At 66.6% G+C, this 47,635-nt stretch carries 47 protein-coding genes (1 of these 47 only partly in view); 26 read left to right on the forward strand and 21 right to left on the reverse strand.

What is annotated here, in order from left to right:
• Positions 1-62 carry the 3' portion of a cytochrome b gene (locus tag ACODTJ_RS03775; protein WP_454655888.1) on the forward strand. The gene continues 502 nt to the left of window position 1, outside the view, so the window shows 62 of its 564 coding nt (coding positions 503-564); the start codon falls outside the window, past its left edge; the stop codon is at positions 60-62.
• A 242-nt stretch (positions 63-304) separates the two neighbouring features.
• On the opposite strand, the gene ACODTJ_RS03780 is transcribed toward ACODTJ_RS03775, so the two are convergent.
• Genes ACODTJ_RS03780 through ACODTJ_RS03795 form a run of 4 tightly spaced genes read right to left on the reverse strand, consistent with a single transcriptional unit; the run spans position 305 to position 3,560 of the window.
• Complete coding sequence (locus ACODTJ_RS03780; RefSeq protein WP_454655889.1) at positions 305-1,144, reverse strand: class I SAM-dependent methyltransferase; 840 nt, start codon at positions 1,142-1,144, stop codon at positions 305-307.
• Positions 1,144-2,208 carry a glycosyltransferase family 4 protein gene (locus tag ACODTJ_RS03785; RefSeq protein WP_454655890.1) on the reverse strand — a complete coding sequence of 355 codons (1,065 nt, stop codon included), beginning with the start codon at positions 2,206-2,208 and terminating at the stop codon, positions 1,144-1,146. Before ACODTJ_RS03785 ends, ACODTJ_RS03780 begins: the two co-directional genes overlap by 1 nt.
• Positions 2,205-2,606, reverse strand: coding sequence for a 6-pyruvoyl trahydropterin synthase family protein (locus tag ACODTJ_RS03790; RefSeq protein ID WP_454655891.1), 402 nt, complete (start codon positions 2,604-2,606; stop codon positions 2,205-2,207). The genes ACODTJ_RS03785 and ACODTJ_RS03790 overlap by 4 nt, the downstream gene beginning before the upstream one ends.
• 36 nt (positions 2,607-2,642) lie before the next feature.
• Positions 2,643-3,560, reverse strand: coding sequence for a zinc-dependent alcohol dehydrogenase (locus ACODTJ_RS03795; RefSeq protein ID WP_454655892.1), 918 nt, complete (start codon positions 3,558-3,560; stop codon positions 2,643-2,645).
• A gap of 156 nt (positions 3,561-3,716) precedes the next feature.
• On the opposite strand from ACODTJ_RS03795, the gene mdoH reads away from it, so the two are divergent.
• Together mdoH and ACODTJ_RS03805 are read left to right on the forward strand one after the other, a co-directional pair.
• A complete protein-coding gene (gene mdoH / locus ACODTJ_RS03800) occupies positions 3,717-5,531 on the forward strand; it encodes a glucans biosynthesis glucosyltransferase MdoH (protein ID WP_454655893.1) in 1,815 nt (604 codons plus the stop codon).
• Complete coding sequence (locus ACODTJ_RS03805) at positions 5,528-6,286, forward strand: FkbM family methyltransferase (protein ID WP_454655894.1); 759 nt, start codon at positions 5,528-5,530, stop codon at positions 6,284-6,286. The genes mdoH and ACODTJ_RS03805 overlap by 4 nt, the downstream gene beginning before the upstream one ends.
• 7 nt (positions 6,287-6,293) lie before the next feature.
• Here the strand turns inward: ACODTJ_RS03805 and ACODTJ_RS03810 are convergent, their stop codons facing one another.
• Positions 6,294-6,686, reverse strand: a complete 393-nt coding sequence (locus tag ACODTJ_RS03810; RefSeq protein WP_454655895.1) for a hypothetical protein — start codon at positions 6,684-6,686, stop codon at positions 6,294-6,296.
• A gap of 177 nt (positions 6,687-6,863) precedes the next feature.
• Between ACODTJ_RS03810 and ACODTJ_RS03815 the strand changes: the two genes are divergently transcribed.
• The 4 genes from ACODTJ_RS03815 (at position 6,864) to ACODTJ_RS03830 (ending at position 10,953) form a co-directional block, all read left to right on the forward strand.
• The gene (locus ACODTJ_RS03815; RefSeq protein WP_454655896.1) at positions 6,864-7,841 is read left to right on the forward strand and encodes a hypothetical protein; all 978 of its coding nucleotides are present in this window, start codon (positions 6,864-6,866) and stop codon (positions 7,839-7,841) included.
• 250 nt (positions 7,842-8,091) lie between these two features.
• On the forward strand, positions 8,092-8,871 hold the full coding sequence (gene otnI, locus ACODTJ_RS03820; RefSeq protein WP_454655897.1) for a 2-oxo-tetronate isomerase: 780 nt from the start codon (positions 8,092-8,094) through the stop codon (positions 8,869-8,871).
• The gene (locus ACODTJ_RS03825) at positions 8,871-9,875 is read left to right on the forward strand and encodes a glucokinase (protein WP_454655898.1); all 1,005 of its coding nucleotides are present in this window, start codon (positions 8,871-8,873) and stop codon (positions 9,873-9,875) included. Before otnI ends, ACODTJ_RS03825 begins: the two co-directional genes overlap by 1 nt.
• 31 nt (positions 9,876-9,906) lie before the next feature.
• Complete coding sequence (locus ACODTJ_RS03830) at positions 9,907-10,953, forward strand: acyltransferase family protein (RefSeq protein WP_454655899.1); 1,047 nt, start codon at positions 9,907-9,909, stop codon at positions 10,951-10,953.
• A 12-nt stretch (positions 10,954-10,965) separates the two neighbouring features.
• Here the strand turns inward: ACODTJ_RS03830 and ACODTJ_RS03835 are convergent, their stop codons facing one another.
• Positions 10,966-11,304, reverse strand: coding sequence for a hypothetical protein (locus ACODTJ_RS03835; protein WP_488847597.1), 339 nt, complete (start codon positions 11,302-11,304; stop codon positions 10,966-10,968).
• A 305-nt stretch (positions 11,305-11,609) separates the two neighbouring features.
• Here ACODTJ_RS03835 and ACODTJ_RS03840 point away from each other — a divergent pair, with 305 nt between their 5' ends.
• The gene (locus tag ACODTJ_RS03840) at positions 11,610-13,421 is read left to right on the forward strand and encodes an ATP-binding cassette domain-containing protein (RefSeq protein ID WP_454658956.1); all 1,812 of its coding nucleotides are present in this window, start codon (positions 11,610-11,612) and stop codon (positions 13,419-13,421) included.
• A 242-nt stretch (positions 13,422-13,663) separates the two neighbouring features.
• Entirely contained in the window at positions 13,664-14,410 is a 747-nt protein-coding gene (locus ACODTJ_RS03845) for an SDR family oxidoreductase (RefSeq protein WP_488847624.1), read from the forward strand.
• A 12-nt stretch (positions 14,411-14,422) separates the two neighbouring features.
• Here ACODTJ_RS03845 and ACODTJ_RS03850 read toward each other — a convergent pair whose 3' ends face one another.
• Both ACODTJ_RS03850 and ACODTJ_RS03855 read right to left on the reverse strand, forming a co-directional pair.
• Positions 14,423-15,058, reverse strand: coding sequence for a hypothetical protein (locus ACODTJ_RS03850; protein ID WP_454655901.1), 636 nt, complete (start codon positions 15,056-15,058; stop codon positions 14,423-14,425).
• An 84-nt stretch (positions 15,059-15,142) separates the two neighbouring features.
• The gene (locus ACODTJ_RS03855) at positions 15,143-16,036 is read right to left on the reverse strand and encodes a metallophosphoesterase family protein (RefSeq protein WP_454655902.1); all 894 of its coding nucleotides are present in this window, start codon (positions 16,034-16,036) and stop codon (positions 15,143-15,145) included.
• A gap of 331 nt (positions 16,037-16,367) precedes the next feature.
• Here ACODTJ_RS03855 and ACODTJ_RS03860 point away from each other — a divergent pair, with 331 nt between their 5' ends.
• Entirely contained in the window at positions 16,368-16,877 is a 510-nt protein-coding gene (locus tag ACODTJ_RS03860; RefSeq protein WP_454655903.1) for an NUDIX domain-containing protein, read from the forward strand.
• A gap of 18 nt (positions 16,878-16,895) precedes the next feature.
• Here ACODTJ_RS03860 and ACODTJ_RS03865 read toward each other — a convergent pair whose 3' ends face one another.
• Positions 16,896-18,419, reverse strand: coding sequence for an argininosuccinate lyase (locus tag ACODTJ_RS03865; RefSeq protein ID WP_454655904.1), 1,524 nt, complete (start codon positions 18,417-18,419; stop codon positions 16,896-16,898).
• 291 nt (positions 18,420-18,710) lie between these two features.
• Here ACODTJ_RS03865 and ACODTJ_RS03870 point away from each other — a divergent pair, with 291 nt between their 5' ends.
• Entirely contained in the window at positions 18,711-19,226 is a 516-nt protein-coding gene (locus ACODTJ_RS03870; protein ID WP_454655905.1) for a GNAT family N-acetyltransferase, read from the forward strand.
• Here ACODTJ_RS03870 and ACODTJ_RS03875 read toward each other — a convergent pair.
• Genes ACODTJ_RS03875 through ACODTJ_RS03890 form a run of 4 tightly spaced genes read right to left on the reverse strand, consistent with a single transcriptional unit; the run spans position 19,210 to position 26,085 of the window.
• The gene (locus ACODTJ_RS03875; protein ID WP_454655906.1) at positions 19,210-21,300 is read right to left on the reverse strand and encodes a hypothetical protein; all 2,091 of its coding nucleotides are present in this window, start codon (positions 21,298-21,300) and stop codon (positions 19,210-19,212) included. The genes ACODTJ_RS03870 and ACODTJ_RS03875 overlap by 17 nt on opposite strands.
• A gap of 2 nt (positions 21,301-21,302) precedes the next feature.
• Complete coding sequence (locus tag ACODTJ_RS03880) at positions 21,303-24,128, reverse strand: DUF4159 domain-containing protein (protein ID WP_454655907.1); 2,826 nt, start codon at positions 24,126-24,128, stop codon at positions 21,303-21,305.
• A 12-nt stretch (positions 24,129-24,140) separates the two neighbouring features.
• Positions 24,141-25,058 (reverse strand): DUF58 domain-containing protein, encoded by a 918-nt coding sequence (locus tag ACODTJ_RS03885; RefSeq protein WP_454655908.1) that lies wholly within the window; start codon positions 25,056-25,058, stop codon positions 24,141-24,143.
• A 4-nt stretch (positions 25,059-25,062) separates the two neighbouring features.
• A complete protein-coding gene (locus ACODTJ_RS03890) occupies positions 25,063-26,085 on the reverse strand; it encodes an AAA family ATPase (RefSeq protein ID WP_454655909.1) in 1,023 nt (340 codons plus the stop codon).
• Between the two features lie 172 nt (positions 26,086-26,257).
• Here ACODTJ_RS03890 and ACODTJ_RS03895 point away from each other — a divergent pair, with 172 nt between their 5' ends.
• The 4 genes from ACODTJ_RS03895 to ACODTJ_RS03910 are packed head-to-tail and all read left to right on the forward strand — an operon-like array spanning position 26,258 to position 29,057.
• Entirely contained in the window at positions 26,258-26,863 is a 606-nt protein-coding gene (locus tag ACODTJ_RS03895) for a DUF1285 domain-containing protein (protein WP_454655910.1), read from the forward strand.
• A gap of 5 nt (positions 26,864-26,868) precedes the next feature.
• On the forward strand, positions 26,869-27,522 hold the full coding sequence (locus tag ACODTJ_RS03900) for a CoA pyrophosphatase (RefSeq protein ID WP_454655911.1): 654 nt from the start codon (positions 26,869-26,871) through the stop codon (positions 27,520-27,522).
• A gap of 42 nt (positions 27,523-27,564) precedes the next feature.
• Positions 27,565-27,822, forward strand: a complete 258-nt coding sequence (locus tag ACODTJ_RS03905; RefSeq protein WP_454655912.1) for a DUF6111 family protein — start codon at positions 27,565-27,567, stop codon at positions 27,820-27,822.
• Positions 27,819-29,057, forward strand: coding sequence for a CCA tRNA nucleotidyltransferase (locus ACODTJ_RS03910; RefSeq protein WP_454655913.1), 1,239 nt, complete (start codon positions 27,819-27,821; stop codon positions 29,055-29,057). Before ACODTJ_RS03905 ends, ACODTJ_RS03910 begins: the two co-directional genes overlap by 4 nt.
• On the opposite strand, the gene hemF is transcribed toward ACODTJ_RS03910, so the two are convergent.
• Both hemF and ACODTJ_RS03920 read right to left on the reverse strand, forming a co-directional pair.
• Positions 29,054-29,980, reverse strand: a complete 927-nt coding sequence (hemF, locus tag ACODTJ_RS03915; RefSeq protein ID WP_454655914.1) for an oxygen-dependent coproporphyrinogen oxidase — start codon at positions 29,978-29,980, stop codon at positions 29,054-29,056. The two genes, ACODTJ_RS03910 and hemF, sit on opposite strands and share 4 nt — an antisense overlap.
• A complete protein-coding gene (locus tag ACODTJ_RS03920; protein ID WP_454655915.1) occupies positions 29,958-30,455 on the reverse strand; it encodes a tRNA (cytidine(34)-2'-O)-methyltransferase in 498 nt (165 codons plus the stop codon). Before ACODTJ_RS03920 ends, hemF begins: the two co-directional genes overlap by 23 nt.
• A gap of 372 nt (positions 30,456-30,827) precedes the next feature.
• Here ACODTJ_RS03920 and ACODTJ_RS03925 point away from each other — a divergent pair, with 372 nt between their 5' ends.
• From ACODTJ_RS03925 to ACODTJ_RS03975, 11 genes are all read left to right on the forward strand, one after another.
• Positions 30,828-32,693: an ABC transporter ATP-binding protein gene (locus ACODTJ_RS03925; RefSeq protein WP_488847610.1), complete on the forward strand. Its 1,866-nt coding sequence runs from the start codon at positions 30,828-30,830 to the stop codon at positions 32,691-32,693.
• A 191-nt stretch (positions 32,694-32,884) separates the two neighbouring features.
• Entirely contained in the window at positions 32,885-33,433 is a 549-nt protein-coding gene (gene petA / locus ACODTJ_RS03930; protein ID WP_454655917.1) for a ubiquinol-cytochrome c reductase iron-sulfur subunit, read from the forward strand.
• Between the two features lie 52 nt (positions 33,434-33,485).
• Entirely contained in the window at positions 33,486-34,766 is a 1,281-nt protein-coding gene (locus ACODTJ_RS03935; protein WP_454655918.1) for a cytochrome b, read from the forward strand.
• Between the two features lie 7 nt (positions 34,767-34,773).
• Entirely contained in the window at positions 34,774-35,652 is an 879-nt protein-coding gene (locus tag ACODTJ_RS03940) for a cytochrome c1 (RefSeq protein ID WP_454655919.1), read from the forward strand.
• Between the two features lie 236 nt (positions 35,653-35,888).
• Positions 35,889-36,767 (forward strand): S-methyl-5'-thioadenosine phosphorylase, encoded by an 879-nt coding sequence (locus ACODTJ_RS03945; RefSeq protein ID WP_454655920.1) that lies wholly within the window; start codon positions 35,889-35,891, stop codon positions 36,765-36,767.
• Between the two features lie 71 nt (positions 36,768-36,838).
• Positions 36,839-37,366: an adenine phosphoribosyltransferase gene (locus tag ACODTJ_RS03950; RefSeq protein WP_061970256.1), complete on the forward strand. Its 528-nt coding sequence runs from the start codon at positions 36,839-36,841 to the stop codon at positions 37,364-37,366.
• A gap of 6 nt (positions 37,367-37,372) precedes the next feature.
• Positions 37,373-38,482 (forward strand): S-methyl-5-thioribose-1-phosphate isomerase, encoded by a 1,110-nt coding sequence (mtnA, locus tag ACODTJ_RS03955; RefSeq protein WP_454655921.1) that lies wholly within the window; start codon positions 37,373-37,375, stop codon positions 38,480-38,482.
• Positions 38,479-39,123 carry a class II aldolase/adducin family protein gene (locus ACODTJ_RS03960; protein ID WP_454655922.1) on the forward strand — a complete coding sequence of 215 codons (645 nt, stop codon included), beginning with the start codon at positions 38,479-38,481 and terminating at the stop codon, positions 39,121-39,123. The genes mtnA and ACODTJ_RS03960 overlap by 4 nt, the downstream gene beginning before the upstream one ends.
• 53 nt (positions 39,124-39,176) lie before the next feature.
• Positions 39,177-40,484 (forward strand): sensor domain-containing diguanylate cyclase, encoded by a 1,308-nt coding sequence (locus tag ACODTJ_RS03965; protein ID WP_454655923.1) that lies wholly within the window; start codon positions 39,177-39,179, stop codon positions 40,482-40,484.
• 215 nt (positions 40,485-40,699) lie between these two features.
• The gene (locus ACODTJ_RS03970; protein ID WP_454658957.1) at positions 40,700-40,945 is read left to right on the forward strand and encodes an Arm DNA-binding domain-containing protein; all 246 of its coding nucleotides are present in this window, start codon (positions 40,700-40,702) and stop codon (positions 40,943-40,945) included.
• Positions 40,942-41,076, forward strand: coding sequence for a helix-turn-helix domain-containing protein (locus ACODTJ_RS03975; RefSeq protein ID WP_454655924.1), 135 nt, complete (start codon positions 40,942-40,944; stop codon positions 41,074-41,076). The genes ACODTJ_RS03970 and ACODTJ_RS03975 overlap by 4 nt, the downstream gene beginning before the upstream one ends.
• A gap of 145 nt (positions 41,077-41,221) precedes the next feature.
• Here ACODTJ_RS03975 and ACODTJ_RS03980 read toward each other — a convergent pair whose 3' ends face one another.
• The 6 genes from ACODTJ_RS03980 to ACODTJ_RS04005 form a co-directional block, all read right to left on the reverse strand.
• A complete protein-coding gene (locus ACODTJ_RS03980) occupies positions 41,222-42,163 on the reverse strand; it encodes a methionyl-tRNA formyltransferase (protein ID WP_488847614.1) in 942 nt (313 codons plus the stop codon).
• 94 nt (positions 42,164-42,257) lie between these two features.
• Positions 42,258-42,500, reverse strand: coding sequence for an acyl carrier protein (locus ACODTJ_RS03985; RefSeq protein ID WP_454655926.1), 243 nt, complete (start codon positions 42,498-42,500; stop codon positions 42,258-42,260).
• Positions 42,501-42,560: 60 nt separating this feature from the next.
• Entirely contained in the window at positions 42,561-44,216 is a 1,656-nt protein-coding gene (locus ACODTJ_RS03990; RefSeq protein ID WP_454655927.1) for an amino acid adenylation domain-containing protein, read from the reverse strand.
• The gene (locus ACODTJ_RS03995; protein ID WP_454655928.1) at positions 44,185-45,210 is read right to left on the reverse strand and encodes a hypothetical protein; all 1,026 of its coding nucleotides are present in this window, start codon (positions 45,208-45,210) and stop codon (positions 44,185-44,187) included. Before ACODTJ_RS03995 ends, ACODTJ_RS03990 begins: the two co-directional genes overlap by 32 nt.
• Before the next feature lie 8 nt (positions 45,211-45,218).
• Positions 45,219-46,760 carry an MBOAT family O-acyltransferase gene (locus tag ACODTJ_RS04000; protein WP_454655929.1) on the reverse strand — a complete coding sequence of 514 codons (1,542 nt, stop codon included), beginning with the start codon at positions 46,758-46,760 and terminating at the stop codon, positions 45,219-45,221.
• A gap of 383 nt (positions 46,761-47,143) precedes the next feature.
• A partial coding sequence (locus ACODTJ_RS04005; protein WP_488847618.1) for a transposase occupies positions 47,144-47,635 on the reverse strand: 492 nt, incomplete at its 5' end.

Genomic DNA, 47,635 nt, shown 5'->3' on the forward strand with positions numbered 1-47,635 from the left:
TGCACCACTACCTGATCCTCAAGGATGGTGTGATGCGGCGCATGCTGCCTTGGCTGAAATAGAATTTCCAGGAGGGAGAGGCCGCGGGCCTGAGCCTGGAATCCATTGAACACGGCGCTGTTGCAGCTCGTCATGCTCGCCCTTGTGGCGAGCATCCACGTCTTGGACACCGCACGGCACTAAAGGAGACGTGGATGGTCGGGACAAGCCCGACCATGACGGGAACGCTGGGTTCACGCATTCCTGGCTCATTGCTGCGCAATGCCCCGGAAAGACGGCGCGGTTCCGTGGAGACACGTCAAGTTCAGATTGGCCGGGCCCAGAGGTCCTGATGGCCGATCATCGCCGACTGAGCCTCTCGGCGCGCCGCGAGCCAGTCCGCGATTGCCTTGGGATCGAGACGGCCGGTCTCGCCGACGGCCGCGGCGATGCCTTCCGCCAGCGCTTCCTGCAAGGGCCGGCGCTTGGCGTCGAGCAGCCAGTTGCTGTCGCCGCTCGAGACGGCGAAGCCCGACTTGCGGAAGGCCTCGGCCATGATCTCGCAGGCTTTCGGGCCGGCGGCCGGCCCAAAGCCCTTGTCGCCGTGCTGGTGATCGGTGAAGGCGGCATGGATGCCGGTGTCGGCCGGATGCTCCGGCTGCCAGGTCTCGCGGCCGTCATAGGTCAGCACGGCGTAGAGCGGCAGATGCTGGCTGGCGAGCGCCGCGACGAAACGCTCGATCCAGCGCCTCGAAACGAGATCGAAGAGCGCGGCGGCCGTGACGAGGTCGGGCTGCCAGCCCAGCACCCATTCGAGATCGGTGTTCAGGTCGACCTTGCGGGTGTCGACCGTGATCGTCTTGTCGCCCTTGGCGAGCACGAGCTCCTCGCCCTGCTCGCGTGCTTCGTCGGCCCAGTCGGTGAGGCGCTGGCGGGCGAAGGCGAGGAGTTCGGCGTCGTGGTCGACCAGCGTCCAGTGCTGGCGATCGGGCAGGGCGGCATAGGTTGCGCGCAGGTTGGAGCCGGCGCCGCAGCCGAGATCGAGCACCGAGAGCGAGGCCTTGTCGGTAAAATGGCCGCCGACGGCGGCGAGAACCTGCGGATTGCGCGCCGCATGATCGGCTGGCTCGCGCAAGGCGAGCCATTCCGGAGAGAAACCTGCCATCACCCCACCTTTCGGCCGTCGTCGCGCCGGCACATTTCGGCGACGATGCGCGCGGTCTCGCTCCAACGCGGCAGCTCGCCGGCGGCGGCCCACGCGGCATCGGCACGCTGCCGACGCTCTGCCGGCGCATCAATCAGTCTCGCAAGGGCCTTGGCAAGTGCCGCGGCGTCGCCGGGCGCCACCTTGAGGGCAGCGGCGTCCGGCAGGGCCTCGGCGCCGGCGCCGCTCAGCGTCGTGACGATCGGCAGGCCGCGCGCGAGCGCCTCGGTCAGCACCATGCCGTAGCCCTCGTAGAGCGACGACATCACGAAAAGATCGGCTTCATCATAGAGTTGCGCGAGTTTTTCGGTGCCGACGCCACCGGTCAGCACGATGCGTTCGGCAAGGCCGGCGCGAGCGATGCCGTCGCACAATTCCGCCGCCGTTCCCGGAGCATGATCGGACGAGCCGGTGATGGTCAGGGTCCAGGAGCGGTCTGCGATGGCCCGCAGCGCCTCGATGAGGACGCCATAGCCTTTGCGGGGAATGAGGGACCCGACGGCGAGCATGTGCAGCGTATCACTGCGGCCGGAGCCTTTCGCACGCGGTGCGGGGTCAGTGCCGGGGATAGCGATTGCGATCTTGCCGGCCGAGACGTCGAACTCCGCTTCCAGCATCCGTTTCGTCGCGGGACTGGTGACCACGATGGCGCGCGCATGGCGCAGCGTCAGCGTTTCGCTTCGCCGCAACGTTTCGGCCATCTCCGGGCTGTGCCCCGTCTCCAGCGCCAGCGGGTGATGCACCAGCGCAACCAGCCGATCCGCGAAACGCGCCGCGAGCGCTCCCGGGAAGGCGCCACAGGCGAGGCCGTCGACGAGCAGGAGGTCGCCGGCCCCAGTCGCGGCGAGCAATTGTTCGGTCGCAGCGAGGTCGGCTTTTGTGGGAAAAGGAAAGGAGCCGGGCAGGGCGAGGTGGCGGGCCTCGATGCCGGCCTCCCGCCATTCGCGCAGAAGGCGCCGGTCGTAGCCGTAGCCGCCAGTGGGCGCATCGATGTCGCCGGGAATGGCGAAGACGATGCCGCTCACGCCAGCGCGCCCTCGTAGCTGGCGCGGGCGAGGTCCGTTTCGTGCAGGGTCACGCGAATCCTGTCCAAGCCTGCGCCGTCGGCACCGAGCGCGCCGGATTTCGCCGCCGCCGCCATGGCGTCGAAGATGTGCTTGCAGAGGAACTCGGTGGTGGTCAGCACGCCCGCGAATTGCGGGAGGGCGTCGAGGTTCTGATACTTCAGCGGCTTCAGCGTTTCGGCGAGGGTGTCGAGCGCGGCGCCGATATCGACGACGACGTTCTGCCGGTTCAGCGTCTCCCGGAAGAAGGCGACGTCGATCACGAAGGTGGCGCCGTGCATGTTCTGCGCCGGACCGAAGAAGGGATCGGGCAGGGAATGGCCGATCATGATGCGGTCGCGGACTTCGACGGAAAACATGCGATCTCCCGGAGATGGGTTGGCAATGCGGCCCGGTTAGGGCTGCGTTTCATAGCAAATCGCGGCGGTCAGGCCAGCGGCGCCGGGCGCGAGCAGGCCGGGCAGGCGCTGGGGCAACTCGCGGAAGGCAATCTCGCCGGTGATCAGCGCATCGAGCCTGTCGTCGGTGAGCAGTGCCATCGCGGCTTGCGCGCGGCGGGCGTAATCCCAGCGTGCGCGTCGCGAGGCCGATACCAAGCCGACCTGCGACGAGATCAGTTGCAAGCGGCGTGCATGGAAGGCGCCGCCGAGCGTGGCGGGCACGGCACCTTCGCCATACCAGCTGAGCTCGACGATGCGCGCCTCGGTACCGGCTACCGCGATGGCGGTTTCGAGGCCCGCCGCCGTTGCGCTGGCGTGGAATACGAGATCGGCGTCGCGGGGGGCGGCATCGGGCAAGGCGAAGCCAAAGCCCAGTGTCGCGGCAAGAGCGGCCCGGCTCGGCTCGACATCGACGAGCGTGACCTCGGCTCCCGGCAAGCGCGCGGCCAGCCAGGCGACGAGCAGGCCGAGAACGCCGCCGCCGACGATCACGATCCTGTCAGCGGGGCCGGAGCCGGCATCCCAATGGGCGTTGAGCGCCGTTTCCATATTCGCGGCAAGGATGGCGCGCCGGGCCGGCACCGTGTCCGGCACCGGGACAAGGCTGCTGCGTGGCGCAACGAAGCGATCCTGATGCGGATGCAGGCAGAAGGCGATGCGCCCGAGCATGTCCTGCGGGCCGGCATCGACACGGCCGACGGCGCAATAGCCGTATTTGACGGGGAACGGAAAGCTGCCCTGCTGGAATGGCGCGCGCATGCGCTCATGCTCCGAGACCGGCACGCGGCCTTCGCAGACCAGCCGCTCGGTGCCGCGGCTGACACCGCTCCAGAGCGTGGTGAGGAGGCAGTCATCTGGGCCGAGGGTGGACAAGGCGACTTCATTCAGGTTGCATTCACGGGGCGCTGTATACCAAAGCGCAAGAGCCTTTACCCTTGCGTCAGTCGATTTTGCAGGCTTTAGCTCCCGCGCCATTCGCGTCCGATCCCGTCCGTCCGAGCCTGTCTGCCTACCATGACAGAGACCGCCATGAACCAGCGTTCCGCTCCGACCACGTTCCGGCGGGCGACGCAAGAGGCCGGGCCGAACGGTCTGACGCCGGCCGGGCTGCAGGCCGAAACGGTGTTGAGCCGCCGCCGGTTCCTCGTCCTCGCCTTGAATCTCGTCACGCTGGCCCTGCTGCTCGCCGGGCTGGCGCGCGTGCTGGGTGCGGGCGGCTGGAGCGTCGTGGACGTCGCGATCTTCATCGCCTTCCTGTTTGGCGCGCCCTGGACCGTGCTCGGCTTCTGGAACGCCGCGATCGGGCTCTGGCTCCTGCATGGCAAGGCGGATGGGCTTGCCGAAGTTGCGCCCTTCGTTGCGGCCGGCGAGGACACGATGCCGCTGACCTTGCGCTCCGCCGTGCTGATGACGCTGCGCAACGAGGACCCGGCGCGGGCCTTTCGGCGCTTGAGGGTCGTCAAGGACAGCCTCGATGCGACCGGCGAGGGCGCCTGGTTCGACTATTTCGTGCTGTCGGACACCAACGATCCCGCCGTTGCCGCAGCCGAGCAGACGCTGGCCGAAGCGTGGGCGCGCGAACTCGGCGATCCGGCGCGGCTGACCTATCGCCGCCGTGACGACAATGCCGGGTTCAAGGCCGGCAATCTCCGCGATTTCTGCGAGCGCTGGGGTGAGCGCTATGAATTGATGCTGCCGCTCGATGCTGACAGCGTCATGGCGGGCGAGACGATCCTCGGCATGGCCCGAATGATGCAGGCCCATCCGAAGCTCGGAATCCTGCAGAGTCTCGTGGTCGGCATGCCCAGCAATTCGGCCTTCGCCCGCATCTTCCAGTTCGGCATGCGCCACGGCATGCGGCCCTACACGATGGGCTCGGCCTGGTGGGGCGGCGATTGCGGGCCGTTCTGGGGACATAATGCGCTGGTGCGGATCGCGCCGTTCCGCGATCACTGCCATCTGCCGGTGTTGCCGGGCGGGCCGCCTCTTGGCGGCGCGGTGATGAGCCATGATCAGGTCGAGGCGACCTTGATGCGCCGCGCCGGCTACGAGGTGCGCGTGCTGCCGGTCGAGGGCGGGAGCTGGGAAGAGAACCCGCCGACCATGCTGGAATTCGCCAAGCGCGACCTGCGCTGGTGCCTCGGCAACCTGCAATATCTTAGGCTGATCGATCTCCCCGGTCTCAAGCCGATGAGCCGCTTCCAGCTCATCTGGGCGATCCTGATGTTCCTCGGCCTGCCGGCCTGGACGCTGATGATCGCGCTTCTCCCTCTCAAGGTCTTCGAGGATCGGGCGATTGCCGACTACCCGGTCGTGCTGGCCGGCGGGCTCTACCTGCTGTTCCTGGCGATGTATCTCTCGCCGAAGCTCGCGGGCTTTGCCGACATCCTGCTGACGCGAGGTGGTGTCGAACGCTATGGCGGCAGGGCACGCTTCCTCGCCTCGGCGGCGATCGAGCTTGCGTTTTCGTTCCTGCAAGGCGCGGTCTCGAGCTTCCGCACGACGCTGTTCATGATCGGCCTCGCCTTCGGCCGAGCGAGGATCGGCTGGAACGGGCAGGCGCGCGACGCCCATGCCCTGTCCTTCGCCACGGCCTTCGCCGGCTTGTGGCCGCATCTGCTGTTCGGGGCCTATCTCTTCCTCACGCTGGGCCTGATGGCCCCGGCGGTTCTGGTCTGGTCGCTGCCGCTCACCGCGGGCTATGTGCTGGCGATCCCCTTCGCCGTGCTGACGGCGGCGCCGGCCTGCGGCGCCTGGCTGGTGCGGCGCGGGCTCTGCGGCATCCCTGAGGATTTCAACCTGCCGCCGGTGCTGGCCGCGATCCGCGACGGAGAGGTGGCATGAACGCGGTCACCTATCCCAAGGGAACGGTGAAGGCGCTGTCGCGCTCGCTGCGCATCTATCACGGTGATAAGGAGCGCCATGCGGCGATGGACCGGCTCTACGGGGCGTTCCTATCGCCGGGCGATCTCGCCTTCGATATCGGCGCCCATGTCGGCGACCGGATCTCCTCCTTCCGCCGGCTGGGCGCGCGCGTCGTCGCGCTGGAGCCGCAGCCCGGTCCGGCCCGCGTCATCCGTCTGATCCATCGGCGCGATTCGCTGGTAACGCTGGTCGAGGCGGCCTGCGGCGACCATGAGGGATCGATCGCGCTCAGGATCAACAGCAAGAATCCGACGGTCTCAACCGCCTCGGCTGCCTTCATCGGCGCTGCGGCGGGTGCCGGAGGCTGGGAGGGACAGGTCTGGGACCATGAGATCGCAGTGCCCTGCACCACGCTCGACCGGTTGATCCTGCGCTACGGCCTGCCGAAGCTGCTCAAGATCGATGTCGAGGGTTTCGAGGCGCATGTGCTGGCCGGCCTGACCAAGGCGGTTCCGGTGATCTCCTTCGAATTCACGACGATCCAGCGCGAGGTTGCCGAAGCCTGTCTCGTGCTGCTGGAAACGCTCGGCCCCTATCGCTTCAATGTCGCGATCGGCGAGAGCCAGATGCTTGAGCTCGGCGAGCCGGCGAGTGCGGACGCGATGGGCGATTACCTGCGCGGGCTGCCGCACGAGGCCAATTCGGGCGATGTCTACGCCATCCTGACCAGCTGAGGCAGCCTTAGAGGCTGCTCGCGCCAAGCCAGGCGAGGATCGCGGCGACCAGCAGGCTCAACCAGCCGGGATGGCGCCCGCGCGTCGCGAACAGCACCAGCGCCGAACCCGCCAGCGAGGCTGCGATCGCGACCTTCAGCAGCCACGCATTCGGCAGAGGCGTAGCCGGCGCCTGCGCGATCGCGATCAGGATCGCGGCAAGCGCCCAGCCGAGGATGCTGACGAGGTGCCAGCTCGCCCAGAGGATCCGGATATGGCGTTCCCGGAGCGGCGGGCCGCCTTCAGTCGGAACGATGCCGCCGCTGCGCAGTTGCCGGAAGATCAGGATTTCGCCGACGACCGAATGGACCAGCGCCGTCAACGCCATCACCACCCCGGCACCCAAAAGCAGCGGCTGCATCGATCGCTCCGTCGGTTCCGGGGATGGGAACTTTTGCGGCTTCCGTTCTTAGCAGTGCTGCATCGGCCGCCGGAAGCGGGCTCGTTGTCGCGGCTGCCGCGGTTTCGCCACAAGCCGGTCAGCCGCGGTTCATCTGGCAGCGCTCAGGCTGCCTAGACCTCATCATCAGGGATCATCATGGCTCGTTGTCTTCGCCCGCTCGTGGTTTCGCTCGCTCTCCTCGCCTCGCTGACGGTCGCGCGGGCAGCTGGGGACGTCGCCGTCGAGGTGAAGAACGAATCCGAGCCGGTGCTCTGCGCCGAGAAGGACAACGTCACGATCAAGGCGGTCTCGCCCGAGGTCCGGCGCTTCCAGATCGAGGCGGCGCATCCAGCCTATGTCGCCGGGCTCGTGCGCGACAACTGGGATGCCGACTGGACGAATTGCGACATGAAGGGCGATCCGTCCTTCGCGCCGCCGACACCGCCGCGCCGCGTCACCTTCTATGAATCGATCGACTATTGGCTGGTCGGCTACACCTTCCCGAGCTTCTGGCGTCCTGCGGAAGCGACCTTCCGCGTCGGCGATCGCGTCGAGAAGGGCCTGCATCTGGTCCAGCTCTGGAAGCTCGGCAAGGACAAGTCGCATGAGGTGCTGGTCGTCTATCCGCAGGATGGCAACTGGCGTGCTCGGCCGCTGCCGCCGGAGCATCTCGGCTTCTCCTCCTATGGCTCGTCCTTCCTGTTCGGGCCGATCGAGCAGGAGGGGCGCCCGGTCGTGAACATCAAGGAGATCGAATTCGACCCGAAGACGCTGACCTTCAAGCTGAACTTCAAGGACGGCTCGTCCGGCAGTCTCAAGCTCGACAGCGTCGACGAGAACCGGATGGTGCTCGATGCCGTGCTCGACAAGCCGGTGACCGGCGGCAAGGGTTTCCTGGCGCTGCGCTCGATGTATGTCACCGAGTTCAACAACGACGTCGCCCGCATCGCGCTGCGTGAGCCCGGCGCCAAGGGCTGGCGCGAGGAAGCGCTGATGTCCTATCCTGGCGGCAAGGCGACCGATATCTGGATGGGGCGCACGACGCATTCGCGCCACAACACCTCCTCGCCCGACATGGTGTTCCGACGCTTCTCGACCGATCCGAACCCGCCGCCGAAGCCCGAGAAGAAGTGAGGTTTAAAGCGGCTGCGGCGTCAAGGTGATGTCATCCCGGACAAGCGGCGTAGCCGCGCCGATCCGGGATCCATGCCTGAACCGTTCCGGGTTGGATCCCGGGTCTGCGCTTCGCTCCGCCCGGGATGACCTGCCCTGTGGTTGATGGTGTAGCGGAACGCATTGCCTCCCTGCCGCGTTTGGCCATGACGCGGCGGGCGCATCGGTTTAGCCTGCGGCGACCGATACCGCCCAGCCTGCAGAGAGACCCATGCCGCGTTTTGCCGCCAACCTGTCGATGATGTTCACCGAATGGGAGTTCCTCGACCGCTTCAGGGCGGCTGCCGAGGCGGGCTTCGAGGCGGTCGAATTCCTGTTCCCCTATGAGCATACGCCCGAGCAGATCGGGCTTGCGCTGGCGGGCAGCGGGCTCACGCAGGCGCTCTACAACCTGCCGCCCGGCGATTTCGGCAGGGGCGAGCGCGGGATCGCGGCGTTGGCGGGCCGTGAGGACGAGTTCCGGGCCGCGGTCGATACCGCGTTGACTTATGTCCACGAGACCGGGGTCAAGCGCCTGCACATGATGGCGGGGCTCGCCGATCCCAACGACCCCGTCGCGCAGAAGACCTATCGGGCCTCGCTCGCCTATGCCGCCGACAAGCTCGGCGAGCACGGCATCGATCTCCTGCTGGAGCCGATCAACGGCAAGGATATGCCGGGCTATTTCCTCAACGATTTCGGCCAGGCAGCGGCCTATGTCCGCGAATCCGGCCGGCCCAATGTCCGGCTGCAATTCGACATGTATCATTGCGAGCTGATCCATGGCGACGTATCGGCCAAGCTCAAGGCGCTCTACCCGCTCGTCGGCCATGTCCAGATCGCCCGCGCCGATGGCCGGCATGAGCCCGATGCCTCGGGGCCTGATTATCCGACGCTGTTCAACGAACTCGACGGTCTCGGGTATGATGGCTTCGTCGGCTGCGAGTACCGGCCGGAGGCCGGCACGCTCGAAGGGCTCGGCTGGTTCGCGCCCTGGCGGAAGCCGCTCTGATGCGCCCGCCCTCGATCTCCTATCCGGTCCTGGTCGCCGATATCGGCGGCACCAATTGCCGCCTCTCGCTGGTAAGCGATTCGGAGTGCGCGCACCGGCCGCTCGCGCGGATCGGCACGGGCAGCTATCCGACGGCGGAGTCCGCCTTCGCTGCCGTGCTCGCTGATCTCCAGGAGAAGCCGCGCTCGGCCGTGCTCGCCGTCGCCGGCCCTCTCGACGGGCGGGAGGCGCAACTGACCAATGCGGTCTGGCATCTCGATGGCCCGCGGATCGCGACTGCGCTCGGCCTGAGCCAGGGATTGATGGTCAATGATTTCGAGGCGCTCTCGGCCTCGCTCGCCGTGTTGAAGCCCAGCGATCTCACGACACTGGTCGAGGGTGATCCCGAGCCTGATGGCGTGCGGCTGGTGCTGGGGCCGGGAACCGGTTTCGGCGCGGCAGCACTGCTGATGCGTGGCGAGCGCGGCATGCTGATACCCACCGAATCCGGCCATATCGGCATCGGCCCGGAGGATCAGACGGAGCAGAAAATCTGGCCGGCGCTGAGCGAGGGCATCCCGCGCCTCACCGTCGAGCATCTTCTGAGCGGTGACGGGCTGGTGCGCCTGCACAAGGCAGTGGCCCGGACCTCGGGCATGTTGGAGGCCGAGGTCAGCGCAGCCGATGTCTCCCACCTCGCGCATGACGGCGATCCGGCGGCGCTGATGGCCGTCGTCTGCTTCTGGCGCCTGCTGGCGCGTGTCGCCGGCGATCTCGCGCTGGTCTTCAAGGCGACCGGTGGTGTCTTCATCGCCGGCGGCATCGCGCCGCATCTGCTGCCGCTCGCGGACAAGGCGGCGATTCGCGCAGCCTTCGCGGACAAGCCGCCGATGGAGGAGCTGGCGGAGCGTTTCGCCCTGCATGTCATCACCGCGACGGACGCAGCCGAGCAGGGGCTCGCGGCGATCGCCGCCAATCTCCATCGCTTCGGGCTCGACGATCCCAGGCGGCTGTGGTTTGGCTGAGCGGCCTTCTCACCACGTCGCACAGGTCCGCGTGCAGCCCATCCATTCGATCCAGGTCCTGCGCGCGCTCGCGGCCTTCATGGTCGCGATCCACCATGTCCAGCCGGATGCGGCCGTGGTCGCGGCCCGTGCGGGCCTGAGCTTCACGCGTAGCGACGTCCTGCCCTGGATGGCGGGCGTCGACATCTTCTTCGTCGTCTCCGGCTTCATCATGGTCCATGCCTCGCAGGACCTGTTCGGCCAGGAAGGAGCATGGCGCCTGTTCCTGAAGCGCCGGCTCGCCCGCATCGTGCCGCTCTATTGGGCGATGACGACATTGTTTCTGCTGGTCGGTCTCGCGGTTCCGGCCGTGCTCAATTCCGGCGTGCCGAACTTCCAGCAGATTCTCGGCTCCTACCTGTTCTGGCCGGTGGTCTCGACCCAAGGCTTCGTTCAGCCGGTCTATTCGCTGGGCTGGACGCTGAACTACGAAATGCTGTTCTACGCCCTGTTCAGTGCCGGGCTGATGCTGCCGCGGCGCTGGACCTTGCCGGCGGTAGCCGCCCTGTTGGCGTTGCTGGTTGGGGTGGAAAACCTGAGGGGCCCGCTGTCGCTGCCCTTTGGCTTCTGGGGGCAGCCGATCGTGCTGGAATTCGCAGCCGGGATGGGCATCGCGGTGCTCCGGCAGAAGGGCTTGCGACTGCACGGGGCATTGCGGATCGCCGTCGCGATGGCCGGTGCCGCTCTCCTGGTCGCTGCTGCCCATGTTCCGGGCACGGATGGGCCGTGGAGCAGCGTGCTGTGGCGCGGCGGGGCGGCTGTCCTGCTGATGCTGGCTGCCGGCTGCGGCCGTGAGGGCATCGTGCCGCTGCCGCCGGTGAAGGCTCTGGCCGCGGTCGGTGATGCCTCCTACGCGCTCTATCTCGTCCATCCCTTCGTGATCCGAGGAATGCGCGAGGTCGTGCTGCGGCTCGGCTTGTATTCCCCCGCGCTCTACGTTGCGCTGGCGCTCGCCGGCTCCGTGATCGCAGCGCTTCTGCTCTATCGCTTCTTCGAGAAGCCGGCGACGCGTCTGGCCCGGCGCTGGCTTGGCAGTTGAGACGACGAGGCCTCAGCTCAGCTTCATGCCCTTCAGAGACTGCCCGACCACGCCGCCGTCCTTGCGTCGCTGGGCCCTTTTCGACTTGATCTTGTCGACGTGTTCGGGCTGCGGGAAATAGCCGCGCTCCATGATCTCCAGCGAATATTCCTCGTAGGTCAGTCCCAGCGCCGAGGCCTTCTCCTCGCGCCTGAGCGCGATCTCGCGCGGCTTTTTCCAGGCCTTGCGATGGGCGAAGCGCCAGTCGAAATAGCGGCCGATACTGCCTGAGCCGGTAGAGGCGCGGCGCTTGCGCTCCTTCAGCGGCGGGCCGCCATTATGGCCGATCCCGATCGGGCGTTCGCTGGGCATCGCTTGTGGACTCATCAGGCCTCGCTCCCGATCACGATAAGGGGCGGGAAGGAGCTGGCAAGGGCCGTGCCATGGCACTTGATCACACCGCTTCGAGCCAGACGCTTGTCATTCCGGGGCACGCCGCAGGCGTGAACCCGGAACCTACGACCGGGTGAGGCCTTCAATGCCCGGTTGTTAGCCGCTCGCCCGGTCGTAGGTTCCGGGTTCTTCGCTGCGCGAAGCCCCGGAATGACAAAGGTGGGTTCTGTCAGGCGTGACAGCGGAGCAGTGGCGGTCTATCCCGCAGGCCGAACACAGGACGGATCATGGCCCCCTTGCTGCATCTGCGCGACGTCGCGCTCACTTTCGGCGGACAGCCGCTGCTTGAAGCCGCCGAGATCGCGGTCTCGGCCGGCGAGCGCGTCTGCCTCGTCGGCCGCAATGGCTCGGGCAAGTCGACGCTGCTCAAGATCGCGGCGGGGCTCGTCGAGCCCGACCATGCCGAGCGCTTCGTCCAGCCGGGCTCGACCATTCGCTATCTGCCGCAGGAGCCGGACTTCACCGGCTTCGACACGGCCCTCGCCTATGTCGAGGCCGGCCTGGGGCCGGGCGACGATGCCTATCGCGCGCAATACCTGCTGACCGAGCTCGGCCTGACCGGACAGGAGAACCCGGCCTCTATGTCGGGCGGCGAGGGGCGTCGGGCGGCGCTGGCGCGCGTGCTGGCGCCGGAGCCGGACATCCTGCTGCTGGACGAGCCGACCAACCATCTCGACCTGCCGGTGATCGAATGGCTGGAGCAGGAGCTGAAGTCGCTGCGCTCGGCCATGGTCTTGATCAGCCACGACCGTCGCTTCCTGACCTCGCTCTCGCGCGCCACGATCTGGCTCGACCGCGGCGTGACCAAGCGGGCAGAGAGAGGCTTCGGCGAGTTCGAGGCCTGGCGCGACGAGGTGCTGGCGCAGGAGGAGCTCGACCGCCACAAGCTCGACCGCAAGATCGCCCGCGAGGAGGACTGGCTGCGCTATGGCGTCAGTGCCCGGCGCACCCGCAACCAGCGCCGGCTCGGTGAACTTCATGCCCTGCGCGACCAGCGTCGCACCGCCCGCGCAGCGCAGGGCAATGTCCGGCTGGAGGCGAGCGAGGCGCAGGCCTCCGGCAAGCTCGTCATCGAGGCGATCGACGTCGCCAAGGCCTATGGCGACAACACCATCGTCAAGAGCCTGTCGCTGCGCGTCGCGCGCGGCGACCGGATCGGCATCGTCGGGCCGAATGGCGCCGGCAAGACCACGCTGATCAACCTGCTGACCGGGGCGCTCGCGCCGGATTCCGGCAAGGTGAAGCTCGGCACGGCGCTGGAGATGGTGACGCTCGATCAGCGCCGCGAGAGCCTCGATCCGGAGACGCCGCTCGGCGAGGTGCTGACAGGTGGCGGCTCGGACCAGGTCATGGTCGGCGGCCAGCCGCGCCATGTCATCTCCTATATGAAGGACTTCCTGTTCCAGCCGATCCAGCGCGGCACGCCGGTCGGCGCGCTCTCCGGCGGCGAGCGCGGGCGCCTGATGCTGGCGCGCGCGCTGGCCAAGCCCTCGAACCTGCTGGTGCTCGACGAGCCGACCAACGATCTCGACCTCGAGACGCTCGACCTGCTGCAGGAACTGCTCGCCGACTACCAGGGCACGGTTCTGCTGGTCAGCCACGACCGCGACTTCATCGACCGCGTCGTCTCCTCAGTGCTGATCTCGGATGGCGACGGCGTCTGGACCGAATTCGCCGGTGGCTATTCCGACATGCTGGCGCAGCGCGGGCGCGGCGTCGGGGCCAAGGCGCGGCCGGTCGAGAAGACGACACCCGCCGCTCCCAAGGCGGCGACTGCGGTGCTGGCCGCATCCGCCTCCAAGCGCAAGCTCTCCTTCAACGAGAAGCATGCGCTGGAGACGCTGCCGAAGAAGATCGAGGCACTGCAGGCCGAGGCCGCAAAGCTCAATACCGCCGTGGCGGGCGACCTCTACACGCGCGATCCGAAACTCTTCGCCAAGGCGACGGCGCGGCTGGAGGAGGTTGCGCGCGAGATCGGCGAGGCCGAGGAGCGCTGGCTGGAGCTGGAGATGCTGCGTGAGGAGATCGGAGCGTAAACCTGTTCCCTCTCCCCTTGCGGGAGAGGGTTAGGGTGAGGGGTCTCGCGAGGCCGATCGCTAGCGATTGAGGATGGCCCGACCCCTCATCCGTCAGCGCTTCGCGCCGCCACCTTCTCCCGCAAGGGGAGAAGGGAAGGTTCCGTTATCCGATTTTCGCACCCGCCCGCGCACGAAAGCGCATTTACGGCCAAGCTCAATCGTTTCAAACATCGCGCAATCGCAGAGCACAGGGAATGACCATGAGACTGAAGGGCAAGACCGCGCTGGTGACCGGCGCAGCGCAGGGGTTCGGCTTCGGCATCGCCGAGACCTTCGTGCGCGAGGGCGCGCGCGTCGCGGTGCTGGACATCAACGGCGACAAGGCCAAGGAGGCCGCGAAGGCGATCGGCCGCAAGGCCTTCGCCGTGACCTGCGATGTCGGCAAGGCCAAGAGCGTCGACAAGGCGGTGGAGAAGATCCTGGCCAAGGTCGGGCGGCTCGACATCGTCGTGAACAATGCCGGCACCACCCATCGCAACAAGCCGATGACCGAGGTGACCGAGGAAGAGTTCGACCGCATCTTCGCGGTGAACGTGAAGTCGATCTATCTGATGGCGCGTGCGACCGTGCCGCATTTCCGCGAGCATGGCGGCGGCGTGATCCTGAACATCGGCTCGACCGCGGGCCTGCGTCCGCGTCCGGGCCTGACCTGGTACAACGGCTCGAAGGGCGCCGCGAACCTGATCTCCCAGTCCATGGCGGTCGAACTCGCGCCGGACAAGATCCGCGTCAACGCCATCGCGCCGGTCGCGGGCGAGACGCCGCTGCTCGCCACCTTCATGGGCCAGGACACGCCGGAGCGTCGGGCGCAGTTCACCGCCTCGATTCCGTGGGGCCGGTTCTCGACGCCACAGGACATCGCCAATGCGGCGCTGTTCCTGTGCTCGGACGAGGCCGACATGGTGACGGGCTCGGTGCTCGCCGTCGACGGCGGTCGCTGCGTCTGAGCCGGGAGGCTCCTATTTGACGCCGCGCCGGCCGAATTCGGTACGCTGGGGCGGCGGTGGCGCGCGCCGGACCGATCCGAGGAAGCCCTGAGGCTGGGCCGGCATCGGCGCAGCCGGAATGGGTTTCGTGCCAGCGATCGCCTGTTCCATCGCCAGCGAGAGCTGCGAAGGGGCGGTTGCCGCGTCGCCATTGCCGAAGTGGCTCCGGCTTGTCGCGGATGCATCGCCGAACCGGGCTCCGCCCGGTTCGGATGCAGCGAGCAGCAGGTAAAGCCAGGCGCCGGTCAGGGCGAGATAGAGCAACCCGGCATATTCCAGGCCATTCAGCGGGCTGTCATTGGTCCGCACGATCAGAGCCTGGACCTGCAGGAGGAGCGCGGCGCAGATGCCGATGGCGTAGAGGCCGGGCAGGAGATCGCCGCCGCCCGCGTCGCGGTTGCGCCTGATGGCGAAGCCGATGCGCTTGAAGCAGAAAAAGCCGCTGACCAGGAACACGGTCATGGCGAGCTGGTAGCGCCCCGCACCGGGCGGGCCGATGAAGGCCTGGTATTGCACGGCGATACAGATGAGCAGGAGTATCGTCTCGGCGATACCGACGATGCAGGATCTGACGAAGAATTGGCTCCTGCCCAGCGTCCCTGCGAACATGACACGTTCCTTCCGCTAGGGAATTCTACGGTTCGCGCGTGAAAGACCGGTAAACGGGTATGGTGGAATCCGCTGCGAGACCCGTCAGGCCGGCTTCGCGTGCAGCGCGATCTTCTGGCGGAGGATGACGGTGCCGTCGGGCTCGAAGCCGCGCTGCTCCAGCGTGATCCGTGGGGCGCTGGCGTCGCCCTCGATGCGGAACAGATGCCAGGCTCCGAGTTCGCCGTGTCCGCGCGGGCCGATCGAGGCCGAGGGCACGCCGACGATCGGCACGTCGCGGCCGAGGCCCGGGCGCCAGGCCAGCGAGAAGCTGTGATTGTGGCCGTGGAGGACGAGGTCGGCGCCCTTGCGCTTCAGCATCGCCTCGAAGGCGGCGGCATCCACCAATTCGCGGCCGCGCTTGGCGCCGCCGAGATAGGGCGGATGATGAATCAGCACGACGCGGATCAGCCCTTCGTCGCGGGCACGGTCGAGCAGGGCCTCGGTCCGGGCGATCTGCTCGCCGCCGACGCGGCCTGTCGCCATCAGGGGGAGGGTGGGCACGCCGCTGTTGACGCCGATCAGCGCGACGGGTCCGCGGCGGCGATACCAGGGATAACCGGCCTTGCCTTCGTCATCGGCGATCCAGGGCGCGAGCAGACCCGCCAGGGGCTTCAGCGAGGAGCGTGCATAGGCGTCGTGGTTGCCCGGCACGAAACTCACCCTCTCGCGCGGGCCGAGCTCGTCGAGAAAGGCTATCGCGGTCTTGAACTCGTTGGGCAGGCCGATATGGGCGACATCGCCGGTGCAGGCGATATGGTCGGGCTCATGCGCGTGGATGTCGGCGACGATGCGCGCCAGGATATCCATGTCATGGGCGTGCCGGCGCTTGCGTCGCCAGTTGACGTAACCGGTCGCGCGCTTGCCGAAGAGCTGATGCAGCGAAAACCCGGCGAGCGGGCCAAGATGCGGGTCGGACAGATGCGCGAGCTTGAACACGCTCTAGCGCTTGCCCCCGCAGGAGGCCGTCAGTCAAGCGCGCCGTGGCGCGCCTGGACTGCGGAAGGGTCCGAAGACCTCAGTTGGCGGCGCCGGTCAGTTCCGACACGATGCGGGAATCGGTCATGGTGACGGCGGGCTTCCAGACATAGGCCGGCTTGGCCTTGAAGCGAGCGATGATGAAAGAGAGAAGCATGGTTCCTGGGTCCTGATGTTGCGCTGCGGTATCTGCCTCATTTGGGGCGCGTTTGTGGCGGAACAACTGATCTGCTTGACGGTCCGTCATGCGGTTTTTGCATAGACAATTAACTCACCCTTGAGACTCGATCGGATGCAATCGTCAAATCCGCAGCCAGTGGCTGACCCCGAGCAGCAACGGACACTCGCGCAGCGCGCGGTGACGCGGTTGCTGCATGTCTATTTCCGCTTCGCGCGGGGCATGACTTTTGGCGTGCGTGCCGTCGTCCTGAACGATCGCGGCGAGGTCTTCCTGATCCGCCACACCTATGTGCCCGGCTGGCACTTTCCCGGTGGCGGGGTCGAGGTCGGAGAGACAGCGGAACTGTCGCTGGAGCGCGAATTATCGGAAGAGGCGGGCATCGTTCCGACCGGGCGGCCCGTCCTGCATGGGCTGTTCTTCAACCGCAGGATCTCGCGGCGAGACCATGTCGCCGTCTATGTCCTCCGCCAGTTCCGGGTCGAACGCATCAAGCAGCCCGACCGCGAGATCGCCGAGGCCGGCTTCTTTCCGCTCGATCGTCTGCCGGACGGCACGACACCCGCCACGCGGCGGCGGCTGGCGGAGATCCTGTCCGGGCAGCCGCCAACCGTGGATTGGTGACGGCCGCGACCCGGCTTGTCAGTTCGCGCTTCTCGCCAGCGTGCCGAAATCGGCGTCGAGCTTCGCCAGACCTGCCGAGATCCTGGCACGGCGGTCCTTGATCCAGGCATCCTGTCGGTCGAGGCGCTGCTTCGCCTCCGCCAGCATCCGGTCCATCTCGGCCGGCTGCGGGCCGCCCGAGGTCGCCCGGTTCTTGATGATCGCGACGGGATCGAGCGTCGCGCGGAACTCGGCCTCGCCCATCGGCAGATCGGCCGCGGCGAGGCCCATCTCCGGCGCCGCCTTGCGGTAGATCGCCTGCGCCTGCGCATATGGAAACTCGGTCGGCTTGATGTTGTGGAGCTTGGCGTAGTCGACCACCTCCGACGCGAAATGATGGCCGGCGCGGAAGGGCAGCTTGTACTTCCGCATCAGTACGTCGGCGAGCTCCTGCGAGGCCGTCCAGTCGCTGTTGAGTTCTTCCAGCGCGCGTTCCGGGTCGATGGCGAGCGCCTTCAGGATGCGGTCAAGGCCCTGCAGGGCCTTGGTCGCGCTGTCGGTCATGGCGCTGTTGGTTTTCGCGTCCTTGGCGTCCGGCATGCCGGGTGGGATGTTATGCGCCCGGAAGACCGGCCCCATCGCCAACGAGAGCGCGGTCGAAGCGTCCTCGCGGGTGCCGTTCAGCAGGCCCGGATTGCGCTTCTGCGGCATGGCGCTCGAGACATAGGTATTGCCGCCGCCCTCGCGCAGGATGATCCAGGGCCGCGACTGCGCATATTGCGTCATCACGTCTTCGATGAAGCCGCCGACATGCAAGGCGATGCCGGTGACGATACCGCCGACCTCGACGGGCAGATCGGCCGCGGCGATCTGCGAGGCGTCATAGGCGTTCTCGACGAGGCCGGCGAAGCCGAGATAATCCGCCATCCGCTGGCGATCGAGCGGCCAGCTCGTGCCGTTGAGCACCGTGGTGCCCATCGGCGAGCGGTCGACGCGGGCATAGGTCTCGCGGATGCGCTGCGCGTCGCGATCGAGCCCGGCCACGAGGCCGAGCAGGTAATGGCCATAGCTGTTGGGCTGGGCAGCGACGCCGTTGGTGTAGTTGGGCACGATCGTGCCGCGATGCGCCGCGGCGAGCTCGACCATCGTCCGCGTCGCCCGGTTAAGCTGGTCGGCCAGCGTCAGGAGCCGGTCGCGCATGATCGCGGCGCGATAGGTCGCGTGCATGTCCTGGCTGGAGCGGCCGGCATGGATCAGAGTGACCTCGACCCCGGCCTCCTTGATCATCAGGGGTTCGAAGCTGATGACGGTCGAGGGGCGCCTCGCGCCGGGCTGGTTGCCGGCCTCGATGACCTTGGCGATGCCCTGGGCCAGCTTCGGCGCCAGCGCCCGGTCGAGCAGGCCCTGCTCGGCATTGATCACCGTGCTCGCCTTGTTGATCTCGCCCAGCCAGAAGAACTCGTCCCGGAGGGGTTCCTTCGGCGGCGCCGGCTGCTGGGCGTGAGCGGGCATGGCAATCGCCACCAGAAGCAGGGCGGCGGCGAGCGGCTTATATCCGGACATCGGTCGTCTCCGTTCCGACAGGCGAGATCGCCTGCGGCTTCCGTGGCCTGTTCCCCCGCTTGAGGCCCGAGTTGAGACCAAAGCGGCAAGACCGACAAGTCCCCGCTGAGGGTCGACACAAGATGGATGGACGCCGCTCGGGTGCTCTGCTAGACGCGCTGTCCATGATGATCCGGCTGAGCCTGCGAGACCTGCGACGACCGGCGCGCTGAATGCGCCCTTCCGGTAGAGCGCCCGCACGCGCCTGCCCTCGCTCAGCCGATCCGCCTCCCGCGCTACACGTCGATCATCATGACATCCCTGCCTCTGACCATCCGCCACGAACTCCCCGTGGACGCTGCCGCCATCGAGCGCCTGCATGAGCGCGCCTTCGGCCCCGGCCGCTTCGCCCGCACCGCCTTCCGTCTGCGCGAGGGCGTGCCGCCCGACCACGCCCTGTCCTTCGCCGCCCATGTCGGCACCTTCCTCGTCGGTTCGGTGAAGGTGACGACCGTGCTGGCCGGCGGCCACAAGGCGCTGATGCTGGGGCCGCTGACGGTCGACCCCGCCTTCGAGGGCCGGGGCATCGGGGCTGCGCTGATGAACCGCTCGATCGAGGCCGCGCGCGAGACCGGGCACGACCTGATCATGCTGATCGGGGACGCACCCTATTACGCCCGCTTCGGCTTCAAGGTATTGCCGCCCGGCCAGCTCGTGCTGCCGGGGCCGGTCGATCCGGCGCGCTTCCTGGCGCTGGAGCTGGTCGAGGGCGTGCTGAAGCAGCGCAGCGGGGCGGTGACCTCGATGCGCGTCAGCTCTGACGCCTGAGGCGCCTGCCGCTCTCGCCGAGCCAGCCCGCGACCAGCGCGCCGAACAGCACGGCCAGGCCGAGCAGTCCGATGAAGAGCGGCGAGATGCGCACGCCGCGCACGATGCCGGAATCGCTGATCCTCAGGCCGATCCAGTCATTGCCGGCGAACTGGCTGCCCGAGCGCACCGGCACGATGCGCGGCACATTGACGGCCGAGCCGCTCTCGCGGCCGATGCGGCGCGACGAGCCGCCGGTGGCCTGCGCCAGCGTCTGGAGAGCGCCGGGATCGCTGACCACTTCCATCAATTCGCGCGGGTTCTCCGGCCCGACGCTGGCGAAGGCGGTGAGGTTGTCGGAGGTCAGGCGGTAGAGGCCGAGATCGCTGGTCGGGATGCGGGCGGTGAACAGGCCGGGCCGCCCGGCTTCAAGCGTGACCGTGCGCGACTGGCCGTCGGGGCCGGTGATGGTGATGGGGCCGGGATTGTCGCGCAGCGTCTGACGCTCGACCTCGACGGTGGCGCCGCGCACGGTCGCGCGCAGGGCCTCCTCCTCAAGCTCCGGCTCCTTCATCAGCCAGTGGCTGAGGCGGCGCAGCAGGTCGAGATAGGGGCCGCCGTCGCGGAAGCCCCGCGCCCAGAGCCAGGCATGATCAGAGAGGAAGAGCGCGACGCGGCCCTTCTGCTCGCGCGCCAGCATCAGGAGCGGCCGGTCGCCCGGACCGGTCATGACGGGCGCGCCGCCGGCTCGCGCCTGGGCGCCGACCATGCGCAGCCATTCGCCCCAGCGCGGCGGCGAGACTTCCGAGCCCGGCAGGTCGCGGGTGACGGGGTGGCGCTTGCCGGGTTCGCTGACCTGGGCGCGATAAGCCTCGTCGATGACGCTGCCATCGGGCAGGGCCGGCAGGATCTGGCCGAGCGGGGTGCGCGCCAGCGTCTGCGAGCCCGCATATTCGGGGCCCGCCGCGACGAGCAATGCACCGCCGTCGCGGACATAGCGCACGATGTTCTCGAAATAGAGCAGCGGCAGGATCGACTGGTTGGCGTAGCGGTCGAAGATGATCAGGTCGAATTCCTTGATCTTGACCTGGAACAGCTCGCGCGTCGGGAAGGCGATCAGCGAGAGCTCGTTGATCGGCGTGCCGTCCTGCTTCTCCGGTGGGCGCAGGATGGTGAAATGCACGAGGTCGACATTGGCGTCGGCCTTGAGAAGGTTGCGCCAGGTGCGCTCGCCCGGATGCGGCTCGCCCGAGACCAGCAGCACGCGGAGCTTGTCGCGCACGCCCTCGATGGTGATGACCGCGCGGTTGTTCGCGAGCGTCAGCTCGTTGTCGATCGGCTGCGCCTCGATCTCGACGACGTTCGGTCCACCCCGGTCGATGCGGACGGGGACCTGCACGGTCTGGCCGGTCGCGACCTCGCGGCGGGCGACGATCTCGCCGTCGCGGCGGATGGTCAGGCCGGCGCGGCCGGGGCCGCCCTTGTCGACGACGCGGAGCCGGATGATCTGGTCCTTGCCGACGATGCCGAAGCGCGGCGAATCGACCAGGACGATGCGGCGGTCGATCTCGGCATTGCGGCCGGTGGTCTGGATATGCAGCGGCGCGCGCAGGCCGAGCGTCTCGGCATTGGGTGGCGCGTCATGGGCGAGGCCGTCAGTGATCGCGATGGCGCCGGCGACGCGCTCCGAGGGAACATCGGCGAGGCTGGACGACAGCGCTTCGAACAGGCGGGTGCCGTCATTCGTGCCCTGCGCGTCGCGCAGCTCGACGATCCGCGGCTCGACATTGGGGATGCCGCGCAATTGCCGCTCGATCTCGGCGACGGCGGCGTCGGTCTGGGCCGCGCGGTCGGCAAGGCGGTTCGAGGCTGAACGGTCGACCACGACCGAGACGACATCCTTGACCGGCTCGCGATCCTCGAAAACGAGCGAGGGATCGGCCAGCGCCGTCGTTAGCACCACGAGAGCGAGCGCGCGCAGGATGGCGCTGCGGCCGGCGAGGACTATGGCCGCGCCGGCAGCCAAAGCCGCGAGCACGGCCAGGCCGATCAGCAGCGGCAGCGGCACCATCGGGGCGAGGGATACGCTCCACATGGCTATTGTCCCAGACGCTCGAGCAGGGCCGGGACATGGACCTGATCGGCCTTGTAGTTGCCGGTGAGCGCATACATCACGAGATTGATGCCGCCACGCAGTGCCATCTCGCGCTGGCGCGGATCGCCGCCGGAAAGCGGCACCAGCCCTTCGCCGCGCCGGTCGATCGCCCAGGCGGCCGCGAGGTCGTTGGCGGTGATGACGATGGGCGAGACATTGTCGCCGGCCCGCGCCGGGCGGCGTCCGTCGCTATCGGCCGGCGGCAGGGTCTCGACCCAGGTCGTGCCGGTGTCGTAGCGGCCGACGAGCTCATCGAGGATGTAGAAGGTCTTGGTCAGGACGTGGTCGCGCGGCAGCGGCTCCAGCTCGGGAATGTCGAGCGTCTGCAGCATGCGCTTGAGCTGGTCGCCCTCGGGCGTGGTGCCGCCGCCGGGCCGCGCGCTCATCGCGTCGCGGGTGTCGAAGATCACGAGCCCGCCGCCCTTCATATAGGCTTCGAGCTTGCGCAAAGTCTCGGCCGAAGGAACCGGCCGGCCGGCGACGATAGGCCAGTAGAGCACGGGGAAGAAGGCGAGCTCGTCGCGCTCGACGCTGACGCCGACAGGCTCGCCCGGCTCCAGCGCCGTGCGGGCGCCGAGCACGGTGTTGAGGCCGATCAAGCCCGCCTTGGACATGTCGTCGACCGGCTTGTCGCCGGTCACGACATAGGCCAGCCGCGTCATCGCGCCATTGGCGAGCAGGGCGCGCGGGATCGGCGGGCGGGTGTCGGCCTGCGCGTTCGGGGCGGGTTGCTGGGCGCGGGCAGTATCGGGGGCGAGGCCGAAGGAGGTGCCAAGCGCGAGCAGGATCGCGGCCGGCGCGGCGACCTTGCGCAGGCGGGCGAGGTTGAGACGCCCGCCGAGCCAGAGCGTTGCCAGCGTGTCGGCGACGAGCAGCAACAGGGCGAGGACGAGCAGCAACGGGCGGATGTCGCGCGCGATCGGTTCATCGATCGGCAGGACGGCGACGCCGAGGCTGGCGAGGTCGAGGGCGGCGAGCGTGTCTGCCGGTGTCAGCGCGTTGACCGCGAGCGAGCCGTCGGCGGGGCCGTAGAGGCCGGGCGGATGGGCGAGAGTCGCGCGGCCGGCATAGTTGCGTGCCACCGGCTGCGCGGTGGCGGGTGGTGAGCGGAACTGGCCGATGCCGTCGAGCAGGCGGGTGGGCGACAGGGTCTCGACGCGGGTCTCATCACTCTGCGTTTCGACCGCCGGGCCGTTGCCGGCGAGATGGACGATCTTGCGGAGCATGTCGACGAAGAGGCCCGAGAGCGGAAGGTTCGACCAGGTGGTGTCGGCGGTGACATGGACCATGGCGATGAGGCCGTCGCCGCGCCGCACGCCGGTGACGACCGGCGTGCCGTCCTCCAGCGCCGCCCAGGTCTTGCGGGAGAGGTTGGGCTCCGGCTCGGCCAGAATCTGGCGGCTGACGCGGATATCGTCGCTGATGGTCAGGCCGAAGAAGGGGCTCTCGCGGGTGAAGGGCGCGAGCTTGCGCGGCGTCTCCCAAGACAGGCCGCCGCCAAGCGTGCGGCCGCCACGCCGCAGGCGCACCGGTGTCAGTTCGTCGGAGGCCGCCGCGAGGCGGGCGCCGGCAAAGCGCAGCAGCACCCCGCCGCGCTCGACGAAGCTGGTCACCTTCTCGGCGGTCTCGCGATCGAGCGCACCGATATCGGCGAGGACCAGCACAGAGAGATTCTGTGCCAGCAACTCGCCGATCGGATCGGTCGAGCCCTGCCTGGGCTCGCGGATTTCGGCAAAGGGCTGGAGGGCGCGGGAGAGGTAATAGGTCGGCGACAGCAAGGGCTGAGCGGTGTCGGCGGTCGCACCGGAGACGAGGCCGATGCGGCGGCGTTTGGCGCGGTCGTCGAGCAGCGCCACGGCGCCGGCGCTGCGCTCGCCGATGATCTCCAGCCGCGAGACGGCGTTGCGGACCTCTATCGGCAAGGTGAGGCGCGCGGTCGTTTCGAGGTTGCTACCCTCGAAGATGAAGGGGGCGTTGCCAAGCGGCAGGCCTTTGAGATCGAGCGCGCGGACCTGCCCCGTCGCGGCGGCGCTCGTGGTCGGGCGCAGCACCTTGACGGTCAGGGCGCCCGCGAGGTTTTCGGGCGCGGAAAGGGCGAGCTGCGCGGCCGGGCCGGCATGAACCGCGAGGCGACGGGCCTCGGCATCCTGCTTCAGCCGGGCGAGGAAGCTGCCATCGTCGGAGACGGCGAGCCCGTCGGCGACCCAGACGATCTCGGTGGCGGGGGACCCTTGCAGGAAGGCTTCGATGCGCTGGAGATGGGCGGCGCGGTCCGGCGCATGCGGTTGGAGCGGGAGCGCACGCAGCCGGTCGAGTGCGATGCGCGGCTCCGCCAGCGCGATCGCGGCCGGCGCTTCGGCGAGGCCGACCACGGCGACGGGGCGGCCTTCGCGGGTCGCTGCGGCGATGCGCGATTCGGCGACCGCGACGCGCTCCGGCCAGTCGGTGGCGGCGCCGAAGCCGTTATCGATCAGCAGCAGGACCGGGCCGCGCGAGGGTGCGGCATCCCGCACCGGGTTCCAGACCGGGCCGGCGACGGCGAGGATGGCGAGCGCGGCGACGGCCATGCGCAGCGCCAGCAGCCACCAGGGCGTATGGGCCGGCGTCTCGCGCTTGGCGATCAGGTCCGCCATGATCTTCAGCGGCGGGAAGTCGATCCGGCGTGGGCGTGGCGGCGTAACGCGCAGGATCAGCCAGAGCGCCGGCAGCAGGGCGAGCGCGGCGAGAGCGAGCGGGGCGGAGAAGCTGAAGGGCAGGGCGCTGAGCATCGGCGTTTCCCCTCAGAAGCCAGAGGCGCTGCGCGACGCGGCGATAAGGCTCGCGATGCGCAGCACCGCCTCGCTTGCCGGACGGTCGGTGCGATGCAGCGTCAGGGTCCAGCCGGCCTTGCGGCAGGCCTCCGTGATGGCCTCGCGATGGGCTGCGAGGCGCTGGCGATATTCGTCGCCCCAGGCGCCGGCATCGCCGACGCGCAGGGTCAGCCCGTCCTCCAGGTCAAACAGTTCGGCCTGGCCGCTGAAGGGGAAGGTCTCCTCGATCGGATCGGCGATCAGCAGGACATGGCCGCGTGCGCCTGACGAAGCCAGCGTGGCGATTCGCTGGGTGAGTGCGGAGGCGGGCGACAGCCCGTCAGTGATGATGATCGCGTCCGACAGCCGGGGCAGCGGCGCTTCCGGGGGCAGGTCGGAGGCGGCGTTGCGCTCATCCGCGACGATCGCCTGCGCCAGCATCTCGACGATGCGGCGCGATGCGAGCGCCCGCGTCAGCCCGAGATGGCCGACGCGCTCGCCGCCCTCGACCATCGTTTCGGCGAGAGCGAAGCCCGCGACCAGCGCCCGGTCGAGCTTCGAGGCCATGGCGAGCGAGGAGGCGAAGCCCATCGAGGGCGACCGGTCGATCCAGAGCCAGATCGAATGCGAGGCTTCCCATTCGCGTTCGCGGACGAAGAGATGGCCGTCACGGGCGGAGCGGCGCCAATCGATGCGCGAGGCCGATTCGCCGGCGACCAGCGGGCGGTACTGCCAGAAGGTCTCGCCCGGGCCCGAGCGGCGCCGGCCATGGATGCCGTGGATGCTGGCCGAGACGCGGCGCGCCTCCAGGATCAGACGCGGCAGGCGCGCGGCGAGGTCGAGCGCATCAGTGAGGACCGGCCGTGTCGGCCGCCGTTCGCCAGGACCCAGGACGCGCGTGCGCAGCATCGGCCTATCCCAGCCGTTCCACGAGCTTGCCGATCAGGCCCTCGACGGTCTCGCCATCGGCGCGAGCGGCGAAGGTCAGGGCGACGCGGTGCTTCAGAACGGGAATGGCGAGCGCCGCGACATCATCCACCGAGGGGGCGAGACGGCCCTCGACGAGCGCACGCGCACGCACCGCCAGCGTCAGCGACTGGCTGGCACGCGGGCCGGGGCCCCAGGAAAGCTTGTCGGTGACCGAGGCTTCGCCCTCGCCGGGGCGGGCGGAGCGGACGAGATCGAGGATCGCATCGACCACGGCCTCGCCGACCGGCAGGCGGCGGACGAGGCGCTGGATCGACATCAGCGTCTCGGAGGTCATCGCCGGGGAGGGCTTGTATTCGGCGGCGCCGGTGGTCTCCAGCAGGATGCGGCGCTCGGCCTCGCGGTCGGGATAGCCGACATCAATCTCGAGCAGGAAGCGATCGAGCTGGGCTTCGGGCAGGGGATAGGTGCCTTCCTGCTCGATCGGGTTCTGCGTCGCCAGGACATGGAAGGGGGCCGGCAGGTCGTAGCGCTCGCCGGCCACCGTGACATGGTGCTCCTGCATCGCCTGCAGCAGGGCCGACTGGGTGCGCGGCGAGGCGCGGTTGATCTCGTCCGCCATCAGGAGCTGGGCGAAGACCGGGCCCTTGATGAAGCGGAAATGGCGCTTCCCGTCGCTCGATTCGTCGAGAACCTCGGAACCGAGGATGTCGGAGGGCATCAGGTCCGGCGTGAACTGGACGCGCCGCGCGGCGAGGCCGAGCACGGTGCCCATCGCCTCGACGAGCTTGGTCTTGGCGAGGCCGGGCACGCCGACGAGCAGGCCGTGGCCGCCCGAAAGCAGCGTCACCAGCGAGAGATCGACGACCTTCTGCTGGCCGAAGATGACCTGGCCGATCTCCTTGCGCGCTGCGCCGATGGCACTAAGCGCGGCTTCGGCCGCCTCGACGATGCCTGTGTCGAGGTCGATCGGCGAAGTGCTCTCGTTTGCCCGGGCTTGCGCCGCCATGTCGATCTCCTTCACTGTCGCGAGCCGTTGCGCCGCCATGCGAACCGTCGATGCGTTCGGCCGTTCAGTGTGGACGGGCCATCACGACGGCTCAAGCGCCGAATGGAATGGTACACATCAACTCGGCTTCACGATTATGTGGAGTTCAAGGCGGAAACGCGATGCAAGCACGATGCCGGTGGCCGGGGAGGACGAGATGACGGGACCGGGCCAGGCGATGGAGCGCCTGATGGCCTCGCTCGGCGGCGGCAAGGCGCGCGGTCTGCCGCCGGTGGAGCGCTGGAATCCGCCCTTTTGCGGCGATCTCGACATGCGCATCGCTGCTGACGGCACCTGGTTCTACATGGGCACGCCGATCGGCCGGCCGGCATTGGTGAAGCTGTTCGCCTCGGTGTTGAAGCGCGAGAACGACGATTACTTTCTCGTGACCCCGGTCGAGAAGGTCGGGATCACCGTCGATGACGCGCCGTTCCAGGCGGTCGAAATGCAGGTCGATGGCGCGGGCGATGCTCGGACGCTCGCATTCCGGACGCAGGTCGACGATCTCGTCTGCGTCGGGCCGGACCACGCTTTGCGTTTCGCGCGGGCTGCGCAGGACGGGCTGACACCTTATGTGCATGTCCGGCGCGGCCTCTGGGCCCGGCTGACGCGGGCGCTGACCTATGACCTGCTGGCGCTCGGCGAAGTGCGGGATGTCGAAGACGAGGCCATGTTCGGGGTCGCGGCCGCAGGGCAGTTCTATCCGGCAGTGCCGGCGAGCGAGATCGAGGACATCTAGCATTGATGGGATCGGAAACCGCCCTCAACCTGAGCAGCGAGGGTTTCGCGGCGCTGGCGCGTGAGCGATTGCGGGCCGAGCCGCCCCTACTGGGCGATGTGATCAGCAGGCCGCGCGGCGATCATGAGCATCAGGCCGCATCTGTGCCGATCCCCGACGAGAAGCGCGCTGTCCCGGCCGCCGTGCTGATCGGCATCGTGCCGCGCCGCGACGGGCCGACTGTGCTGCTGACGCAGCGCGCGGCGGCCTTGCGCAGCCATTCGGCGCAGGTCGCCTTTCCCGGCGGGCGGGTCGATGCCGTCGATGGCTCGCCGGTCGTCACGGCACTGCGCGAGACAGAAGAGGAGATCGGCCTGTCGCGATCGCATATCCGCACGCTCGGCTTCCTCGATGCCTATCTCACCGGCACCGGCTACCGGATCGTGCCGGTGGTCGCGCTGGTCGAGCCGCCCTTCTCGCTGACGATCAATCACAACGAGGTCGACGAGGCCTTCGAGACGCCGCTCTCCTTCCTGCTCGATCCCGCCAATCACAGGCGCGAGGGCATCGAATGGAAGGGGCATTTCCGCACCTACTATGCGATGCCGTTCGAGGGTCGCTATATCTGGGGGGCGACCGCCGGCATGATCCGCAATCTGTACGAGCGGCTGGCGGGTTAGAATTGTATTGCGCGGACACCGCGCCTGGGAACGACGAAGCCGATGCTGCGCGCGATCATCGAAGAGGTCCTGCTCTTCGTCCTGCCTTTCTGCATCTTTGCAGGCTATCTCGTCGTCAAGCGGCGCAATCCCTTCGATGTCGAGCACTGGAGCCGCCATGCCTTCGCTCTGGCGGTCGCAGGCTTCCTGCTGGCCATCGCCGTGCTGGTCTATGGCGGCTTGATCGCGCCGCGCAGCAAGGGCGCCTACGAACCGCCGCATATGGAGAACGGGGTACTGGTGCCCGGCCGCTTCAAATGAGTGGAGACCGTGCCGGCGCGGTCGCGCGCTTTCTAGCCCAGCCGGTGCTTGCGCGGCTGCTGTCGGCCTTGGACGGGGACGGCGAGGAAACGCGCGTCGTCGGCGGCGCGGTCCGCAATCTCCTGCTTGGAGAGCCGGCGAGCGATATCGACCTCGCCACCACCGCCTTGCCGCAGGAGACCATGCGGCGCGGCAGGGCGGCCGGCTTCAAGGCGGTGCCGACCGGCATCGAGCACGGCACGGTGACGCTCGTCGCCGAAGACGAGAGCTTCGAGGTGACGACGCTCCGGCGCGATGTCGAGACGGACGGACGCCGCGCCAAGGTCGTGTTCGGCCGGGACTTCGCGGCGGATGCGTTGCGGCGCGACTTCACCATCAATGCGCTCGGACTTAGCCGGGATGGTACGCTGCATGACTATTGCGGCGGTCTCGGCGACCTCGCGCGGCGTCGCGTGCGTTTCATCGGCGATGGCGCGACCCGTATCCGCGAGGATTACCTGCGCATCCTGCGCTTCTTTCGCTTCCATGCCCGCTACGGCGTCGGCGAACCCGATACTGATGGCCTGCGCGCCTGCATCGCCGGCAGGGAGGGGCTTGCCGGATTGTCGCGCGAGCGGGTGCGGGCGGAGCTACTGAAGCTCCTCGTCGCCCCCGGCGTCGTCGCGACGATCGGGGCGATGGCGGGGGCGGGGCTCATCATGCCGGTGATCGGCGGCGTGCCACAACTCTCGCGCTTTGCGGCTGTCGTGGAGGGGGGCGGAGAAGGTGTCCATCCGGCTTTCCGGCTGGCGGCGCTGGCGGTTTCGGTTGGCGAGGACGCATTGCGGCTGCGCGCGCGACTGCGACTATCGAACGAGGAATTCGACAGGATCGAGCGCATCGCGCGCGCGCTGGAAGGTCTGGGCGGGCGGGCCGACCTGCCCGGCATCGCGGCGCTGCGCCATCTTGGCTATGACGCCGGGAACGACGCGGTGGCTGCGGCGCTCGTCCTGCTCAAGGCGTCGGCAGGAGGCGAGGACAGGGACTGTGTACAGCAGCTCATCGCCGAGCTTGGCCGGACGCCACCCTTCCTGCTGACGGGGAAGGACGTCGTCGCTCGCGGCATCGCGCCCGGACCGCGCGTCGGGCAGGTCCTCGAGGCGGCCCGGCGAGGCTGGATCGAAGCCGGTTGCCCGGCTTCGGCTGAAGCCCAGTTCGCGCTGCTCGATGCGGCGGTCGGGCAAGCGCGGCCTTAAGGCCAGCGCACCGTCGGCGGCATCGAGGACAGGATGGAATCGACGTTGCCGCCGGTCTTCAGCCCGAAGATCGTGCCGCGGTCGTAGAGCAGGTTGAATTCGACATAGCGGCCGCGGCGGACCTGCTGCTCGTGGCGCTCGGTCTCGCTCCAGGGCTTGCCGAGATTGCGGCGCAGGATCTCGGGATAGCTGCCGAGGAAGGCCTCGCCGACCGCCTGGGTGAAGGCGAAATCGGCTTCGACATCGCCGGTCCAGATATAGTCGTAGAAAATGCCGCCGATGCCGCGCGGCTCGTTGCGGTGCTTCAGGAAGAAATACTCGTCGCACCAGGTCTTGAAGCGCGGGTAATCGGCAATGGCCGGAAAGCGCTCGCAGGGCGCGCGCATCGCGGCGTGGAAGTCCTGCGCGTCGGGATCGTCCTGGGTGCGGCGCGCATTCAGCACTGGCGTCAGGTCGGCGCCGCCGCCGAACCACGGCTTCGTGGTGACGACGAGCCGCGTGTTCATGTGCACGGTCGGGGCGTGCGGGTTCCAGGGATGGGCGATCAGCGAGATGCCGGTCGCGTGGAAGCGCGGGTCCTGCGCCGCGCCGGGAATCTGGCCGGCGAAATCGGGATGGAAGCTGCCATGCACCGTCGAGACGTGGACGCCGACCTTCTCGAAGACGCGGCCCTTCATGATCGACATGACGCCGCCGCCGCCGGGCGCACCGTCATGATTGGTGCGCTGCCAGGGCGTGCGGACGAAGCGTCCGGCCGTGCTGGTTTCGGCAGGGAAGGGGCCGGCGGCTTCGTCCTCGATCGCCTCGAAGGCGGCGCAGATGCGATCGCGCAGGGTCTCGAACCATGTGGCCGCGCGGGGTTTCAGCGCGGCGACGACGGCGGGATCGGCGGAGGGGGATTCAGCGGGCTTCGGGGTGACCATCTTCTGTTCCATCGCGGCCCGGAAAGCCGCCAGTCTGTCGCAAGGCTTCGCCCATTACCATCGCTGCCGCCAGCGCGACATTGAGCGAACGCAATCCGGCCCGCATGGGAATGTGCAGGCTGGCCTCCGCCGCGGCATGCACCTCGGCGGTCACGCCGGCCGATTCGCGGCCGACCAGCACGATGTCACCGGCGCAGAATGCGAATTCGGGCAGGGGCGTTGCGCCATCGGTCTCGGCCAGGACAAGGCGGTGGCCTTGCGCCCGGCGCCAGTTCTCGAAGGCGGCGAAGGAGTCGTGACGCCGGACGGCGGCGCGTTCGAGATAGTCCATGCCCGAGCGGCGGAAATGCCGGTCCGAGACGTCGAAAGCAGCCGGCTCGACGATGTCGACGGCGATGCCGAGGCAAGCGGCCATGCGGATCATCGTGCCCGCATTCTGCGGGATGTCCGGCTGGAAGAGGGCGAGGCGAAGCATGGCCCTGTCATGCGGTGACGCTCGGATATGCGTCAAGCAGGCTGGTCATGCGCGCCGGCGCGGACCATATGCCTCGAAACCGTCGCGATGCCGCTTCAGAGGCTGCCAGAGGCTATGGGATGGGTTTGATGAGGTCAAAACGCGGGAGATGGGAGGAGCACTGCGCCGCCGATACGTCCGTATCGGCAAGCAATGCGACGCTGCAGCTCCCGCGTTTTCACCTCATCCGCAGGGCACGGCGCTTTTGCGCGACTGCGGTGTCGTTCTTCGTAGCAAGCCGGAAGGCTTGCGTCCTCGAACTCCTTGCATTCGCGCAAAATCGCCAGCGTCAAACCTATCCCATAGCCTCTGGCAGCCTCTAGGAAGGCAGACATGTTCGCCCCGCTCTTCCGCTGGCTCGAAAGCCGAATCGACGTCTTTGCTCCCTTCGACGAGCAGGAGACGCCGCCGCGCGGTGTCTGGCCCTTCATGTGGCATCACATCAAGGGCGTGAAGGGCTGGATGGCCCTGATCATGCTGACGGGGCTGGGCTTCAGCGGCATCGAGGCGGCGATGTACCTGATGGTCGGCTGGTTCGTCGATCTGCTCTCGACACAGTCGCCCGAGACGATCTTCCGCGACCATGGCTGGCTTTTGGCAGGCGCCGCCTTCCTGCTCGTGGTCGTCCGGCCGCTGATCTACTTCGCCAACCACGCCATCGTAGACCAGGTCGTGGTGCCGCAGATCACCAACCAGATCCGCTGGCGCAATCATGTCTACACGCTCGGCCATGCGCTGGGATACTTTCAGAATGACTTTGCAGGTCGCCTGTCCGCCCGCGTCATCCAGGCCGGGCAGTCGATCCGCGGCGCAACGATCGAGGTCATCGACGATCTCTGGTACGCGCTCGTCTTCGCCACCGTCGCGATCGGCTTCTTCGGCAAGACCAGCCTGTGGCTGGCACTGCCGGTGATCCTGTGGCTGTCGGCCTATGTCGCGCTGCTGATCTACTTCGTGCCGCGGGCGAAGCAGCGCTCGGAGGCGAATTCGCTGGGGCGCTCGACGACGACGGGGCGCATCGTCGATTCCTACACCAACATCCTGACGGTGAAGCTGTTCGCGCGGGCCGATGCCGAGCGCTCGTCGGTGCGCGACTCGTTGTCGCGCTGGAACGCCTCCTTCCTCAATCTGTCGCGGCTGATCACCGGCGTCAGCGTGATCCTGCAGACGATGAACAGCCTGCTTGTGGTGGCCACGGCCTGGCTCGCGCTGCTGCTCTGGAGCACGGGCGAGATGACGCCGGGCGCGGTCGCGGCCGCCATCGGCCTCGTGCTCCGGCTGGTGCAGATGTCGGGCTGGTTGATCCATCTCGTGCGCGGCATCTTCGAGAATATCGGCTCGGTGCAGGAGAGCATGGAGACGATCGCCAAGCCGCATGACCTGCCGGACGCGCCCGACGCCGTGCCGCTCGTCGTCGACAAGGGGGCGATCAGCTTCGAGAAGATCCGCTTCAATTACGGCCGGGCGCAGGGGTTGTTCGAAGGGCTCGATCTCGAGATCAAGCCGGGCGAGCGCGTCGGGCTGGTCGGCCCGTCGGGCGCCGGCAAGTCGACCCTGGTGAACCTGTTGCTGCGGCTCTACCCGCTCGAGGGCGGGCGCATCCTGATCGACGGGCAGGACATCGCGCATGTCACGCAGGATACGCTTCGCGCCCAGATCGGCATGGTGACGCAGGATAATTCGCTGCTGCACCGCTCGATCGGCGACAATATCGCCTATGGCCGGATCGGCGCGAGCCAGGCCGAGATCGCGCGGGCGGCCGAGCAGGCGGAGGCCCATGGCTTCATCCTCGGCCTCGGCGATCAGGACGGCCGCAAGGGCTTCGATTCGCGCGTCGGCGAGCGCGGCGTGAAGCTGTCGGGCGGTCAGCGCCAGCGCATCGCGATCGCCCGCGTGCTGCTCAAGGACGCGCCGATCCTGATCCTCGACGAGGCGACATCGGCGCTCGATTCGGAGGTCGAGGCCGCGATCCAGCAGCAGCTCGCGGCGCTGATGCAGGGCAAGACGGTGATCGCGATCGCGCATCGGCTCTCGACCATCGCGGCGCTCGACCGGTTGATCGTGCTCGATCAGGGCCGGATCGCCGATATCGGGAGCCATGACGAACTGATCGCGCGGGGCGGGCTCTATGCCCGGCTCTGGGCGCGCCAGTCGGGCGGTTTCCTGGCTGCTGCCGATCCGGAAAAGCTCGCCGTCTGACGTCTTCGCCGACGGACTGTGCGCCATGCATGGCCGGGGCGTTCGCGACAGTAGACTTCGTCCAATCTGCATGTCAAAGAGCCGAAGGTGACGCACCGCCGCATTGCGGCGGAAGCGGCGCGCCCCTATGAGGGCGAGAGGCGACAATTTCGAGCTGTTCCAGCTCGCAAGACGTTTAAGAGGATTGGATCGTGGCGCACGCGACCGATACATCGACCGGAACAACCCGCCGCGACTTCCTGATGCTGGCTACCGGCGCCGCTGGTGCGGTCGGCGTCGGCGCACTCGTCATTCCCCTGATCAGCCAGCTCGCGCCCGACGCGCAGACAGTCGCTGCCGGCGCACCGGTCGATGTCGATCTGGCTCCGATCGCCGAAGGTCAGGCGATCAAGCTGTTCTGGCGCGGCAAGCCGATCTTCGTGCGCCATCGCACCAAGAAGGAGATCGAGGAGGCCAAGGCGGTCGACGTCGCCACGCTGCGCGACCCGCAGACCGACGCGCAGCGCACCAAGGCCGGGCACGAGCAGTTCCTCGTCATCTTCGGCAACTGCACCCACCTGGGCTGCATCCCGCTGGGCACCGCGCCCGGCGAATCGAAGGGTGACTACGACGGCTGGTTCTGCCCCTGCCACGGCTCGCACTACGATTCCTCGGGTCGCATCCGCAAGGGCCCCGCGCCGCTCAACCTGCCGGTGCCGCCCTACGCCTTCAACGGCGATACCAAGATCAAGATCGGCTGAGCATGCGCTCGACGCTTTCCTGCCAAGACGAGACAGCCTTGAGGCATTCTTCATGAGTGGTCACAGTTCCTACGTCCCGAAGACCGGCATCGAGCGCTGGCTTGATGTGCGTCTGCCGATCATCCGGCTCGCCCATGACTCGGCCGTGTCCTATCCGGTTCCGCGCAACCTGAACTACCTGTGGACCTTCGGCGGCATCCTCGTGTTCATGCTGGTGGCGCAGATCATCACCGGCATCGTTCTGGTGATGCACTACACCCCGCATGCGTCGATGGCGTTCAATTCCGTCGAGCACATCATGCGCGACGTGAACTACGGCTGGCTGCTGCGCTATCTGCACTCGAACGGCGCCTCGATGTTCTTCATCGCCGTCTACGTGCACATCTTCCGCGGGCTTTATTATGGCTCGTACAAGGCGCCGCGCGAGGTGCTCTGGATCCTCGGCGTGGTCATCTTCCTGCTGATGATGGCGACGGCGTTCATGGGCTATGTGCTGCCCTGGGGCCAGATGTCCTTCTGGGGCGCGACCGTCATCACCAACCTGTTCTCGGCGCTGCCGGTGATCGGCGAGACGATCGTCACCTTCCTGTGGGGTGGCTACTCGGTCGACAACCCGACGCTGAACCGCTTCTTCTCGCTGCACTACCTGCTGCCGTTCATGATCTTCGGCGTGGTCGTGCTGCATATCTGGGCGCTGCACGTCGTCGGCCAGAACAATCCGACCGGCGTCGAGGTGAAGAACGTCGCCAAGGACACCGTGCCGTTCACGCCCTACGCGACCGTGAAGGACATCTTCGGCATGGTCGTATTCATGATCCTGTTCGCCTGGTTCGTGTTCTACCAGCCGAACTTCATGGGCCATGCCGACAACTACATCCCGGCGAACCCGGCCTCGACCCCGGCGCATATCGTCCCGGAATGGTACTTCCTGCCGTTCTACGCGATCCTGCGCGCCATTCCCGACAAGCTCGGCGGCGTGCTCGCCATGGGTGCTGCCATCGTCGTGCTCGCCTTCCTGCCCTGGATCGACACTTCCAAGGTCAAGTCGATGAGCTATCGTCCGATCGGGCGCCAGCTGTTCTGGGCCTTCGTCGTGGTCTGCATCGGCCTCGGCTATCTCGGCGCGATGCCGGCGGAAGGCGGTTACGTCATCGCCTCGCAGATCTTCACCGTGCTGTATTTCGGCTTCTTCGTGGCTCTCTTCGTCGTCGGTCTGTTCGAGCGGCCGAAGGCACTGCCGACCTCGATTGCCGATGCCGTGCTCGCTTCAAAGGGCGGGTCGGCGGCGCGCGTCGCGACCGCCACCGCTGCCGAACCGAACGTCAAGGGCTGACGGAACCATGAGCAGAATCGCGTTTCGTCTCGCCCTGACCGGGCTCGCTGCCGGCCTCTCGCTGGCGCTCCTCCAGCCGGCGGCGCAGGCCGCCGAGGCCGGCCCGAAGCCGCCGGCGCTGACCTGGTCGTTCTCCGGACCGTTCGGCAAGTTCGACCGGGCTCAGCTGCAGCGCGGCTTCAAGGTCTTCAAGGAAGTCTGCGCGAGCTGCCACGGCGCGAGCCTGGTTGCCTTCCGCAACCTGTCGCAGCCCGGCGGCCCCGAGTTCACGCCCGGCCAGGTCGCCGCGCTCGCCGCTACCTACCAGATCAAGGACGGCCCGAACGAGGCCGGCGAGATGTTCGAGCGGCCCGGCCGCCCGGCCGACCGCTTCCCATCGCCGTTCGCGAACGAGCAGGCCGCCCGCGCGGCGCAGGGCGGCGCCTATCCGCCGGACTTCTCGGTCCTGGCCAAGGCGCGCACCTATACCCGCGGCTTCCCGACCTTCGTCTTCGACATCTTCACGCAGTATCAGGAGCAGGGCCCGGACTACATCCACGCCCTGATGACCGGCTACAAGGAGCCGCCTGCGGGCGTCACCCTGCTGCCGGGTCAGAACTACAACGAATACATGCCCGGCCATCTGATCGCGATGCCGAACCCGCTCTCCAACGGGCAGGTCGAGTATCCGAAGGGTGCGGACGGCAAGTCGCCGGTGCCGGAGACCGTCGACCAGTATGCGCGCGACGTTGCCGCCTTCATGGTCTGGATGGCGGAGCCGCATCTGGAGCAGCGCAAGCGCATCGGCCTGCAGGTGATGATCTTCCTCGTGCTGTTCGCGGGGCTGCTCTACTACACCAAGAAGAAGGTGTGGTCGCGCATGCCGGACGGCTCGCCGGTCCACTGATCGGTTCGATATCGTTCTAGGAAAAGGCCCCGGCGACGGGGCCTTTTTCGTTTCGCGCGCCGTCATTCTCGGACGAAGCGAAGCGCAGATCCGAGAATTTCGGGCAGGACAAGCTTCCGGAGGCTTCTTCGGGAGGAGATGCTCGGGTCAAGCCTGAGCATGACGGGGGCTAGCGGCGGCGTATTGCGACCGTCATCGAAAGGTGGTCCTTTCCGCGCCGAAAAAAGGAATCGACCATGAGCGAAGCCGTTCTCGGAATCATCGGCGGATCGGGCATCTATGATCTGCCGGGCCTGACCGACCTGCGCGAGATGCGCATCGAAAGCCCATGGGGCGAACCTTCGGATGTGTTGCGGACCGGCAGGATCGGGCAGACGCAGATCGTCTTCCTGCCGCGGCACGGACGCGGCCACGCGATCCCGCCATCCGAGATCAATTACCGCGCCAATATCGATGTGATGAAGCGGGCGGGCGTGACCGACCTCGTCTCGCTCTCGGCCTGCGGCTCCTACAAGGCCGAGCTCTATCCGGGCCTGTTCGTCCTGGTCGACCAGTTCGTCGATCGGACGAGCCGGCGCGAAAACTCCTTCTTCGGCCGGGGCTGCGTCGCCCATGTCTCGGTCGCTCATCCGGTCGGGCCGGCCCTGCAGGCGCGGATCGCGGCGGCGGCTGAGGCCGAGGATCTCGCCTTCGTGCGCGGCGGCACGCTGGTCACGATGGAAGGGCCGCAATTCTCGACCTATGCGGAATCCACGACCTATCGCGGGCTCGGCTACGACCTGATCGGTATGACCGCAATGCCCGAGGCCAAGCTCGCCCGCGAGGCCGAGATCACCTACGCGACCGTCGCGATGGTGACCGACTACGATTGCTGGCACGAGCTGCACGGCGCCGTCGACGTGGCCTCGGTCATCGCCGTGCTGCACGACAATGCCGACAAGGCGCAGCGCCTCGTGGCGCGGCTTGCGGCCGATTTCCCGGCGCAGCGCGAACCGTGCCCGGCCGGCTCCCACAACGCGCTCGACAACGCCATCGTGACCGCGCCGGCTTTCCGCGATCCGGCCCTGCTGGCGAAGCTCGATGCCGTCGCAGGCCGCGTGCTCAAGGCGGCGTGATGATGGCGCCCTTGACGAAGCCGGCCCGGCGTCGGACCAAGGCGTCCGCCCTGGCCTCAGAGACGGTGTCCATGAACCTCGCCGACAGCATCCGCGCGATCCCGGACTATCCCCGGCCTGGGATCGTCTTCCGCGACATCACCACGCTGCTCGGCGACGCACGGGCCTTCCGCCGTGCGGTGGACGAGCTGGTCCAGCCCTTCGCGGGCTTGAAGATCGCCAAGATCGCGGGGATCGAGGCGCGCGGCTTCATCCTCGGCGGCGCGGTGGCGCATCAGCTCTCGGCCGGCTTCGTACCCGTCCGCAAGAAGGGCAAGCTGCCGCTCGAGACGCTGCGCGCGACCTATGCGCTCGAATACGGCACGGACGAGATCGAGATCCATCGCGACGCGGTGCAGCCGGGCGAGCGTGTCCTGCTGGTCGACGACCTGATCGCGACCGGGGGCACCGCAGAGGCGGCGGTCAACCTGCTCGCCGGGCTCGGCGCCGAGGTCGTGGCGGCCTGCTTCATCGTCGACCTGCCGGAGCTCGGCGGCGCCGACAAGATCCGCCGGCTCGGCGTGCCCGTGCGGACGCTGGTCTCGTTCGGCGGGCATTGAGCGGCCATGAAGATCAACGGCCAGCACTACCGGACGATCTGGCGCGCGCAGGATGGCTGGCGCGTCGTCGTGATCGACCAGACGCGGCTGCCTTTTCGCTTCGAGACGGTGGCGCTGGGTTCGGCCGAGCAGGCGGCGGACGCGATCCGCAGCATGGTCGTGCGCGGGGCGCCGCTGATCGGCGCGACGGCGGCTTATGGCGTGGCGCTGGCGATGCGGGCCGATGCCTCGGATCCTGCTCTCGAAGCCGCGCTTGCGTTGCTTGGCGCGACACGGCCAACCGCGGTTAACCTGCGCTGGGCGCTCGAACGGATGCGCGGTGCCATTGCCCCGCTCGCTCCGGAAGCGCGTGAAGAGGCAGCCTATGCCGAGGCGGCCGCCATCTGCGACGAGGATGTCGCGCTGTGCCGGTCGATCGGCGAGCATGGCTTGCCTGTCATCGCGGAGATCGCGGCGCGCAAGCCGGCCGGAGAGCCGGTCAATATCCTCACCCATTGCAATGCCGGCTGGCTCGCCACGGTGGATTGGGGCACGGCGCTGGCGCCGATCTATCTCGCTCACGATGCCGGCATCCCCGTCCATATCTGGGTCGACGAGACCAGGCCCCGCAACCAGGGCGCGGCGCTGACGGCCTATGAGCTCGGCTCCCATGGCGTGCCGCATACCGTGATCGCGGACAATGCCGGTGGACACCTGATGCAGCACGGGCAGGTCGACATGGCGATTGTCGGCACCGACCGGACCACGGCGACCGGCGATGTCGCCAACAAGATCGGGACCTATCTCAAGGCGCTGGCGGCGCATGACAATGGCGTGCCCTTCTATGTGGCGCTGCCCTCGCCGACGATCGACTGGAGCATAAGCGACGGGCTCGCGGATATCCCGATCGAGGAGCGCGCCGCGCGCGAGGTGACGCATCTCTCGGGGCTCGCCGATGACGGCGAGGTGCGCTCCGTGCGCGTCGTCGCGCCGGGCAGCGGCGCGGCCAACCCGGCCTTCGACGTGACGCCGGCGCGGCTCGTCACCGGGCTGATCACCGAGCGCGGCGTCTGCGCCGCCAGCGCTGACGGCCTCGCGCAACTCTTTCCCGACCTGGCGAACAGGGGCACGGCATGACCGAAACGGAACTGCGGCAGGAGATCGTCGCGGTCGCGCAGGCGATCGACAGGGCGGGGTTCTGCCCGTCGAAATCGGGGAATGTCTCCGCTCGGTTCGGCGACGGCCTGCTGATCACGCCGTCCGGCCTACCCTATGCGCAGACCAAGCCCGAAGACCTGATCCATCTCGGGCTCGACGGCACCGTGCTTGGCGGCAGCCGCAAGCCCTCTTCGGAATGGCCCTTCCATGTCGCGATCTATCGGGCACGGCCGGATGCGCAGGCGATCGTGCATACCCATTCGCCGCGGGCCACGGCGCTCTCCTGCACCCGGCGCGGCATTCCGGCCTTCCACTACATGATCGCGCTCTGCGGCGGCTCCGATGTGCGCTGTGCCGCGTATGCGACATTCGGCACGTCGGAGCTGGCCGACAACGCCGTGAAGGCGCTGGAGGGGCGCAAGGCGGTGCTGCTCGCCAACCATGGCGTGATCGCGCTCGGCCAGACACTCGCCGGTGCGCATACCATCGTCGCGGAGGTCGAGAACCTCGCCGGGCAATATCTCGATATCCTGGCGGCGGGGATCGAGCCGGTCATCCTCGATGCGGCGGAGATGGAGCGTGTCGGCGCCAAATTCGCAGGCTACGGCAAGGTCGGTTGATCTGACCGCATCCGTCTTACGCTGCGTTAAACACTGCCGCCCTAAGGTGGCTCATGATCGTTTCGCGCTACCTGCACGAGTCTTTCGATGTGCTGTCGATCGGCGTCTGCGAGTACGATGCGGAGCATCGTGCCGTCGGCTGGAATCGCACGTTCCTGCACTTCTTTCCCGAGGATGACGGGCTGATCTATCCCGGCGAGCCCTACGTCGAGAATCTCCGGCGCTTCTACACGCTGCGGCTCGCTCCCGAGGAGATGCACGACATCGAGCGCTACATCGCCGAGGGCGTGGCGCGCCACGAGAACCAGACCCAGGCTTTCGAATTCCTTCATAACGGCCGGCGCTTGCGCGCGACCTCGCTGCTGGCGCCTTGCGGCGGCCGTGTCAGGATGTGGCAGATGCTCGAGGCGCCGCGCCGCGCGGGAGCAGGCGCCGAGGCGCTGCTGCCGGCCTTCGAGGCGCTGCGGTTCATTCCCGATGGCGCCATGCTCCTCGATGGCGATGATCGGATCATCGCCACCAACGACGCCTTCCGGAAGCTCTACGACATCCCGGCCGACACCATGGTCGTCGGGTTGAGATTCGACGAGATCGTCAGCGAGTGCTGGCGAGGCGTCTCCACGGTCGCCGGGTTGCGCGCCAGCATCCTGAACGGCCTGCGCTATGACGGAGCGCCCTTCGAGATCGAACTGCCGGGCCAGCGCTGGCGGCGTGTCGTCGCCCGGCACACGCTCGAGGGCCTGAGCTGCTTCATCCATGCCGATACGACGGCGGCGAAGCGCCAGCAGGCCGCACTGATCAGTGCGCAGGACGCGCTGCGGCAGGCCAATGCCGAGCTGGTGAAGCTGGCGCAGACGGACGGGCTGACTGGGCTTGCCAACCGCCGCCGCTTCATCGAATGCCTCGCCAGCGAGGCGGCGCGCCCGCAATCGCTCGCGCTGCTGATCGTCGACGTCGATCATTTCAAGGCGATCAACGACCAGTTCGGCCATATTGCCGGCGATGCCTGCCTGCGGCTGGTGGCGCAGATCATCGATGGTCCGCCGACCGGCACGGCACGAATTGTCGCGCGGCTGGGCGGCGAGGAATTCGGCGTGCTGATTGCGGATGCGACATCGGGCGAGGCCATGGCCGTCGCCGAGGCGATCCGGCAGGCGCTGGCGCAGGCGCCCTGGCGGGCGGTCGATGCGCAATTGCAGGGCGCGACAGTGTCGATCGGGCTGTGCTGCGGCGTCGGACCGCTCGACGGCGATGCGCTCTATGCCCGGGCGGATGCAGCGCTCTATGCCGCAAAGCGCAATGGCCGCGACCGGATCGAGACCGCACATCTCTCCATGGCGACAGGCCTCAGGGCCGGCTGAAATCAGGCTGGCTTGCGCTCGACGAAAACGCAGCCGTCGAAACATAATACATAAGAGAGAAGAGCCCCAGGAGCCCCACGAAACACCCGAATTTAAGTGATATTTGCGCGTAAAGCCCCATCAGCCCTTGCGAGTTCCCGATAGGAATGTTGCTACTCCGTAGCTGCTAGGAGATTGATGTGGCAAAGCGAAGCTCGATCCGGATCACAAAACGAGTGGTCGATGATCTCGCTCCCGGCGAAGATGTCTGGGATTCAGAGATCAAGGGCTTTGGCGTCAGATGCCAGGTGAGGGGCAAGTCCTATGTCCTGAAAACCACCGTTAAGGGGCGGCCAAAGTGGATCACAATCGGTCGTCACGGATCGCCTTGGACGCCAGACAATGCGCGAACGGAGGCTCTGAAGCTTCTTGGGTTAGTCGTCCAAGCGAGGGGATCAGCCGGGCCAAAGCTCGCGGCGTGAAACTGGGCCGCCCCTTCGGGATGACCCATCATCAGAGACAGGAGGCTCTGGCCAGGAAAGCCACTGGCGAGCCCGTTCGCGAGATCGCTCGCAGCTACAATGTCAGCCCCAGCACAATTTCGAGACTCTGACGACGACAGCCAACATGCGCGACCTTTATGCTTCCAATCCGTTGCGGCGCTCGGTCGAGAGCTCCAGCTCACGCGCCAGTTGGAGTGCATCGATCGGGCCGGGATAGTGGTTCAGCTCCGCCGCCAACAATGCCCAGGCGAGCACCTACTTAAACAACCTGGTCGAGCTCGGACGACGCCCTTGCGATCCATCAAGCTGCGCGACCGGCGATCCAAAAAACGCGGCAAGGGCATGGCCGGACATATCGACTCCCGCGTGTTTGGCTTTCGTGACAACCACTTCTCTGCGATCACCTGCGGCAAAGTGAATGCCACTCTCCGATATTCTTACAAAATCGCCAGGTTCATGCGTAGTGAATCCTCCAATAATTGCCAACAATATAGTAATGTTGTCATTATTAGAAAGATTTAGCCTTGCGCTATAGGTAGGAGATGCGAATGGCTCGTAGTTGCACGCCCTAATGAACCGGATCAAGCGATCGGCCGGTTCTTGCCAATTCAACTCTGACGTTATGGCGTCGCTGTGCCGATAAACTCGTCGCTTGGATAAATCCTGTTTCCTGCGATCTAGGTCGCGTCCTGACAGGATTTTATTAAGCACTGACTCAAGCAACGATGCCCCTTCCCCCATACATTTGATGAATAAGCTAAGCCCGGTCTCCTCCCCTGACAGCGCGAAATTATGCTCAGCGATAATGTCGCCAGAATCGACACTACTGCTTATCATATGGATCGATACTCCGAAGAGTTGTTCTCCATTACGAATAGCCCATTGATGACAGTGGAGTCCCGCGTACTCAGGCAGGGGAGCTGGATGAAAGTTGATCGCTTTATAGTCAACTTCCCTTAAAACGTCCTCGCCTACGATTTGTAGGTTGTTCGCGCTGACAATCCAATCGACGTGCAGTTTCCGTACATACTCCGCGCCACGAGCTGAATTGAAATCGCTTAGTTCGATTTCCGACTCGTGCTTATCAGTATTCGGACTGATCCACGCTGCGAGGTGGCCGTCGGCGTGGGCCTGGATCGTCCGAACGCACCTCTTCGCGGGCCAGCCCTCGCCGAGCACCAAAAATCGTATCGGCATCACCGGACTCCTCCGAGCCTATCGACACGGCCTGGCGCAGCGCCCCCTTGCGAAACGCTGCCCGAGCCGTCGGGATCGTGCCATGGCCGCTCGCTCAAGCAGCGTTTGTCATCCTCCTCTCGATCAGGTCGACAAAGTCGCCGACATTTTCGAGAGATCCGATCTCGGCTGTGCCGAACCGCATGCCGAACTCGCTTTCAACAGCCAGCACCAGGGAGATATGCGAGACGGAGTCCCACTCCGCGATGTCGGCCGCCGTTGATTCTCGTCCGAGCACGATGTGCTCGTTCTCGAATACGCTCCTTGCGGTCTCCTGCAGACGACTGAGTACGTTCATGTACTGGTCCTCATGTCTTGAGGGTGAAGATGCGTCTTCGGCCGGCGACGCAGGCGCGCCTCATGCCGGGTCGGTCGGTTCATGCCGGCCCCTGCTTTGCAGTGCATGGAGTGCGGGGCTTTCCGCGAGTGCACGCGCATCGATCTTTCCGTTCGAGTTCAGCGGAAGTGCTTCGAGAAAGAGCAATGAGTGGGGCAGCATGTAATCGGGGAGGCATGTCTCCAGGCGCTTGCGGATGATGCTCGGGTCGAGTGGTTCGCCGACAATGAAGCCGACGACGCCATCGGCCACTCCGTCGACGGCCTGCGGCCAAGGGATGACGGCTACGAGATCGCGCCCGGTTGCCGTTCGCAGAGCGCCTTCGATCTCAAGGAGTTCGACCCGATACCCTCGAATCTTGATCTGATGATCAATACGGCCGAGGTAATGGAAGCCATCGCTCTCGCTCCATCGTCCGAGATCGCCGGTTCGATACCAGCGTGTCCCGTCGATTGTCAGGAACTTGTCCTCGTCGAGCTTTGGCTGTCGCCAATACCCGCGGGTAAGCTGTGATCCAGCCAAATGCACCTCTCCGACCGCACCGGGCGCAACCGGCTGCCCGAGCTCGTCGAACAGAGCCATCCCCTGTCCCTCGAAGGCCTGGCCAATGGGCAGGACCGTTGAGGCATCACCCGGCTGATAGGTGAAGTAACTGATGGCGATCGTGGCCTCGGTGGGGCCGTAGAGATTATGAATCACGCTGTTTGGCGCAGCATGGGCCCAGGTTTGAGCCAGCGCAGTGGGAAAGGCTTCGCCACAGAATAGCGAACACCGAAGACTCGGCAGCGTGGCAGGTCCCAGGAGGCCAGCCTGATGCGCGATGCCGATCGCGGATGGCACAGATAGCCACATCGTCGCCTGTTGCTCCTGAACGAACCGAGGAGCCAGCGGAGTCGCGTTCTCGGGGACGCTCACGATCGATGCACCGTTCGTCCAGGCCATGAACATGTCGTGAGCGGAGAGGTCGAATGTGAGGTCGACAAGCTGAATGAGACGATCCTCTGGCCTCACCGGGGCGACGTTCGAGATCCCGGCAAGGTAAGATGTGACGTTCCCATGCGTAATCGGGACACCCTTCGGGGCCCCCGTAGACCCCGAGGTGAACAGAAGGTAGGCGAAGTCCTCAGCCGCGGGCGAGGGCCACTGGGCGCGCTTCGTTGCGCTCCGATCCAGGTCCTTCGAGTCGAGAAACAGCGTATTTGCCGCAGGACGGCGTGTATCGGGCTCCGGGGCCAGGACCACCCTTAAGCTGGGCGGAGGAGCCTCCAGGAGGTGCTCGAACAGCGCGGCACATTTGCGGTCGATGATGAGCGCGCTCGCACCGGAGGCCGTCAGGATGCTTCGGTTTCGCTCCAGTGGGTAACGTGGATTAAGTGGAACATACGTTGTGGCCGCACGCAGGGCAGCCGCGATCGCCGTGTATGCCGTGATGGTGCGGGAGCAGAGAAGAGCAACCCGATCGTTCGGTTCGACTCCAGCATCGATCAATGCCGCCGCGAGCGTGCCGGCCGCACCCCAGAACTCATCGAAAGTTCGGGTTTCTCCCCGCGCCCACACCGCAGGTCGATCCGGAAAGAGCTGCGCCGACCTGGCGAGCACGGAGGTGAGCGTCCCATCCGATGCCGGCCCGGTGTCGGCCAGGCAGCTATTGTTCAAGGGGAAGCTGGAAAGCATCATCTCCGCTCCGAGGCTCGTTGATCCCGCATCTGCAACTCGCAATCTGCATCTCGGGCGCCTTGTTTCCGCGCCGGACGAACGGCGCCAGCTCCTTGCTCAGTCCGACAGTGAGCCGCTGAACTGCCGACCATTGCAGATGAAAGGCGTCCCAGTAATCCGACTCCTGGACATCGGCCTCACGCAAGTCCACGAGCAGGTTGCCGTCTTTATGGAGTTGCGGATCGATCTCGCAGACGATGGTCTCGAGCTGCGAGCGGGCATCGGGATAGTTTGCAAGATATCCTGGCCGGACCGGCGTGATGACGACGGCAAGCTGACGTCCGCCGGCCCGAAGCTCAGCCGAAAACTGCTTGAGTTCCTCGATACAGGTCGGGTCGAACTTCAGCGGACCATACCGGAGGCCGCGATCGGCAACCTGCAGCGGGCTGGACCCGAACTCATCTTGCCAGCGGTCGCCAGCAAACGGCACGGTCATTTTCGGCCAAATGCGGTATGCGGAGTAATATCGAGCGAGCGTCAGGTATTTCATGTAGAAGAAAACCTCCGGCCACTCTCCTCGCACATACTTCTCAGCGTCGTCGGGCTTGAAGATATTACGGTTCTGGCTGCAATCGCCGAAATCGGTGAGGTTGGTGAGCATGACGAAGGTGGAGGCGCGCGGGAATAATTCCGTATAAAACTTCGTCAGATACCGCGTTTGATGAACCGCGAGCAGGGCCGTGGCCCCGTTCAGAAATGTTGCGCCAGTCCCGGCCGAGAAAGCGGCTCCGTCGATATGCCGCCAAGCGACGGATGACCCGACTAAGACAACTTCAGGGTTCAGACCAGGATGAAGGCGAATGAACCGGAACTTTTCGTTGACCGATTCTACGCTGGATATGGCAGGCGCTATGAGGTTTTGCGGTTTGAAGGTCATGACAGCGATGAACCCGCCCGCAACGAGAGCCAGGGCTGAGAAGCCGCCGACGAGCAGTCCGAGCAGGTAGGCTTTCATGTGCGCACCTAGAACGTAAAGTAGAGAAATTCGGCCGGCGCCTCGCCCATAAGGCGCAGCAGCGCGACGCTCAGGACCACCCCAGCAAGAGCGCCGTGCAGGAATCTGGGCAGCCTCCGATCTCCCGGATCGAAAGCCGCCCTGAGACTCGTCCATCCTGCGAGCATTTTACACTCGACGAGGCCGAGCCATTGCTGGGTGTTCGGCAGGAACCAGACGATAAACAGCCCAAGAACGAGCAGCTTGAGGCCTCCGTCCGCATCGAGTGCCGCGGGGTTAGGGCCGCTCGCCAAGCCGGACAGGCCACCTAAGACGGTGAAAGCATGATCGAGGCCGTTCGCCCTGAAGAACACGAGGGCAACGGTCACACAGAAAAAGGTCAGCGGAATTCCAACCGCACGAGGCACTCGTATCCCTTGCAGGCTCCGCAGCGTCGCCGTGGCGCTTCTCCAGGCCCGGTTTACCACGAGCATGAGGCCATGAAGGAGCCCCCACGCGACGAACTGAAGACCGGCGCCGTGCCAGAGACCGGACAAGGCCATGGTTAGGATCGTTGGGGTCGCGATCAAGTGAAGGAAGGGCCTCAGCTCGAAGGATGATCGGCGCAGCCCTGGTTTCCCTGCGCTGATACGAGCTCTGGTGAGGCGCATAGCGATTGGGTTGTAGACGTAAGTCGTGAGAAATCGGGTCAGCGTGATATGCCAACGCTCCCAAAATTCGATGATGCTTGCAGACTTGTAAGGAGATGAAAAATTGAATGGCAGCCGTATATTGAAGATCAGGGCAAGGCCGATCGCCATGTCGGAATAGGCCGAAAAGTCAAAGTACAGTTGCAAGGCGTAGGAGGTTGCTCCGATCCACGCAAAATCGATAGGCGGATACGCTCCATGAACCGCAAGGTCGAACGTGGCATTGGCTGCCGGTTCGAGATTGTCCGCGATGATAATCTTTTTGAACAATCCTATGGCGAATGCTGACACCCCGAGGGCGATGTTGCGAGCCTGCGGGGCGTAAGTCGCGGGGTCGCGCAGTTGGCTGACGATCTCGCTATGGCGAACGATGGGGCCAGCAAGAAGCTGCGGAAAGAACGACGCGAATGCGAAATACCGTATCAGACTGTCTTCACGACTGACCCCGTCATATGCGTCGACGACGTAGGAGATCTGCTGGAAGGTGTAGAAAGAAATGCCGAGCGGTACTGCGACGTTCGCCAGATTGAATGGTGCGGCACCGGTCAGCGAATCGACGAGCCCAACGAAGAAGCCGGCATATTTGAACCAGGCCAGCGCGCCTAAGTTCCCGGCTATCGCGAGACCGAGAAGGAGCCGCGACTTCCTGCGAGCGAGCACGAGGCCGGCCGCAAAATTCCAAAACAGCGAGCCCAGAAGCACGAAGATGAGCCAGGGATTGGCCTGACTGTAGAAGAACAAGGATGCCGCGACGAGCCAACTCAGGGCCAGGCTTGGCTTTCCGCTGCGCCCTAGCAGAAAGAACCCCAAGACCGCACTGGGAAGAAACAGAAATATGAACTGAGGAGAGTTGAACAACATGTCACTCAACTCCCGATACAATCAGAAGTTTTATTTGATCTGAAATTGCACGTCGTGATCGCGATAACATTCCCACGCCTTGTCGCCCCGCCCTCGTGCGGGCTCAAGCGACGGCATGCCGCCGTACTACGGGAATGCCGGGACGAACTTGACAGGCGTCATGTGATCTGTGGCTCATTGAGCAATGGCCTACGCGGCGCCGAAGGCTCGTTTTCCCCGCCAGCCGTATCGGCCGGGCGTTCACGTCGACAAGGGCCGAGGCGGACGCCATCTCTCTGGCGCAGCCGGCTAGGCCGCTGATCTCGCCTTGGCGTTCCGCTTTTGCAACTCGCGGTGCCCGTAATAGGACATGAGGTGGAGTGAGCCCCGGCGGGTAGACAGGATCAGGCTGCGGATTTGACCGTAAGCCGGGCGTGTCGATCCTCGAACTGCTGCGGGCTGAGATAGCCGAGTGCTGAGTGCAGTCGGCTGGCGTTGTAGACCTGATCGATGAAGCGCGGAAGGTCGGTGGCGCCATCCTCGAAGGTCTCGTAGGCCATTGGATAAACCGCCTCGACTTTGAGCGTTTTCATGAAGCTTTCGGCCTTGGCGTTATCGTACGGATTGCCGCGGCGCCCCATCGATCCGACGAGACCATGTTCGGCAAGCGCTTGCCGGTAGGGGCTCGCAGCATATTGCGATCCGCGATCGCCGTGATGCACGCAGCCGGGCGGCGGTTTTCGCTTTTCGATGGCTGAGCGCAGGGCCGCCAGCGTCAGCCTGACGTCGATCGAGCGGCCGATGGCATACGGAAAGAGCGCGGCCTGACTCAGGAGCAGGTCGAGTGTCAAACGGCCCGCAAAGTTGCCCCCCGATCGGCGTCCAATGTTGACCCC

It is taken from the genome of Allobosea sp. FG18, from assembly GCF_057809495.1.

What these genes read in the sequence shown, in the direction of transcription:
- ACODTJ_RS03845 (WP_488847624.1), top strand. Translation starts at nt 13,664, where the DNA reads ATGAGACTGAAGGGCAAGACCGCGCTGGTGACCGGCGCAGCGCAGGGG.
- ACODTJ_RS03805 (WP_454655894.1), top strand. Translation starts at nt 5,528, where the DNA reads ATGAACGCGGTCACCTATCCCAAGGGAACGGTGAAGGCGCTGTCGCGC.
- ACODTJ_RS03995 (WP_454655928.1), bottom strand. Translation starts at nt 45,210, where the DNA reads ATGAAAGCCTACCTGCTCGGACTGCTCGTCGGCGGCTTCTCAGCCCTG.
- ACODTJ_RS03885 (WP_454655908.1), bottom strand. Translation starts at nt 25,058, where the DNA reads ATGCTGCGCACGCGCGTCCTGGGTCCTGGCGAACGGCGGCCGACACGG.
- ACODTJ_RS03825 (WP_454655898.1), top strand. Translation starts at nt 8,871, where the DNA reads ATGCGCCCGCCCTCGATCTCCTATCCGGTCCTGGTCGCCGATATCGGC.
- ACODTJ_RS03870 (WP_454655905.1), top strand. Translation starts at nt 18,711, where the DNA reads ATGACATCCCTGCCTCTGACCATCCGCCACGAACTCCCCGTGGACGCT.
- ACODTJ_RS04000 (WP_454655929.1), bottom strand. Translation starts at nt 46,760, where the DNA reads ATGTTGTTCAACTCTCCTCAGTTCATATTTCTGTTTCTTCCCAGTGCG.
- ACODTJ_RS03920 (WP_454655915.1), bottom strand. Translation starts at nt 30,455, where the DNA reads ATGCTTCGCCTCGCCCTCTTCCAGCCGGACATCCCGCAGAATGCGGGC.
- ACODTJ_RS03810 (WP_454655895.1), bottom strand. Translation starts at nt 6,686, where the DNA reads ATGCAGCCGCTGCTTTTGGGTGCCGGGGTGGTGATGGCGTTGACGGCG.
- ACODTJ_RS03850 (WP_454655901.1), bottom strand. Translation starts at nt 15,058, where the DNA reads ATGTTCGCAGGGACGCTGGGCAGGAGCCAATTCTTCGTCAGATCCTGC.
- ACODTJ_RS03950 (WP_061970256.1), top strand. Translation starts at nt 36,839, where the DNA reads ATGAACCTCGCCGACAGCATCCGCGCGATCCCGGACTATCCCCGGCCT.
- ACODTJ_RS03965 (WP_454655923.1), top strand. Translation starts at nt 39,177, where the DNA reads ATGATCGTTTCGCGCTACCTGCACGAGTCTTTCGATGTGCTGTCGATC.
- ACODTJ_RS03880 (WP_454655907.1), bottom strand. Translation starts at nt 24,128, where the DNA reads ATGCTCAGCGCCCTGCCCTTCAGCTTCTCCGCCCCGCTCGCTCTCGCC.
- ACODTJ_RS03780 (WP_454655889.1), bottom strand. Translation starts at nt 1,144, where the DNA reads ATGGCAGGTTTCTCTCCGGAATGGCTCGCCTTGCGCGAGCCAGCCGAT.
- ACODTJ_RS03835 (WP_488847597.1), bottom strand. Translation starts at nt 11,304, where the DNA reads ATGCCCAGCGAACGCCCGATCGGGATCGGCCATAATGGCGGCCCGCCG.
- ACODTJ_RS03790 (WP_454655891.1), bottom strand. Translation starts at nt 2,606, where the DNA reads ATGTTTTCCGTCGAAGTCCGCGACCGCATCATGATCGGCCATTCCCTG.
- ACODTJ_RS03895 (WP_454655910.1), top strand. Translation starts at nt 26,258, where the DNA reads ATGCCGGTGGCCGGGGAGGACGAGATGACGGGACCGGGCCAGGCGATG.
- ACODTJ_RS03960 (WP_454655922.1), top strand. Translation starts at nt 38,479, where the DNA reads ATGACCGAAACGGAACTGCGGCAGGAGATCGTCGCGGTCGCGCAGGCG.
- ACODTJ_RS03925 (WP_488847610.1), top strand. Translation starts at nt 30,828, where the DNA reads ATGTTCGCCCCGCTCTTCCGCTGGCTCGAAAGCCGAATCGACGTCTTT.
- ACODTJ_RS03945 (WP_454655920.1), top strand. Translation starts at nt 35,889, where the DNA reads ATGAGCGAAGCCGTTCTCGGAATCATCGGCGGATCGGGCATCTATGAT.
- ACODTJ_RS03990 (WP_454655927.1), bottom strand. Translation starts at nt 44,216, where the DNA reads ATGATGCTTTCCAGCTTCCCCTTGAACAATAGCTGCCTGGCCGACACC.
- ACODTJ_RS03815 (WP_454655896.1), top strand. Translation starts at nt 6,864, where the DNA reads ATGGCTCGTTGTCTTCGCCCGCTCGTGGTTTCGCTCGCTCTCCTCGCC.
- ACODTJ_RS03985 (WP_454655926.1), bottom strand. Translation starts at nt 42,500, where the DNA reads ATGAACGTACTCAGTCGTCTGCAGGAGACCGCAAGGAGCGTATTCGAG.
- mtnA (WP_454655921.1), top strand. Translation starts at nt 37,373, where the DNA reads ATGAAGATCAACGGCCAGCACTACCGGACGATCTGGCGCGCGCAGGAT.
- ACODTJ_RS03875 (WP_454655906.1), bottom strand. Translation starts at nt 21,300, where the DNA reads ATGTGGAGCGTATCCCTCGCCCCGATGGTGCCGCTGCCGCTGCTGATC.
- ACODTJ_RS03940 (WP_454655919.1), top strand. Translation starts at nt 34,774, where the DNA reads ATGAGCAGAATCGCGTTTCGTCTCGCCCTGACCGGGCTCGCTGCCGGC.
- otnI (WP_454655897.1), top strand. Translation starts at nt 8,092, where the DNA reads ATGCCGCGTTTTGCCGCCAACCTGTCGATGATGTTCACCGAATGGGAG.
- ACODTJ_RS03980 (WP_488847614.1), bottom strand. Translation starts at nt 42,163, where the DNA reads ATGCCGATACGATTTTTGGTGCTCGGCGAGGGCTGGCCCGCGAAGAGG.
- ACODTJ_RS03910 (WP_454655913.1), top strand. Translation starts at nt 27,819, where the DNA reads ATGAGTGGAGACCGTGCCGGCGCGGTCGCGCGCTTTCTAGCCCAGCCG.
- ACODTJ_RS03935 (WP_454655918.1), top strand. Translation starts at nt 33,486, where the DNA reads ATGAGTGGTCACAGTTCCTACGTCCCGAAGACCGGCATCGAGCGCTGG.
- ACODTJ_RS03905 (WP_454655912.1), top strand. Translation starts at nt 27,565, where the DNA reads ATGCTGCGCGCGATCATCGAAGAGGTCCTGCTCTTCGTCCTGCCTTTC.
- ACODTJ_RS03890 (WP_454655909.1), bottom strand. Translation starts at nt 26,085, where the DNA reads ATGGCGGCGCAAGCCCGGGCAAACGAGAGCACTTCGCCGATCGACCTC.
- hemF (WP_454655914.1), bottom strand. Translation starts at nt 29,980, where the DNA reads ATGGTCACCCCGAAGCCCGCTGAATCCCCCTCCGCCGATCCCGCCGTC.
- ACODTJ_RS03900 (WP_454655911.1), top strand. Translation starts at nt 26,869, where the DNA reads ATGGGATCGGAAACCGCCCTCAACCTGAGCAGCGAGGGTTTCGCGGCG.
- ACODTJ_RS03860 (WP_454655903.1), top strand. Translation starts at nt 16,368, where the DNA reads ATGCAATCGTCAAATCCGCAGCCAGTGGCTGACCCCGAGCAGCAACGG.
- ACODTJ_RS03865 (WP_454655904.1), bottom strand. Translation starts at nt 18,419, where the DNA reads ATGTCCGGATATAAGCCGCTCGCCGCCGCCCTGCTTCTGGTGGCGATT.
- mdoH (WP_454655893.1), top strand. Translation starts at nt 3,717, where the DNA reads ATGAACCAGCGTTCCGCTCCGACCACGTTCCGGCGGGCGACGCAAGAG.